At 58.7% G+C, this 57671-nt stretch carries 51 protein-coding genes and 4 pseudogenes (1 of these 55 running past the window's edge); 33 read left to right on the top strand and 22 right to left on the bottom strand.

The features are described from left to right. The 7 genes from ACQZ6J_RS15885 to ACQZ6J_RS15855 all read right to left on the bottom strand — a co-directional run. Window positions 1–758, bottom strand: partial view of a mandelate racemase/muconate lactonizing enzyme family protein gene (locus ACQZ6J_RS15885; protein ID WP_449084763.1) — the 5' portion only. 439 nt of this gene lie to the left of the window's left edge; 758 of the gene's 1197 nt are visible here — the first part of the coding sequence; its start codon is at window positions 756–758; its stop codon lies beyond the left edge, outside the window. A 9-nt stretch (window positions 759–767) separates the two neighbouring features. Next, complete coding sequence (locus ACQZ6J_RS15880) at window positions 768–1523, bottom strand: sugar phosphate isomerase/epimerase family protein (protein ID WP_449084762.1); 756 nt, start codon at window positions 1521–1523, stop codon at window positions 768–770. A gap of 67 nt (window positions 1524–1590) precedes the next feature. Beyond that, window positions 1591–2070 carry a VOC family protein gene (locus tag ACQZ6J_RS15875; RefSeq protein ID WP_449084761.1) on the bottom strand — a complete coding sequence of 160 codons (480 nt, stop codon included), beginning with the start codon at window positions 2068–2070 and terminating at the stop codon, window positions 1591–1593. Window positions 2071–2151: 81 nt separating this feature from the next. Further along, a complete protein-coding gene (locus ACQZ6J_RS15870; RefSeq protein ID WP_449084760.1) occupies window positions 2152–3396 on the bottom strand; it encodes an ABC transporter substrate-binding protein in 1245 nt (414 codons plus the stop codon). 12 nt (window positions 3397–3408) lie between these two features. Further along, window positions 3409–4509: an ABC transporter ATP-binding protein gene (locus ACQZ6J_RS15865; protein WP_449084759.1), complete on the bottom strand. Its 1101-nt coding sequence runs from the start codon at window positions 4507–4509 to the stop codon at window positions 3409–3411. Window positions 4510–4517: 8 nt separating this feature from the next. Next, the gene (locus tag ACQZ6J_RS15860; protein ID WP_449084758.1) at window positions 4518–5450 is read right to left on the bottom strand and encodes a carbohydrate ABC transporter permease; all 933 of its coding nucleotides are present in this window, start codon (window positions 5448–5450) and stop codon (window positions 4518–4520) included. Further along, window positions 5447–6346, bottom strand: a complete 900-nt coding sequence (locus ACQZ6J_RS15855; protein ID WP_449084757.1) for a carbohydrate ABC transporter permease — start codon at window positions 6344–6346, stop codon at window positions 5447–5449. The genes ACQZ6J_RS15860 and ACQZ6J_RS15855 overlap by 4 nt, the downstream gene beginning before the upstream one ends. Before the next feature lie 132 nt (window positions 6347–6478). Between ACQZ6J_RS15855 and ACQZ6J_RS15850 the strand changes: the two genes are divergently transcribed. From ACQZ6J_RS15850 to ACQZ6J_RS15840, 3 genes are all read left to right on the top strand, one after another. Next, window positions 6479–7285, top strand: coding sequence for an aldo/keto reductase (locus ACQZ6J_RS15850; protein ID WP_449084756.1), 807 nt, complete (start codon window positions 6479–6481; stop codon window positions 7283–7285). Window positions 7286–7392: 107 nt separating this feature from the next. After that, window positions 7393–7833, top strand: coding sequence for a VOC family protein (locus tag ACQZ6J_RS15845; protein ID WP_449084755.1), 441 nt, complete (start codon window positions 7393–7395; stop codon window positions 7831–7833). Window positions 7834–7849: 16 nt separating this feature from the next. Continuing rightward, on the top strand, window positions 7850–8875 hold the full coding sequence (locus tag ACQZ6J_RS15840; RefSeq protein WP_449084754.1) for a LacI family DNA-binding transcriptional regulator: 1026 nt from the start codon (window positions 7850–7852) through the stop codon (window positions 8873–8875). 18 nt (window positions 8876–8893) lie between these two features. Here the strand turns inward: ACQZ6J_RS15840 and ACQZ6J_RS15835 are convergent, their stop codons facing one another. Further along, complete coding sequence (locus ACQZ6J_RS15835) at window positions 8894–9808, bottom strand: TolB family protein (RefSeq protein WP_449084753.1); 915 nt, start codon at window positions 9806–9808, stop codon at window positions 8894–8896. 441 nt (window positions 9809–10249) lie between these two features. On the opposite strand from ACQZ6J_RS15835, the gene ACQZ6J_RS15830 reads away from it, so the two are divergent. From ACQZ6J_RS15830 to ACQZ6J_RS15795, 8 genes are all read left to right on the top strand, one after another. Then, window positions 10250–10654, top strand: a complete 405-nt coding sequence (locus tag ACQZ6J_RS15830) for a hypothetical protein (protein WP_449084752.1) — start codon at window positions 10250–10252, stop codon at window positions 10652–10654. A 230-nt stretch (window positions 10655–10884) separates the two neighbouring features. Beyond that, window positions 10885–12258, top strand: a complete 1374-nt coding sequence (locus tag ACQZ6J_RS15825) for a PepSY-associated TM helix domain-containing protein (protein ID WP_449084751.1) — start codon at window positions 10885–10887, stop codon at window positions 12256–12258. 64 nt (window positions 12259–12322) lie between these two features. Beyond that, window positions 12323–13249, top strand: coding sequence for a copper uptake system-associated protein (locus ACQZ6J_RS15820; RefSeq protein WP_449084750.1), 927 nt, complete (start codon window positions 12323–12325; stop codon window positions 13247–13249). Between the two features lie 49 nt (window positions 13250–13298). Continuing rightward, the gene (gene cyoA, locus ACQZ6J_RS15815) at window positions 13299–14369 is read left to right on the top strand and encodes a ubiquinol oxidase subunit II (RefSeq protein ID WP_449084960.1); all 1071 of its coding nucleotides are present in this window, start codon (window positions 13299–13301) and stop codon (window positions 14367–14369) included. Window positions 14370–14398: 29 nt separating this feature from the next. After that, entirely contained in the window at window positions 14399–14995 is a 597-nt protein-coding gene (locus ACQZ6J_RS15810) for an SCO family protein (protein ID WP_449084749.1), read from the top strand. Between the two features lie 134 nt (window positions 14996–15129). Further along, complete coding sequence (gene copC, locus ACQZ6J_RS15805) at window positions 15130–15498, top strand: copper homeostasis periplasmic binding protein CopC (RefSeq protein ID WP_449084748.1); 369 nt, start codon at window positions 15130–15132, stop codon at window positions 15496–15498. Between the two features lie 393 nt (window positions 15499–15891). Beyond that, window positions 15892–16863: an alpha/beta hydrolase gene (locus tag ACQZ6J_RS15800; RefSeq protein WP_449084959.1), complete on the top strand. Its 972-nt coding sequence runs from the start codon at window positions 15892–15894 to the stop codon at window positions 16861–16863. Between the two features lie 125 nt (window positions 16864–16988). Further along, a complete protein-coding gene (locus tag ACQZ6J_RS15795; protein ID WP_449084747.1) occupies window positions 16989–17936 on the top strand; it encodes a sigma-70 family RNA polymerase sigma factor in 948 nt (315 codons plus the stop codon). Between the two features lie 624 nt (window positions 17937–18560). Here the strand turns inward: ACQZ6J_RS15795 and ACQZ6J_RS15790 are convergent. Genes ACQZ6J_RS15790 through ACQZ6J_RS15780 form a run of 3 tightly spaced genes read right to left on the bottom strand, consistent with a single transcriptional unit; the run spans window position 18561 to window position 21213 of the window. Continuing rightward, window positions 18561–19856: an NAD(P)/FAD-dependent oxidoreductase gene (locus ACQZ6J_RS15790; RefSeq protein ID WP_449084746.1), complete on the bottom strand. Its 1296-nt coding sequence runs from the start codon at window positions 19854–19856 to the stop codon at window positions 18561–18563. A 1-nt stretch (window position 19857) separates the two neighbouring features. Continuing rightward, the gene (locus ACQZ6J_RS15785; protein ID WP_449084745.1) at window positions 19858–20313 is read right to left on the bottom strand and encodes a hypothetical protein; all 456 of its coding nucleotides are present in this window, start codon (window positions 20311–20313) and stop codon (window positions 19858–19860) included. A gap of 30 nt (window positions 20314–20343) precedes the next feature. Then, on the bottom strand, window positions 20344–21213 hold the full coding sequence (locus tag ACQZ6J_RS15780) for an SDR family NAD(P)-dependent oxidoreductase (protein ID WP_449084744.1): 870 nt from the start codon (window positions 21211–21213) through the stop codon (window positions 20344–20346). Between the two features lie 197 nt (window positions 21214–21410). Between ACQZ6J_RS15780 and ACQZ6J_RS15775 the strand changes: the two genes are divergently transcribed. From ACQZ6J_RS15775 to ACQZ6J_RS15755, 5 genes are all read left to right on the top strand, one after another. Further along, window positions 21411–23171 (top strand): hypothetical protein, encoded by a 1761-nt coding sequence (locus ACQZ6J_RS15775; protein WP_449084743.1) that lies wholly within the window; start codon window positions 21411–21413, stop codon window positions 23169–23171. A gap of 104 nt (window positions 23172–23275) precedes the next feature. After that, the gene (locus ACQZ6J_RS15770) at window positions 23276–24235 is read left to right on the top strand and encodes a catalase (protein ID WP_449084742.1); all 960 of its coding nucleotides are present in this window, start codon (window positions 23276–23278) and stop codon (window positions 24233–24235) included. Window positions 24236–24263: 28 nt separating this feature from the next. Further along, window positions 24264–24653, top strand: a complete 390-nt coding sequence (locus ACQZ6J_RS15765; RefSeq protein WP_449084741.1) for an ester cyclase — start codon at window positions 24264–24266, stop codon at window positions 24651–24653. Continuing rightward, entirely contained in the window at window positions 24646–25164 is a 519-nt protein-coding gene (locus ACQZ6J_RS15760) for a hypothetical protein (RefSeq protein WP_449084740.1), read from the top strand. The genes ACQZ6J_RS15765 and ACQZ6J_RS15760 overlap by 8 nt, the downstream gene beginning before the upstream one ends. Continuing rightward, window positions 25151–26491, top strand: coding sequence for a Dyp-type peroxidase (locus tag ACQZ6J_RS15755; protein WP_449084739.1), 1341 nt, complete (start codon window positions 25151–25153; stop codon window positions 26489–26491). Before ACQZ6J_RS15760 ends, ACQZ6J_RS15755 begins: the two co-directional genes overlap by 14 nt. 1508 nt (window positions 26492–27999) lie before the next feature. Here ACQZ6J_RS15755 and ACQZ6J_RS15750 read toward each other — a convergent pair. From ACQZ6J_RS15750 to ACQZ6J_RS15735, 4 genes are all read right to left on the bottom strand, one after another. Next, window positions 28000–29001, bottom strand: a complete 1002-nt coding sequence (locus ACQZ6J_RS15750; RefSeq protein ID WP_449084738.1) for an ABC transporter permease — start codon at window positions 28999–29001, stop codon at window positions 28000–28002. Beyond that, window positions 28998–29801 carry an ATP-binding cassette domain-containing protein gene (locus tag ACQZ6J_RS15745; protein ID WP_449084737.1) on the bottom strand — a complete coding sequence of 268 codons (804 nt, stop codon included), beginning with the start codon at window positions 29799–29801 and terminating at the stop codon, window positions 28998–29000. The genes ACQZ6J_RS15750 and ACQZ6J_RS15745 overlap by 4 nt, the downstream gene beginning before the upstream one ends. Further along, a complete protein-coding gene (locus tag ACQZ6J_RS15740; protein WP_449084736.1) occupies window positions 29798–30757 on the bottom strand; it encodes a sugar ABC transporter substrate-binding protein in 960 nt (319 codons plus the stop codon). Before ACQZ6J_RS15740 ends, ACQZ6J_RS15745 begins: the two co-directional genes overlap by 4 nt. Window positions 30758–30854: 97 nt before the next feature. After that, window positions 30855–31982: an SGNH/GDSL hydrolase family protein gene (locus ACQZ6J_RS15735; protein WP_449084735.1), complete on the bottom strand. Its 1128-nt coding sequence runs from the start codon at window positions 31980–31982 to the stop codon at window positions 30855–30857. 156 nt (window positions 31983–32138) lie between these two features. On the opposite strand from ACQZ6J_RS15735, the gene ACQZ6J_RS15730 reads away from it, so the two are divergent. Further along, window positions 32139–33287, top strand: coding sequence for an ROK family protein (locus ACQZ6J_RS15730; protein ID WP_163991191.1), 1149 nt, complete (start codon window positions 32139–32141; stop codon window positions 33285–33287). A gap of 354 nt (window positions 33288–33641) precedes the next feature. Here the strand turns inward: ACQZ6J_RS15730 and ACQZ6J_RS15725 are convergent, their stop codons facing one another. Continuing rightward, a complete protein-coding gene (locus ACQZ6J_RS15725; protein WP_449084734.1) occupies window positions 33642–34757 on the bottom strand; it encodes a Gfo/Idh/MocA family protein in 1116 nt (371 codons plus the stop codon). Between the two features lie 159 nt (window positions 34758–34916). Here ACQZ6J_RS15725 and ACQZ6J_RS15720 point away from each other — a divergent pair, with 159 nt between their 5' ends. After that, window positions 34917–35783, top strand: a complete 867-nt coding sequence (locus ACQZ6J_RS15720; protein WP_449084733.1) for a LysR family transcriptional regulator — start codon at window positions 34917–34919, stop codon at window positions 35781–35783. 423 nt (window positions 35784–36206) lie between these two features. Here ACQZ6J_RS15720 and ACQZ6J_RS15715 read toward each other — a convergent pair whose 3' ends face one another. Next, on the bottom strand, window positions 36207–37502 hold the full coding sequence (locus ACQZ6J_RS15715) for an MFS transporter (protein ID WP_449084732.1): 1296 nt from the start codon (window positions 37500–37502) through the stop codon (window positions 36207–36209). 161 nt (window positions 37503–37663) lie between these two features. Further along, window positions 37664–38605: a cyclase family protein gene (locus tag ACQZ6J_RS15710; protein WP_449084731.1), complete on the bottom strand. Its 942-nt coding sequence runs from the start codon at window positions 38603–38605 to the stop codon at window positions 37664–37666. Between the two features lie 506 nt (window positions 38606–39111). Here ACQZ6J_RS15710 and ACQZ6J_RS15705 point away from each other — a divergent pair. Further along, entirely contained in the window at window positions 39112–40215 is a 1104-nt protein-coding gene (locus ACQZ6J_RS15705; protein ID WP_449084730.1) for a maleylacetate reductase, read from the top strand. A 49-nt stretch (window positions 40216–40264) separates the two neighbouring features. Here ACQZ6J_RS15705 and ACQZ6J_RS15700 read toward each other — a convergent pair whose 3' ends face one another. Beyond that, the gene (locus tag ACQZ6J_RS15700) at window positions 40265–41155 is read right to left on the bottom strand and encodes a LysR family transcriptional regulator (protein ID WP_163991179.1); all 891 of its coding nucleotides are present in this window, start codon (window positions 41153–41155) and stop codon (window positions 40265–40267) included. A 181-nt stretch (window positions 41156–41336) separates the two neighbouring features. On the opposite strand from ACQZ6J_RS15700, the gene ACQZ6J_RS15695 reads away from it, so the two are divergent. Then, window positions 41337–42329, top strand: coding sequence for a 2-hydroxyacid dehydrogenase (locus ACQZ6J_RS15695; protein WP_449084729.1), 993 nt, complete (start codon window positions 41337–41339; stop codon window positions 42327–42329). Next, the gene (locus ACQZ6J_RS15690; protein ID WP_204326775.1) at window positions 42326–43555 is read left to right on the top strand and encodes an enolase C-terminal domain-like protein; all 1230 of its coding nucleotides are present in this window, start codon (window positions 42326–42328) and stop codon (window positions 43553–43555) included. The genes ACQZ6J_RS15695 and ACQZ6J_RS15690 overlap by 4 nt, the downstream gene beginning before the upstream one ends. Window positions 43556–43789: 234 nt before the next feature. Here the strand turns inward: ACQZ6J_RS15690 and ACQZ6J_RS15685 are convergent. Both ACQZ6J_RS15685 and ACQZ6J_RS15680 read right to left on the bottom strand, forming a co-directional pair. Further along, window positions 43790–44075: pseudogene (locus ACQZ6J_RS15685) on the bottom strand (transposase); the annotation flags it as partial. A gap of 425 nt (window positions 44076–44500) precedes the next feature. Beyond that, window positions 44501–45562 (bottom strand): annotated as a pseudogene (locus ACQZ6J_RS15680) (Fic family protein). A 533-nt stretch (window positions 45563–46095) separates the two neighbouring features. On the opposite strand from ACQZ6J_RS15680, the gene ACQZ6J_RS15675 reads away from it, so the two are divergent. From ACQZ6J_RS15675 to ACQZ6J_RS15635, 9 genes and pseudogenes are all read left to right on the top strand, one after another. Next, window positions 46096–46440 carry a DUF982 domain-containing protein gene (locus tag ACQZ6J_RS15675; protein ID WP_449084728.1) on the top strand — a complete coding sequence of 115 codons (345 nt, stop codon included), beginning with the start codon at window positions 46096–46098 and terminating at the stop codon, window positions 46438–46440. Between the two features lie 101 nt (window positions 46441–46541). Then, window positions 46542–46664: pseudogene (locus ACQZ6J_RS15670) on the top strand (type II toxin-antitoxin system VapC family toxin); the annotation flags it as partial. Window positions 46665–47206: 542 nt separating this feature from the next. Continuing rightward, entirely contained in the window at window positions 47207–48214 is a 1008-nt protein-coding gene (locus ACQZ6J_RS15665) for a LacI family DNA-binding transcriptional regulator (protein ID WP_449084727.1), read from the top strand. Window positions 48215–48282: 68 nt separating this feature from the next. Continuing rightward, a complete protein-coding gene (locus ACQZ6J_RS15660; RefSeq protein ID WP_449084726.1) occupies window positions 48283–49524 on the top strand; it encodes an ABC transporter substrate-binding protein in 1242 nt (413 codons plus the stop codon). A gap of 104 nt (window positions 49525–49628) precedes the next feature. Beyond that, window positions 49629–50552, top strand: a complete 924-nt coding sequence (locus tag ACQZ6J_RS15655) for a carbohydrate ABC transporter permease (protein WP_449084725.1) — start codon at window positions 49629–49631, stop codon at window positions 50550–50552. Then, window positions 50552–51412 carry a carbohydrate ABC transporter permease gene (locus ACQZ6J_RS15650; RefSeq protein WP_449084724.1) on the top strand — a complete coding sequence of 287 codons (861 nt, stop codon included), beginning with the start codon at window positions 50552–50554 and terminating at the stop codon, window positions 51410–51412. The genes ACQZ6J_RS15655 and ACQZ6J_RS15650 overlap by 1 nt, the downstream gene beginning before the upstream one ends. Window positions 51413–51444: 32 nt before the next feature. Continuing rightward, window positions 51445–53385, top strand: a complete 1941-nt coding sequence (locus ACQZ6J_RS15645) for a glycoside hydrolase family 127 protein (RefSeq protein ID WP_449084723.1) — start codon at window positions 51445–51447, stop codon at window positions 53383–53385. Then, window positions 53382–54515, top strand: a complete 1134-nt coding sequence (locus tag ACQZ6J_RS15640; RefSeq protein ID WP_449084722.1) for an ABC transporter ATP-binding protein — start codon at window positions 53382–53384, stop codon at window positions 54513–54515. The genes ACQZ6J_RS15645 and ACQZ6J_RS15640 overlap by 4 nt, the downstream gene beginning before the upstream one ends. 55 nt (window positions 54516–54570) lie before the next feature. Beyond that, window positions 54571–54931 (top strand): annotated as a pseudogene (locus tag ACQZ6J_RS15635) (IS3 family transposase); the annotation flags it as partial. A 169-nt stretch (window positions 54932–55100) separates the two neighbouring features. Here ACQZ6J_RS15635 and ACQZ6J_RS15630 read toward each other — a convergent pair. Beyond that, window positions 55101–55994: a LysR family transcriptional regulator gene (locus ACQZ6J_RS15630; protein WP_449084721.1), complete on the bottom strand. Its 894-nt coding sequence runs from the start codon at window positions 55992–55994 to the stop codon at window positions 55101–55103. Between the two features lie 82 nt (window positions 55995–56076). Here ACQZ6J_RS15630 and ACQZ6J_RS15625 point away from each other — a divergent pair, with 82 nt between their 5' ends. The 3 genes from ACQZ6J_RS15625 to ACQZ6J_RS15615 form a co-directional block, all read left to right on the top strand. Continuing rightward, window positions 56077–56787: a CoA transferase subunit A gene (locus tag ACQZ6J_RS15625; RefSeq protein ID WP_449084720.1), complete on the top strand. Its 711-nt coding sequence runs from the start codon at window positions 56077–56079 to the stop codon at window positions 56785–56787. After that, window positions 56787–57422 carry a CoA transferase subunit B gene (locus tag ACQZ6J_RS15620; protein ID WP_449084719.1) on the top strand — a complete coding sequence of 212 codons (636 nt, stop codon included), beginning with the start codon at window positions 56787–56789 and terminating at the stop codon, window positions 57420–57422. The genes ACQZ6J_RS15625 and ACQZ6J_RS15620 overlap by 1 nt, the downstream gene beginning before the upstream one ends. Window positions 57423–57559: 137 nt before the next feature. Next, window positions 57560–57671, top strand: a 112-nt coding sequence (locus ACQZ6J_RS15615) for a thiolase family protein (protein WP_449084958.1), incomplete at its 3' end; no start/stop codon positions are given.

Below are 57671 nucleotides of genomic sequence, written 5' to 3'. Positions count from 1 at the left end.
AGATCGCGATAGACATCCGCATTGACGAAGGGCGAATAATCGCCGGTCAGCATGTCTTCCAGCCAGACGAGGTTGAACGGCTCCACGGCTTTCGCAAAGCGGATCGCATCCGGCACGGTCCAGCCGGGACCGCAATCGAGCGCCAGGCCGATCTCGTCGCCCAGCTCCTCTTTCATGGCGGCGACGCAGGCGACCATGTGCTTGAGACCGCGTTCGGTGAGCAGGCCGCGATCATGGGCGCCATGCATCCCGCCGGCTTCCGGATCGCCATAAAAGAAATCCGGCACCTCGACCCGCATGCGGCTGTGAAACCCGATCGGCTGCTTGACGATGGTGAAGCCTTCCCTCGCCGCCTTCATCGCGCGGCAATTTGCGGCATAATCCTCCGGCATGAAGCCCGCCAATGGTTCACGGACTGCGCCATTATAAACGCGAACCCGATCGCGCACCTTGCCGCCGAGAAGCTTGTAGACCGGCAGACCGGCCGCCTTGCCGGCGATGTCCCACAGCGCCATTTCGATGATGCTGACGACCGCACCCCACGGCTTGAAGCCGCCACGCTGCCGGATGCGCAGCATGACACGCTCGACATCCGTCGGGTCCTGCCCGACGAGCGCGTCCCGAAAGGCAAGGACATAGGGCTTGAGAAAGGGCTTCCATGTCTCCGCCTGTGCGTAGCCGTCGATGCCGGCGTCGGTGACGATGCGGATGACGGGGCTCGAGCCGATGACGGCGCATTTGAGATCGACGATCTTCACCTTGCGCCCCTACAAACCGACCGAGCGGATGTGATCGATCGATCGCTGGGCAAAGCGCCGCCAATCGGTGGGATTGTCATGCTCCGTGACGATATGGTCGGCCCGGGTCTTGCGGAAGAGCGGCGCGAGTGTTGCCCAGTCGATGATGCCGTCGCCGGTCGCGACCCAGCCGTCATCGGCGGTCACTCCGCGAGGGGCTGTGTCCTTGGTCTGAATGGCAACGATGCGATCGGCATAACGCTCCAGTTCCTCGGCGGGATCGGCGCCGGCCCGCGTGATCCAGCCGCAATCGATCTCGAAAAGGACCTGCTCGCCGGCGCCGAGAATATGATCGATCGGCCTTGAGCCGTCCGCGAGCGGAACATATTCGAAATCGTGATTGTGCCAGGCCACCTTCAACCCGCGCCGCGCCGCGCGCTCGGCACCTTGCGCAAGCTGCTCGCCGATCCCCTTCCAGTAGTCGGCGGTGTCGAGGCGCTCCTCTTTCGGAACGAAGGGCGGAATCATATAGGTCGCACCGAGCGTCTGCGCGATCTCGATGAAGCGGCTTGGCTCGGCGACCAGTCCCTTCAGCGGCATATGGAACCCGAAGCAACGAAGACCGGCATCGTCGATCTGCCGCCGGAACAGCGCCGGATCGCTTTCATAGGCCGGAAGCCACGGCTCGATGGCATCGTAGCCAAAGGATTTCAGCACCGGAAACTGCGCGTGAAGCGGCGGGAAATTCCTGGACGAGTAAAGTTGATACGCAATCGGATAGGCCATGGATCTGCTCTCTGGGGGATGAACATCGAACGTGAGCGGCCCTCCCGCCAAGGAGGGCCGGCAACAATCAGCCTTGCGGCTCCTTGTCATTGTCGAACTCGAGCAGCTCGACCATGACGCCAAGGTCCTTGACCGTGTCGTAATAGGCATAGCGGCCATGACCGCCGTGGAACTCGCCGCGCTGCAGGAGCTGATGGCCCTTGCCTTCGAGGAAGGCATTGCGCTTCGTCAGATTGCGGGTGCGGAACGCGATGTGGTGGCAGCCGGGACCTTTCTCCTCCAGGAGGTCGCGCCAGGCGCTTTTCTCCGGCCCGGGCTGCAGAAACTCCACGTCGATGTTTCCGAACTTGAACATCATGATGCGGCAGCCGACGGCAGCCGGCTTGCCGTCATAAATCGCCTGCGCTTCCCCAGGTTCGGCAGCCTTGCCCTCCTTCGGCAGAGGCTTGCCTGTGAGATCGGAAAACCATTGCGCGGACTTCACCACATCGTCGGTGACGAAGCAGATCTGCATGACGGCGTCTTCATCGAGAAGTCTTGTATCCATGTCGCTTGTACCTTGTGTTCATGTTTCATGGCCGGTGCCGCAACGACGCTGCCGCGGCACCGGCCATGAGCTCGGGAGAAATTATTGCAGGATGGCCTGGTATTGCTCCTTGAGCGCGGCCACTGCCTGGTCCACGGTCATGTCCGGCTTGCTCCAGTAGTTGAAGGCGACGTCCCATATCGCCGACTGCCAGTCCTCATCGACCATCGAATGCGGGTTCTGCACCTGATGCGCGGGGTCCTTCAGCATATCGAGGACATTCCTGGAGCAGGCGTCCAGCGTCGACGGATCGACATCGGTGCGCACGGGCGTCGAGCCCTTCGCCGCCGCAAAGGCGGCATTGATCTTCGGATCGACGATGAGCTTGGCGAATTCGACCTCCGCAGCATCCTTTTCGGGAGACTGCTTGCCGAGCAGGCCCCAGGCATCGACCGTTATCGACAAGGCCTTTGCTCCGGGAATCTGGACGCAGCCGAAATCCTTGCCGGCTTCCTTGCCCGCCGCGCGCCACTCGCCCTTCATCCAGTCGCCATGGATCTGCATGAGCGCCTGCCCCTCGATCACCATATTGGTGGTCATGTTCCAATCGCGGTTGACGGAACCCGGATCGGCGGCCTGCTGGAATTTGCGCAGCCACTCGAACGCGGTCCGAAGCTCCGGCGCATCGAGGGCCGCTGCGTCCGGCTTCGGCCCGTAGATCCGCGTAAAGAGGTCGGCGCCGCCGATGCTCGCTACCAAAGCGTGGGTGAGATAGCCGACCTGCCATTGCTGGGCGCCGAGTGCCAGCGGCACGATGCCGGCTTTCCTGATCTTGTCGAAATCGGCGTACATTTCGTCCAGCGACGTCCATTTCGCAGGATCGACGCCCGCCTTCTTGGCCGCTTCGATATTGTAGTAAAGCATGCCGTCGACATGGATGCCGAGCGGTATCTTCATGATCTGATCGTCGACGGTGATCGACTGGACGACGGAAGACGGAAACTTGTCGAGCGCGCCATCCGCCTTGAAGACGTCGGTCAGCGGTCGGCCGAGGCCCATATTCGTCAGATCGCGGTAGACGCCCGGATTGTTCTCCGAGAACACGTTCGGCGGCTGGCCGCCCGTCACCAGATTCATGAGGTTGACGTTCGAGCCGGTGTCATGCGGGATGGTGATATCGATCCACTTGATCCCCTTCTCCTCTGCCGCCTTCTTCAGGACGTTGAGAGCAGCCACTTCCGCCGGCGACGACCATTTCTGGTAGATGACCAGATCCTCGGCGTGAACCATACTCGGGCAGATGGCGATGGTCGCCAGCAGCCATGCCTTTTTCCAGTTTTTCAGCATGCGTTCCTCCCATTAAAGCCGCCGCCCGCTCTGGGCGTCGAAAAGATTCAGTTTTGTCCTGGGGTAGGTCACGGAGACGATCTCGCCGGGTTTCAGCCTGGCGGCGCGATCCGGCTCGATACGCACCGCGATCAGGGACGAGCCGGTGCCGAGCGACAGGATCGCATCGGAGCCCGTGCGCTCGACGATGCGAACCGGCAGTTCCAGCGAGCAGGCCGCCGGAGACGATGGCTCGCCGATGACGAAATGCTCGGGCCGCATGCCGATGATGATCGCCTGGTCATGGGCCGGGTGTTGAGCCGTATAGGTATAGTCCGAAAGATCGAAGCACCGGCCGTCTGCGGCAATTGCTCCAGCGCGATCTCCCTCCCGCACGATCCTGGCTTCGACCAGGTTCATGGCGGGCGAGCCAATGAAGCCGGCGACGAACAGATTCGCCGGCTGCTCGTAGACCTCATCCGGCGTGCCGAACTGCTGGATCTCGCCGCCGTTCATCACGGCGATCCTGGTCGCCATCGTCATTGCCTCGATCTGGTCATGCGTCACATAGACGACGGTCGGCTTCAGCTCCTCGTGCAGCTTCTTGATCTCGAGCCGCATTTCGGTGCGAAGCTTGGCATCCAGGTTGGACAGCGGCTCGTCGAAGAGAAGCACGTCGGCATGTTTGACGAGCGCGCGACCGATGGCGACGCGCTGGCGCTGGCCGCCGGACAGTTGCGCCGGCTTGCGGTTCATCAGCGGTTCGAGCTGCAGCAGGCTTGCCGCCCACTTGATGCGCCGGTCGGCCTCTTCCCGCGGCAATTTCAGCGCCGAGAGACCGAAGCGCAAATTCCCCTCGACCGTCTTCGTGGGATAAAGCGCATAGGACTGGAAGACCATGGCCAGCCCGCGATCCTTGGGATCAAGCTCGGTCACGTCGCGTTCGCCGATCATGATACGCCCGCTGGACACGTCGACGAGACCCGCCAGCAAATTCAGCAATGTCGTCTTGCCGCAGCCGGACGGGCCGAGCAGCACAAGAAAGTCGCTATGATCGATCGCCAGATTGAGGCCGGAGAGGACACTGACCTCACCGTATTTCTTGACGATATGTTCGAAGGAAACACTTGGCATCCGTTGCCCTAACCTTTGATCGCACCGGCGGCGATTCCCTGCACGAAGAACTTGCCGAGGACGAAATAGATGAAGAGAGGGGGAATGGCGGTCAGCAGCGCTGCGGCCATATTGGCGTTGTAGGCGACAGTGCCCGTCGATACCGTCACCATGTTGGCGAGATTGACCGTCATCGGCGCGGCACCCAGGCCGCCGAACGTCACGCCGATCAGGTAGTCGTTCCAGATATGCGTCACCTGCATGATCAGGACGACGATCAGGATATTGCCCGACATCGGCAGGATGATCTCCAGAAAGATCCGCCAGAACGATCCCGAATCCATGATGGCCGCCTTGGTGAGATCGGCCGGGATATCCTTGTAGAAATTCCGAAAGATCAGCGTCAGGACCGGCATGGAGAGGACGGTGTGAATGAAGGCCACGGCCCAGAGCGAACCATAGATGCCCATGCCGACGGTAATGACGATCAGCGGATACATGATGATCTGGAACGGCACGAAAGCGCAGAGGAACAGCAGAAACAGGAACGCGCCCGTCCATCTCACATTCCACAGCGCCAGGGCATAACCGGTGACGGCCGACAGCGAAATCGAGGCGATCAACGAGGGGAACAGGATTGCCACCGAATTCCAGAAGCCGCCCCTCAGACCCGTACATGTGATGCCGGAGCAGGCCTGGCTCCAGGCATAGATCCATGGCTCGATCGTCCATTCGCGCGGCCACGAGAAGATGGCGCCCTCGCGGATCTGATCCATCGACTTGAAGGAGGTGACGATCAGCACGTAGAGCGGCACGCAGAAGAAGAGCGCTGCCATCGACAGGAACACGAGCACCGCGATAGAACGGCCTTTGATACGCTTCTTCGCCCTTGGAAACATGACCTGCGCCGGCGTTTCGGCGGTGACGGCCGACGACGACCTGAGGGCTGCAATATCGCTCATGCATGACCTCCTTTGCGGGCGGCGCGCTGCTGCCAGGCGGTCAGGGCCACCAGCGGCAGGAAGATCACCAGCGTCACGACGAGCATCATCGACGCGGCGGCCGAGGCGTAACCGAGATTGCTCTTCTCCGTCATCGCCTTGATCGTGAAATAGGCGGGAAGCCAGGTGGATTGGCCAGGGCCGCCATTGGTCATCGCGACGATGATGTCATAGGCCTTGATGACGCCGAGCGAGAGCAGGATTGCGCAGGTAAGAAAGGTGAATTTCATCATCGGGATGATGACCTCCAGATAGACGCGCCAGAGACTGACGCCATCGATTCGGGCGGCACTCCAGATCTCCTGGTTGATGCCCTTCAGGCCGGCGAGCATCAGGGCCATGTAAAAGCCGGAGCTTTGCCAGACGGAGGCGAGAATGATGGCGTACATCGCCGTCTGCCCATCGTTCAGCCAATTGAAGCTCACACCCGTAAGGCCGATGCCATGCAGGAAATTTTCGAGCCCCAGCTGCGGATTGAAAATCCAGCGCCAGGCGACACCGGTCACGATCAGCGAGACGGCGAGCGGGTAGAGGAAGACGGTTCGGAAGACATCCTCGCCTCGCCGCTCGCGCTCGATCATGGCGGCAAGAATGAAACCGAGCACGATGGCAAGCGCGCTGCCGATCGCCAGCACGAAGAGGTTGCGGAGCGATATTTCCCAGCCGGCATCGGCAAACAACCTGGTGTATTGACGAAATGGATTGGACCAGTCGATTTCGTATTCCGGCAGGCGGCGGCTGCGGGTGAACGAAAGCACGACGGTCCAGACGATCGATCCAATAAACGCGACGACCGTGATCAGCACGGCAGGCGCAAGCGCAAGCTGCGGGGCGACCCGGCTCCATCTCAATGCCATCTATTTTCCTCCGATCAGCGAGTACGGCCTCCTCCGGCGCTTGCACATCCTGATATTAACGTTAATACTAGCGGCTTCTCGATAGGCGTCAAGCATCTATTTGCCGATCGGGAGTCTTTTGGAGGAGACATCATGACGGATTCGATTCCGCGATTGGGCTTTGGGACATGGGCAAGGACGGGCGCGGACGGCGTTGCCGCCATTCTCTACGCGCTCGAAACAGGCTACCGCCACCTCGACACGGCGCAATCCTACGGCACGGAACAGAGCGTCGGCGAGGCCATGCGGCAAAGCGGGCTGAGGCGGGACGAGATTTTCGTGACGACGAAGATCAAGGTGGACAATCTTAGTCCTGGAAAACTGCTGCCATCCCTGCGGCAAAGCTGCGACACGATCGGCGTCGATCAGGTCGACCTGACCCTGATCCACTGGCCGGCACCCCACGGTCGCATCGAACCGGAAGTCTATCTCGAACAACTTGCCGAGGCGCGGGAGGCGGCGCGCACACGGATGATCGGCGTCTCGAACTTTACCATCGCCCTGCTGGAAAAAGCCGAGGCCATTCTTGGCAAAGGGGCTGTCGCCACCAACCAGATCGAGCTCAACCCTTTGTTCCAGAACCGCAAACTCGCGGACCACTGCAACAAACGCGGCATTCTCGTGACCTGTTACCAGCCTGTCGCGCAGGGCCGCATGGGCGATATCGAGCAGATGCGGCTGGTTGCGGAGCGGCACGAAGCAACCGTCGAGCAGGTCGCGCTCGCCTATGAACTCTCCAAAGGCTATGCCGCAATTCCAACCTCGTCGAAACCCGAACGCATCCGGTCGAACTGGCAAGCACACATGCTCAGCTTGACCGCTGCCGACATCGAGACGATCGACGCACTGCCGCAGAGTTTGCGCGCCATCGATCCGCCCGGCGCTCCGCTCTGGGACTAGCGGGACCGGATTCCCAACCGCCAAACCTTCCCAAGGAGATCGCCAAAAACATTGCTTCCTTGCCATATGCAGTATTATCGTTAAATCAACCACTTCGGAGACATCACATGGAAGACATTACCGGCCTCGGCCACCTCGCCATCAAGGTCAAGGACCTCAGTGCGTCGCTGGATTTCTATCGCGACAGGCTTGGTCTTCAGGAAATGCACAGGCTCGAGCGCGCCGACGGAACGCCGTGGATCGTCTATCTGCGCATCACCGATCGCCAGTTTCTCGAACTGTTCCCCGGCGCCGACAGCGACCGCGCCCCAGGGCCTGATGCCAACGGCACCAACCATTTCTGCCTGACGATTGACAATCTGGACGTTGCGGCGGCAAAGCTGGAGAAAGCCGGCATTGCGCTCACCTCGCCGATCAAGTCCGGGCTTGACGGGAATCGTGGCGCGTGGATCGAAGATCCGGACGGCAACAGGATCGAATTGATGGAAATGGCGCCGGATTGCCTGCAATACAGAGCGATTGCCGCTCTGAAACAGCCAACGGTGTGACAGGAGTCGAATTTGCATGGCAAAGCCTGCGGCGCGCTTGAAGGATATCGCCGATAAAACCGGATTTTCGGTGAATACCGTGTCGCTGGCTTTGCGAGGCAGCTCGCGCATTCCCCCTGAAACCCGCGCCCTCATCGCGAATGTGGCGCGCGAGCTGAACTACCTGCCCAATTTTGTCGCCACATCGCTGGTGCGGCGGGAAACCCGTTCGATCGGGCTGATCCTGACGGACCTTTCAAATCCGGTGCTCACCGCGGTTGCGCAAGCCGTGGAAGGCGAACTTTCCAAGCGTGGCTACACGACCCTCTTTGCGACCTCGAACAACGATATCGCCGTCGAGGAAAAAATGATCGAAACCTTCCGGGCCAGGCGGGCGGATGGCATGCTGGTATTTCCCTGCAGCCACCGCCGCCTGGACCATATCCGCAAGCTGCGCGCGCGCAACTATCCAGTCGTTCTTCTCGTCGGCGATCCGGATGCCGGCATCGATGCCGTCTGCATGGATGAGCGGATGGGGGCCTACAAGGCTGTCGGCCATCTTCTGAGCAACGGCCACCGCCGCATCGTCATCATCGACGGCGGCACGAAGCTCGGCAATTCGGAGAAGCTCGAAGGCTATATGCAGGCCCACCGGGATGCCGGGGTTGAGATCGACACCGCGCTTTTCGTCAAGCCGAGCGGCCACTCGGTCGCGCATGGCTACTGGGCCGCGGATACGATCTTCAGCCAGCGGCTCGGCGCGTCCGCCATTTTCGCCACCAATGATTCTTTGGCGCTCGGCGTTCTGCGATATTGTGCCCGAAACAACATTCGTGTCCCTGACGATATCGCACTCATGGGCTTCGACAATATCGAATTCGGCGAGTATGCCGTGACGCCGATCTCGACGGTCGACTATAATGTCGAGCGCGTGTCGGCCATGGCCGTGGAGCGCGTCGTCGATCTGATCGGCGCGGAGGCGGACTTACCGCCACCGCGCGTAACCCTGATCGAACCTGACCTTTTGATACGCCAGAGCTCGAATTCGACCCTTCGCGGCTGAGAGCCGTAGCAAGCCTGTTCAACCCGCCGCCAACGGATAGCGGACATAGGCAAAGGCACTGGAATCGGGCGCCCAGGAATTCACATTGGTGCTGCCCTGGCCGCCATTGAACGCATCGAGATCTCGCGCCTTGCCGCCGTCTGCGGACATGAACCGCAGGATCACGTCCTTGTCCGCGGGATGACCGATCGTTCCCACCGGATAGCTCAAATATACGAGATCGCGGCCGTTGGGTGCCGGATGCGGGAACCAGTTTACGCGCTCGTCATGCGTCAGCTGTTCCAGTCCAGTGCCGTCGGGACGCATGCGAAACGCCTGTGCATGACCCGGCTGTGTCGCTGCCGCTTCGGAATTGAAATAGATCCATTGCCCGTCCGGCGAGAATTCGGAGCCGTCGACAGGGCAAGCGCCATCGGTCAGGAACACGTCCTGGCCGCCTGCGGCCGGAATGGTGCAGATGCGCGTGAAGACGCCGCCGCCTTCGCGGCGCTCCAGCCCGACATAGGCCAGGGTAGCGCCATCCGGAGAAATCCCATGCAGGTAATATTTGAAGCCGCGCGAGGCCTCATGCTCGTTGGAAACGCGCTGCGGCGTCCCGCCCTCGAACGGCACGCGATAGAGATGGCCGTCATTGGCGCTGACGAAGAAAGACCGCCCGTCCGGCGAGACGACATGGTCGTTGTTCAGATTCTCGACCGGCGCCGTATTGATGCGATGCGGGCCATCCTGCCCATCGGGAGAGATGCGAAAGAGGCGGCCGTCGCCATTGTAAACCAACCACTTGCCATCGGGCGACCAATTGGGTGCTTCGATAAGCTCGCCGGTTTCGTAGATCACACGCGCCGTCGATGAGGCAATGTCGAAGACGACGAGCTCGCTGATCTGACGCGGCAATAAACGTCGGGTTTCCGGTTCCGGGCGCATGGATGGCATAGTCTCTCCTCCGTTTGGATTAACGATAATACAAGCAGCTTATGCGATCCCTTTTCCATCAACAACCACTTAATGGATGCAACCCACCGACGATGTCGGCGATCACCTTGCAAAGCAGGTTTAGAAAAGGATCCCACCTCTCGGCGCCAATGGAAATCGTCACGCTCGCCGCTGGTTCGGCTGAAAAAAGCGCTCGCATCTCACAGGCCTACGCCACCGCGATCTCTCCGTCCCGGCGGAATTCACAGCGAGCGACAGGCGGCGGGCGAGACCGAAACCTGCGTCTCTTTCACAGGGAACCCCAGGCGGGAACCGGAGGATCGCGCGCAGATATGGATCTCCGCACCGCTTTGCCACGGCACGAATTGACGCATTGCGCTTGCCATGAGCCTGCCCTATGACTGCAGGCCTTATCCGCGAGATGCGGTGGCGGGGACAAGAATGCGGAAGACAATTTCGCGAACATGGCAGTGGAGCGCGCGCATCGTTTGCGCCGTGGCGCTGTTGCTTGTCGGCTTCGCCCATCAGCCGGTCGTTGCGACGGCGGATGAGATATCCCCGATAGAGCTTGCCCAGTACCGGCTGCCGGATGGGTCGCTGCCCGTCCTCTGCATCACCTACAGGGATGCCGACGGCAAGGTGCATGGGAAAGCTTATGCGCCCGGCTGCGAGGCATGCCGGATCGCTTCGGCTGTGGTGCTGCCAGCACCTCCGACCGAGATTTGCGAACGTCTTGCCTCCCCTCGCGGAGAGGCCGTCGCCGCGAAAGCGGAGGCCTTCCATCGGCAGCTTTATCCGCCGAACACCGGCCCGCGAGCGCCGCCCATCCTCGACATCGTTGGCTGAACCGGCGTCGCGGCTTTCGTCCTGACGCCCGCCGTCAACGGCTGCCGTCATGCGCGACCCCTCGGGTCGTAAATCTGAGGATGGGCACGCCCAGCTGAACTTCGCCGAACGAGGCGGGACCGATCGGTCCGGCCGCTCCAGTAAGGCAAGTCCACTCCAGAGGCGGCCCAGTGCCGTCTTCTCCTCGGATCGACCGCTCGCGGCAGCCCGCCGATCTTCGGAGGATTTTCATGTCTGCCTTTACCGCTGCAGAACCTGCAGCCGCAGCAACCCATAATATCTCGCTCTATCGCGCGATCTGGCGCTGGCATTTTTTCGCCGGCCTGCTCGTCATACCTTTCATGCTCAATCTGGCGATCACGGGATCGCTCTATCTCTTCAAGGATCAGATTGCCGATATCTTCTACTCGCATCGCTATCTCGTCACTAAGACCGGTATGATGCTGCAGCCGCAAGAGATCGCCGATTCGGCGCTTGCGGCCTTTCCCGGTGCTCGCGCCACCTCCTATCATGAAGCATCGGCAGCGAACCGCTCGGCCTGGGTGACGGTGTCCAAGGATGGCCAATCGACCATCGTCTACGTCAACCCTTATGACGGCAATATCCTGGGATCGGTCGGCTCGAAGCAGGAGTTTAGCTGGGTCGTCAAGCGCATCCACAGCCTCGAATACTTCGGGGAGTGGACCAATCGCCTCATCGAGATCGTTGCAGGCTTTGCCCTCGTCCTCGTGGTGACCGGCATCTATCTCTGGTGGCCGCGACAGCAGACCGGCGGCGTGTTGACGGTTCGCGGCAACCCGTCGCGGCGCGTCTTCTGGCGCGACCTGCATGCCGTGACGGGAGCGCTTGCCGGCATTCTGATCTTCTTCCTCGCCTTCAGCGGCATGCCTTGGTCCGGCTATTGGGGTGCCAACGTCAATGCCTGGCTGACCGCCCATGATCTGGGCACGCCGGCAGCGCTGTGGGACGAGGTTCCGAAATCGACGAAAGTCACGCAGGATGTCGTCAGCCGGGCCGGCTGGGTGGTCGAGAACGCCCCGGTTCCGCTGTCCGATATCGCGGCAGCACAATCGGCGAAACCGCTCGGCCTGAACAAGGCCGTCGACATCATGCACGGTTTGGGCATGGTTTCCGGTTCCGATCTCGCAATTCCGACCGACGAAACCGGCGTCTATACCGCAAACCACTATTTCGGCGATCTCGGCAAGGAGAGGACCGTTCATATCGACCAATATTCCGGCAAGCCGCTGGTCGATATTTCCTACGATCAATATCCGGCGCTCGGCCGGGTAATCGAGTGGGGCATCAACATCCACCAGGGACAGGAATGGGGGCTCTTCAACCAGCTCCTGATGCTGGCCGCTTGCCTGGCAATCGTCCTGTGCTGCGTCACGGCTGCGGCCATGTGGTGGAAGCGCAGGCCGGCCGGCCGCCTCGGCGTGCCGCCGATGCCGCCGCAGAAGTCAGTCTATATCGGACTATGGCTCATCGCCATCCTCTTCGGCGTGGCCTTCCCGCTGACGGGGGCCGCCATCGTCGCGATGCTGCTCCTCGACCAGCTCGTGCTCCGCTTCGTGCCGCCGCTCAGGCGCTTCTTTTCCTGACGGGATCGGGCGGAGCCTGGCGCTTCGCCCGCCCGCTTCCTTTTCTGGATCAAGGATATCGATCGTGTTGAAACGCTTTTTTGCTCTTGCCGCCTTCGGGCTGGCATCCCTGCTTTCCTCCATTGCCCTTGCCGACGACATCACGATCGGCAGCCTTATAATTTCCGCGCCCTATGTTCGCGCAATGGTGCCCGGAGCACCTGTCGGCGGCGGCTACCTGACTGTCGCCAATACGGGGGATAGCGACGACCGGCTGGTCGCGGTCAGCTCTCCGCGCGCCGCAACGGTCCAGATTCACGAGATGAAGATGGACAATGACGTCATGGTCATGCGCGAGCTGCCCGATGGCCTGCCCATACCGGCGGGCAAGACCGTCGAGCTGAAGCCCGGCGGCTATCATGTGATGTTCATGAAAGTCGCCGAGCCCTTCCTTCAGGGCCAGATCGTCAGGACGACACTCAAATTCGAAAAGGCCGGCGCGGTCGAAGTCGATTTCCCGGTGGGATCGATAGCGGCGAACAAGCCCGGCGCAGATGCGAAAGCCGGCGACGGCATGCCCGACATGAAGGGCATGAACATGAACGAGGGACACTCCACCGGCGATCCGCAAAACGATATTCCGGCAACAATGAAGGCGATGTTCGAAACGCCGGAGAAGCCGCTCGCAATTCGGCCAATCGTCGGCCACGGAGACTGGGCGGTGGCAGGGTGGGTGCAGGATGGTCGCGGCGGCCGTGCCCTCTTAAAGAAAAGCCATGGCGGATGGGTCGTCCATCTTTGCAGTGGCGATAGCCTGAAAGACGCGGACGCGCTGCAAAAGATCGGCCTGACGCGGGATGACGCACAGGCCATTGCAGCCGATCTCTCCATCGCCGAAGCCAAGCTCGACGCTAGGACATTGGCTCTGCTTTCGAGCTTCGAGGGGACGGTGATGATGGATCATGCCGACGCTACCCATGCGGGAGGCGACCATGCCGGCCATAACAAGTGATGCCATCGGCCGCACCGACAGACATGCGACATATGGATTGCTCGCGTGCATGAAGCCGCTCGCCATCGGCTCGCTTCTGCCGCTTGCCGGCTGCAACATGGTCGTCCTCGCCCCATCCGGCGACATCGCCGTCCAGCAACGCAATCTCATCGCGATCTCGACGGTTCTGATGCTGCTCATCATCGTGCCGGTGATTGCGCTGACCCTGTTCTTTGCCTGGAAGTACCGTCAGTCGAACACGGCCGCAATCTATGAGCCCGACTGGCATCACTCGACGAAGCTCGAACTCATCATCTGGTCGGCGCCGCTTGCCATCATCATCGCGCTTGGCGCGGTGACATGGATCAGCACGCACCGGCTCGATCCATATCGGCCGCTCGATCGCATCGACGCGTCGAGGCCCCTTCCCGCAAATACCAAGCCATTGAATGTCGAGGTGGTGGCGCTGGACTGGAAATGGTTGTTTCTCTATCCGGACCTGGGGATCGCGACGGTCAATGAACTCGCAGCTCCGATCGATACCCCGATCGACTTCAAGATTACGGCCTCATCGATCATGAATTCGTTTTTCGTGCCGGCCCTGGCCGGTCAGATCTATGCCATGCCCGGCATGGAAACCAAGCTGCACGCGGTCATCAACCATGTCGGCGAGTATCAGGGTTTTTCCGCCAATTACAGCGGCGCCGGCTTCTCGAACATGCGCTTTCGCTTCCACGGCCTCAATCAGGCCGATTTCGACGCCTGGGTGCAGAAAGCGCGGGCGCAGGGCAGCTCCTTCGGCCGCGCCGAATATCTGAGGCTCGAGCAACCGAGCGAGAAGGAGCCGGTCCGATATTTCTCCCATGTCGATCCGCAGCTCTATGACGCCATCCTCAACATGTGCGTCGACCAGTCGAAGATGTGCGTGAACGAGATGATGCGCATCGACGCGAACGGCGGCGGCGGGCGGGAAGGCATCAACAACGTCGTTCGCCTGGCAAACAAAGGCAATCCCGGGAGCAAAACGCCGGAGCGCCCGGCAAAACCTTTCGTTGCCGCACTTTGCACGCCGACAGGAACCGGACCTGGCGGCAGCGTCGAGACCATTGCGGCCCCACTCCCCAAGACCCAGATCGACTAGTCCCGGCACGCCCAACAAGGAGACATCCCATGTCAAACAGACACCGCTTTGCCACAATGGCAGTCGCCCTGACGCTGGTCGTCGGCGCGGCGGCCATAGGCTACGCGACGTTCCTGGTGATGCCGAAGGTGCGGGCCGCGGGAAACGTCGGTGCAGCGTTCACGCTCACGGACGATCACGGCGAGCCGATCACCGAAAAGGCGCTTTCGGGACATCCCTCGCTCGTCTATTTCGGCTACACGCATTGCCCCGATGTCTGCCCGACCACGCTCTATGATATGGCAGGCTGGCTCAAGACGCTCGGACCCCAGGCGGACAAGCTGAAGGCCTACTTCTTCTCCGTCGATCCCGAGCGCGATACGCCCGAAATCATGCACAGCTACACCGGCAACTTCACCGACCGGATCACTGGCATAACGGGCAGCCCTGAGGAGATGCAGAAGGCCATCAAAGGTTGGCGCATCTATGCCAAGAAAGTTCCCGGTGCGGATGGCGGATATACGATGGATCATACCGCATCCGTCCTGCTCGTCGATGCCGGCGGCAATCTGAGGGGCACGATCGCCTACCAGGAAAATACCGATGTCGCGCTGCAGAAGATCCGAAATCTGCTGCAGCAGGAATAATCCGTGACCTTCGATGTCAACGGAGAATGAGAATTCCGTTTGGCGCAGCCGCCGGCGGGTATAGGCGATCGACCGATCGCCATCGCACGGTCCGCAGGCTTTCTGCGGATCATCAACATGAGAGGAAACCAGACATGCCCCCGATCAAGAAAAAGCTTCTCGCTGCTGCCGCACTCAGCCTCGCCTTTGCCGGCCAGGCCATGGCGCATGCTCATTTGAAGACAGCCGTTCCGGCGGCCGACAGTACGGTAAAGGCAGCACCGTCCGAACTCGACCTGACCTTTTCCGAAGGGCTCAACCTGAAATTCAGCGGCGTCAAGATTACCGGGCCCAACAAGGCGGCCGTCAAGACCGGCGAAGCCATGCTGATGGACAAGGACGCGACGCTGATGGTCCCCGTCGCCGACAAGCTTACGCCCGGCAAATATACCGTCGAATGGCATGCGCTCTCTACGGACGGCCACAAGACCAACGGAACCTACAGTTTCACAATCACGCCCTGATCGCCCCGAAGCCGCCCGCGACCATGCGGGCGGCTGCCCAAAGGATGATCTCACCTTAAAAAGGCCGCCACTTGAAATCACTCATCAAAAGCTCGCTAAAAATCATCGGTACTCTTTCCAACATCAACCGAATTTTTGCAGCAGAGACCTCTGGCTGATGGGATAAGCCCTTACTATCGAACTCGCGTTTGTGAACCTGTTCAAAACCTTCGTATAAAACCAATGTCAAAGGGACAATACCATGGCTGACGACAAGTGGTGTCCCTTCCCGCACGGAGAATACAGAGCTGCTTCATAGCACACCCATGTCAGGTCGCCTTTCGACATCGCCGTCGGTCCGCGTATCCTTTTTCGTCTCGGCCTCGTCTTGAGAGTGACTTGCCGCCCAAATTGGTGGTCGGCAACTCCAGGACGCAGGAGATCGGCGAAATGGCAAGTAAACAAAGCGAAGCGAACAAGAAGCACTACGAGACTATCGCAGCCCACGCGCGGAGTGGCGAACAACTGCCGCCCGAGGAAGAGGCCGCCTGGAACGACGCCGAATGGACGAAGCTGACGGCCGAACCGGGTGGCGTTGACTTTCTGGAGGTGGATGTCGGCGATAAGCCGGCGCTTTGGATCGTCCCGAAAGGCGCAGCGCTTGACCGAGTCATCCTATACATTCACGGGGGTGGATTTGTAGGCGGCTCGATCTACACCCACCGAAAGATGATCGCGCATCTCGCCAAGGCGACTGGTTGCCGAGCCCTCGCGATGAGCTACGACTTTGTTTACCAGGGGCGGTACTATCCCGCTCAGCGCAATCAGGCCGTTGATGTCTATCGCTGGCTGCTGGATCAGGGCATCGAGCCTGATCATATCGCAGGCGCCGGGGATTCAGCCGGCGCTGCAATTCTTTTTGGCGCGCTTCTGGTGTCGCGCGATCGGGGACTGCCGCTTCCGGCTGCGATCATGAGCATCTCTGGCTGGTACGACATGACGGCAAGCGGCGCGAGCTATCGGTCGAACAGCCAGAAGGATCTCTTCTTCCAAAGGGAAACGGTCCAGTGGCTGGCCGGCATGGTGCTCGCGGGGGCAGACCCACGCGATCCCTATGCGAGCCCGCTCTTCGCAGATGTCACCGGCTTCCCACCGATCTTCCTGCAGGCTGGCGGTGATGAAACACTGCTCGACGATAGCCGCGTCTTTGCCGAGCGCGCCAGAGCTGCCGGCGTCGACGTAAGGGTCGATGTGTTTCCTCAGATGCTTCATTCTTTCCAGATGATGGCCGGCCGCGCGCCGGAAGCGGACGATGCAATCGCCAGGTTCGCCGTGTGGGTAAGGCCTAAGCTCGGGCTGCCCGGGGCAGAAAGCAACGCCTCGTGATTGTAGCGAGGCACAAAGCCGGCGAACGGGATTTCCTTTGCTTTGTCGGCTCGGGTACGATGAAGGCGACGAGGGAGCTTGCGACAAAGGTTGCAGCTCCTTGGGCGATCTTGGATGGATAAATCATGAAGTATCAACCGCGCGTCGAATCCACCGGTCTCTTCGATGTCCGATATGCTGCTTTTCTGAAGACGGTCTCGCATCTGCGCGGCCAGCTTCATCGCTATTGCACGCGCATGACAGGCTCGGCCATGGATGGCGAGGATATCATGCAGGACGCCCTATTCGAGGCCTATCGCAAAGTCGATCAGCTGGAAGATCCGCGAGCTTTACAGGGGTGGCTGTTCCGTATTGCACACAATCGCTGTATCGACTTTCTGCGCAATCGCAAAGCCCGGAAGCGGGCCGAGGCGAATTATGCGGAGGAGAAGATCATCCTGCCGGTCGAGGCCGCCGGTTTCGGCGCTCGCCGGGCGATCGAGCGCCTTGTCATCCATCTACCACCGAAGGAGCGAGCCTGCGTTCTGCTCAAAGATGTGTTCGACTATTCGCTGGACGAGATTGCCGAATTGGTCGGTTCAACTGTCGGCGGCGTCAAATCGGCGCTCAATCGTGGCCGAACAAAGCTCGCCTTCTTGCCTGCATCATCCTCAGTGCCTCTGGCGGCCGTCACGCCCGATCCGCAGTTAGCGCGGCTGCTTGACCGCTATGTCGATCTGTTCAATCAACGCGACTGGGACGGCATTCGTGCGCTTGCAAGCGCTGACGCAAGATTGCGCGTGTCCGATTGCTTCAATGGCCTGCTGGCCGACTCACCCTATTTCGTCGAGTTCGAGCGTGCCCAAACGCCCTGGCGGCTCGACATCGGCGAGGTCGAAGGCGAGATGGTGCTGATCGTTCTTTTCGAGAGGCACGATGGCTGGATTCCGACCTACCCCGTGCGCGTGCACGTTCGAGATGGTTTGATCGACGCAATTACCGATTACTACGCCTGCCCATGGTTGTTGCCGGCGGCGGACAACGTTCGCGTCAATGGCCGCCCGATTTTCGATAGCACCGAGAAAGGCCCATAGTGGGCGTCCGCCGCATCGATTGTCTTAATAGGATGTCGCGAAATGAAAGTCAGGGTGAAAAGACGCAGAACTCAACATTCTTGTAGCTGAGCGCAGGCTTGTTCGTGTCCGCCGGAGGCCTGTTGACAAGCCGTTTCTTGCCCGCCTCGAAGAATTCCTTCTTCCAGCTATATTGGAGGCTCTCGGCGATCTCCTCACGGCTGCATCGCGGCGGGGATCTCCTTGATCGTCTTCACGGCCGCCGACATCTGCGGCCTGGATTTCTGTCTCATCTTAGCTTCCTCTGATTGAGCCACGATGAGCCGAAAATCCTCTCTTCTCAATTATATCGGTTCTGTCTCAAAGGCGATGATCCGGGAGAATACCTGCTGACCATGCCACCATCTGCACCGTGTCGGCGGGCATAACTTCGCTGGATGTCTTTGCCCGCGACTGTCGTCTTCTAGAAACGAATGGTGGGTTCGTTCGATGTGCGGTTTTGGCGGCAAGGGTATCTGAGAGCTGTTCGCAGCGGAGAAGGCCTATCTTCATTCCCACAAAAGCGTTTGGGAGAATGGGATCAAGCTCACTTCAACATGCTGACGCCACTAATGACGGCCGCATAGTCGAGGCGGTGCAAGCTCGTTATTCCATCCGATTTCCTGACATGCGCTCTTGCTTGTTCTCCTGCAGGCCAGGTGCGGTTGTGATCAGCCTTGCATTCCGCTGGCCCCGCAGATGGATCCAAAGCCAACTCCACGCAACGGAAAAACGACTTCTCGTTCCGATAAGAAAAAATATATGCACCCCGCCCCATATCCACCATGCGAGCCAGCCCGTCATTGCGATCCGGCCGAAGTCGATCACCGCTGCTCGCTTGCCGATCGTAGCGAGGCTTCCCTGGTCTTTGTATATGAATGGCTTTCGGTCCCCACTTCCGGCCAGCCGGTTGCGGACTAGGTGGGCGATATATTTCCCCTGCTGCTTCGCGGCCGGTGCAACGCCGGGCACCGGTCTGCCGTCGGGTCGTGTGGCACAGGCCGTATCACCGATGACAAACACGTCGGCTCTACCCGGGACCTCAAGATACTCGTTCACGATAACTCGCCCGGCCTTGTCCGCCGGGACTTTCAGCCATCCGGCCGCATCGGAAGCCTTGACGCCTGCAGCCCACAGAATAGTCCGGCAGGAGATGATCCGCCCGCCGACCGTGATGCGCTTTGCCTCGCAGTTTGTCACCGGCTGACCGGTGAGAACTTCCACGCCGCGCCTCGCGAGGGCGTTCTCCGTATACCGGCTCAGCCTCTCCGGGAAGCTTCCGAGCACGCGCGGCCCAGCCTCAAGCAGAAGTACCCTGGCGCTTCGGATGTCGATGTTCCTGAATTCCCGCGCGACCGGTCCGTTCCGGATCTCTGCGATCATGCCGGCGAGCTCCACGCCGGTTGGCCCACCGCCGATGACAGCGAACGTCATCAACGCGTTGCGTTCATCGAGATCACGCTCGATCTCCGCTTGCTCGAAGGCGAGAAGAATGTGTCGGCGGATACTCAACGCATCTTCTATGGTTTTTAGACCAGGAGCGACACCCTCCCACTCGTCATGCCCGAAGTAGGCGTGGGTTGCTCCAGTCGCGATTACCAGAGTGTCGTAAGGGATCGCATTGCCATCCGCCAAAAGAACGGTCTTCGCAATACCATCTACGCTCACAACCTCACCCAGCACCGTAGACACGTCTCTGCGATCGCGAAACAGGCGACGGATGGGCCACGCAATGTCGGCTGGGGAGAGGATGGATGTCGCGACCTGGTAGAGGAGCGGCTGGAATAGATGATGATTACGACGATCGACGAGCGTAATTTCGGCATCGACACCCTTTAGCGAGTGCACCAGCGCCGTTCCTCCGAAGCCGGCTCCCACGACAACGACTCTATGCGATACCATCTCATGTTCTCCTATACCGGCTTGATGAGGTGTTGAGGACGATCGCGAATACGAGATGCGCGGCGGCGAGCGTTATCAGCGTGAGCACTTCCGACAGCCTCGCGCCAGGCTGGCCGACATCGACCTCTGCCCGCGGCACGGCGATCGTTTCAGGCCGAGTGCTGTTGACACGCGTGAGGTCGGCGGAAGCAACCGTGAGTGCAGCCTCCGTCGAATGGATGACCGCAGCGAACTGCGGGCTTCTCAGCCCAGCGATCACGTCTTCCCTCTTCACGGTATCGCCGACACCTGCATTCATCTTCAGGATGAGCCCCGACACGCGTGGACTGATGTCCACACGATCGGCCAATACCCTCCCCTGGACGACCAATTGCGGCGGCAGAGTTGCAAACCGGAGAAGTGCGCCGAGCATGCCGAGGCACGAAAGGGCTACGAGCAGGCGAACAAGCCTTACCAATAGTTCAGCCTTCTGTTGAAACTTCACCACTCAAGGGGAGGCCAGGAAGTCGATGCCCGTAACGGCGCTGGATGACTTTGCCACGTCGGGATCCACGCTGGCGCGGCCTGGGTTTGTCTGCGTGACCATTTCCCCGGCCCGCGTCAGAATGTACGGTTTCATATGCGCGGCATGGGTCAGGATCCAGAACTGCTTTGCCGCAATGGCCGCGAAGACCTGATTGGCCACATCGGAAGGTTCCATGGCATGCGAGGATTTCATCGCATCCGCATCTGGAGAGGCGCTTGTCGTTTCGGATTTCATGATGTTGGTCTTCACCAAGGCCGGGCAGAGAACAGAAACGCCGACGCCGGCGCGGCTAGCGACCAGTTCACGATAAAGAGTTTCGGATAGCCCGACCACGGCATGCTTGCTCGCGACGTAGGCGGAGGCCGCCGGTATGGTCACCAGCCCCGCTGCCGATGCGGTGTTGACGATATGGCCGGATTTGCGCTGGCGCAGACCGGGCAGAAAGACAAGCAGGCCGTTGATGACACCACCGACATTGATATCGAACATGCGCCTCCAGTCCGCTTCGCTGTGATCCCATGTCAGTGCGAGCTTGGTTATGCCGGCATTGTTTGCGACAAGCCATGGATCTCCCAAGACTTCTGTCGTCCGGTCATGAAGCCTCTGAATGTCGGCAAGCCTGCTGACGTCGGTTGCGACTGTCAGAGTTTCCGCACCAGCCGCTTCAACGACTTTGCGCGCCTCGTCCAGCCTTTCCGGGTTGAGGTCGGCCAACGCGACCTTCATGCCTTGCCGTGCAGCCTCAAGGGCGAGCGCAAGGCCGATGCCGCTCGCGCCGCCCGTAATGACTGCGACCTTGCCCGAAAGGCTTTCTTTTGAATTCTGCGTCATATTGCGCGCCCCATGCGTTTCGATGCCGCGCAGGGTAAGACTTGCCGTCAATGATGGAAGTTAGCCGTATGTGAGATGATCACGTCCTAACGTCGCTTGACGTTAGTCGCCGTCATGCTCTCTCGCATTGCAGTTCAAAAACGATTATTGACGGCGTCATCTTCGCAATAAAAAATCCGCCGTACGGAGGGACGTCCATGGACCCGAGATCCGAGCCTGCACCTTCATTGATACGACGCCAGATGGAGCTGATCCGCAGGAGCCCGGCCTTTGACGGCTCCGACCGTTTGATCGCGTTGCTCGAGTTCATTGTAGAGGAAACATTGGAGGGACGCGGCCGGAAGCTCAAGGAAGCCGTGATCGGTAACGCGGTCTATCAACGCGACCCTCCTTATGATCCCCGTGTGGATTCGACGGTGCGCGTCGAAGTCCGGCGCTTGCGCAGGAAGCTCGACGAACATTTCGCTGAGCACGGAATCGATGATCCGGTCATCATCGAAATCCCGACCGGGACCTACACGCCCGTGTTCGGAACTGCCCGCTCGCCTATCATATCTACGGGTCAGGCAAACCTGCAGGGGATCTTCAAGCCGGGGCCCGGCACCATTATTGTTGTCCTCCCGGTCCGGCCTTTGTCGGACGACATCGCGCTACGCGAATGTGCCGAACAACTCACCGAGGAACTGATCTTCGCGTTTGGGTCTGAGCCAGGCATCAGCGTTCCGTCAAGGACGACTACCTACAATTATGCAACCAGCGCTAGGTCCCTGTCCGAGCTCGTGGGGGAATTCGGAGCGGATGCGGTCGTGCAGGGTACACTTTTGGAACAGGCAGGCGCGATCCGCGCCACGCTTGAGATCTCCGATGCCAGAGGCATCATCGTGTCGTCCGACCGGTTCGAAGAGGCATCATCGGATCGCGCCTCGCTGCCGGCAAGGGTCGCGACAACGCTGGTCAGCCGGGTCCGTTTTGATAGTACCAAGATGCGATCGCGGCGGATTAGTCCCGGGCCGGCCGCGGTTGATACTCATTCGAAAATTTATCGGGCTCGCCAGTTGCTCGACCGGCAGACTCCGGAACATATCAGGGAAGCCCTCGCGATCTTTTCCGAGGTCGCTGACACGGCTCCAGACTACGCGCGTGGGCATTCAGGCGTAGCGGACTGTTACTGCGATCTCTTTCGGATCGGCATTATCGACAGTGATACCGCGCTGTCGAACGCGAGAAAGGCAGTCACCCGCGCCCTGGAGATCGATCCAGAATCCGTCGAGGCCTACACGGCGCTCGCCACGATACAGGCATGGCTCGAGCGCGACCGCAGGGCGGCGGAGGAAAGCTTTCAGTCTGCCCTTGCGCTGGGGCGTAACGCCAGAGCAGCGCGCCTTTACGGCTCCTACCTCACGATCCTCGGCTTTCCCGACGAAGCGGAACGCATGTTCCGTGAGGCGCGCCGCATCGAACCCTTCTCCCGGCAGCAGGACATCACAGAAGCGATGAGCCGCTTTCAGTCCCGCAACTTCGGCAGCATGACCGATTCAACGTCCCCGATCGAAAGGCGCAACAAGCCGCCGGAGGCCCTCTTCTATCTGGCTCTCGGCAATCATTTCGGCGGTAACGCTGACGGCGCCACAGCGTATGCCGAACCTCTCGGCCACCTGCTCGCGACCAATCCCCAGATCGTCTTTGCAGACGCCGAACTCGAGGCATGGCTGGGACGTCCGGGCCGGGCTTCGCACATGCTAAGGGCTGGGAACACCAAGGCCAGCCATTTCGCACATGCGTCACTTGCTTGCTCCATTGGCGATGCCGAGGCGGTTTTCGCCCATCTTGCCTTCGCGCTCGACGGCAGGGAGCTCGCAACGGTCTGGCTTCGGACGGATATCCGCTTCGACTTCGTTCGCTCGACAGGTGAGTTCAAGGAGATCCTGCGAAGACTCGAGGCCCTGAGATTATCCTGATCTTGCGGCCTAACTGATCTCACGGTTAGTCGGAAGGCTGCCTCACTTCCGGACTTGTAGCCGTCACCCTATCGTGCGCCCACCGATCAACGGAGGCGTAGGATGTGAGCCAGAACAGCCAATACCGCAGCGCGGACCTTATCGTCGACCGCATCCACGGGGTGCTTGGGCACTACCCGGGATATCGGACCCTCCACGCCGACGGGCGACTCTACAAGGGTGTTTTCAAGGCCTATGAAGCCGCGCGGCGCTTCACGCGCGCGGTCCACCTGCAGGGCCGGGAGCTGCCGGTCTCCGTGCGCTTCTCGAAGGGCGGAGGCAATCCTCACGCCTTCTTCAATGCCACAGTTGGCATGGCGACGCGCTTTTATCTCCATGACGGGCGGGTAACCAATCTGGTCATGCTGAGCCAGAAGCTCTTTTTCGCCAATACCGTCGAGCAGTTCGTCGAGCTCGTTAATTCGGCACAACCGTCCGCGCCCGGCATCGGCGTCAACAAGGCGGGCCTCGACGCCTTCCTGGCCGTCAATCCCAACGTCATGAACGTGTTCCGAATGCGCGCGGAGGCTTTGGCTCCCGTAAGCTTCGGAAACACCGAGTTCCATGCTGTCCACGTTTTCCGCTACGTCAATGCGAATGACGAGGTCAGCCATGTGCGCTGCCACTGGGTCCCCATCGATGGCGTAAAGGGTCAGCCCCCGGAATTTTTAACGCACGAGAGCATCGATATCCTGTTCACGGAGATGGCAACGCGACTACAGGCAGGACCGGTGGAATTCGAGCTCGAGATCGAATTGGGTGAGCCGGGCGATCCTATCAACGATGCGACGGCATTGTGGCCCGAGGACAGGGAGCGCGTCCGGATCGGCCGCCTGTCGGTCACCGCGCCCACAAGCGAAGAGGAAATCGGCGATCGCCTGATGAATCACGATCCCACAATGCTTGTGGATGGCATCGAGGCCACGGACGACCCCATCCTGCAAATCAGGCGCGGCGTCTACGAGGCATCCGCCGCGCAGCGCAGCGGCGGATGGCAGGCCGCAAAACCCAAGCTCGAAGGTTAAATCCATGGGGCGTCGCAATCTTGAGCATATGCGCGCCGTCGATGAGGCATGGAATCTGCGGTGCTGGGCCGATTATGCCGCACTCCTCGACGACAACCTTGCCGCCTGGATGTCCGGTGATGCCGAACCACATGGCAAGACCGAGCATATCCTGAGAGCACAGCGGTTCTGCGCGATGTACCCGGATAGCCGCGTGGAAGAACAATACCTTGAACTTATCCTCAGCCTCGACGGCCAGAAGACCTGTTCGGTGGCGGTGCTGTCCGGCTCGTCTCCCGCATCTTTCCAGGTCACCTTCGCGGTGATCTGCAGATGGCATGACGGCCGCATCGTGGAACAGCGTGAGTATTTCGACCGCGAACTGTTCGAAAAGCAGCTCAGCTATCCAACCCAGAAAACGGAGAGCAATCATGACTGAAAACGTCCCGCCATTGGAAGAACGCATGAAGATGGCACAGCCGGTCACCCAGCAACCGGACGGCCCCGGAAAGCGCATCGGAAGGAGGGGTGAGCTGACTATCATCGGTGACGTCTCTCCCGGCGGAGCCAAGCTCTTCCGCGAACGACTGCCGCAGTTCCAGGCTGAAGCGGCCTATTGGGAGAGCCGCGTCGGCACTGTCCAGGATTTCCGTGGCTTTCTTTTCGACAACGATACGCGCTACATGCTGACGGTCGTCTATGACGGCGACTTCAAGCCCTATCTCGTCGATATCGCGACGCAGGCACATCCATGGCTCGACGCACTCGCCGAGGGCGTGCTCGCCGAGTATCCGGGCATCAACACTCCCGAAGCGGCGAAATGGGTCGAGGAAAGGCTCGTTTCCGCCGAGTTCTTCTACGTCAGCAATCCTGACGTGACGGCTCGGGACATCAGCAAGATGAAGAAGCTTTCCAAAGCGGTGAGCGACATGCTCGATGCGGCTGGGTAAGGCGATGGCTCATAACTTGCAACTCCACGACATCCAAGGGACGGTTCTTCGGAACCGCCCCATGCCCTATTTCGGCAGCTATCTGCTCTTCACGATCCACGAGCAGGCGGCGGCGCGTGAGCTGCTGAAACGGCTGGCACCACGCATCACATCCGCCGCGGATTGGGATAATCCGCCGGAGAATGCCTGGATCAACGTTGTTTTCTCCTATTCCGGCCTGAGCAAGCTGGTGCGGAACAAGGAGGACCTCGCAGGCTTCCCGCTCGAGTTTCGCCAGGGAATGGCCGCACGCAGCCAGTACCTCGGCGATGTCGGCAATGGCGCGCCCGAGCACTGGGATCTGCCGCATGGCGGCAACGGTTTCGACGTCGGGCTTCTCGTGATGGCCGGAAGCCCTGATCTGAAGGAAGAGAAGCTCGCTATAGGCCACGCTGCTCTTCAAGGATTAAGCGGCATTGAGCTCGTTGCACGCCTCGATGTCGGGGTGCCGACGACAATGCGCGAACATTTCGGTTATGTAGACGGAATCAGCAGACCATTTATCGAGGGACAGGGTGGAGAGCCTTTGCCCGGCCAGGATGTTGTCAAGGCTGGCGAATTCGTCCTGGGCTACGAGAACGAACTCGGCGTTCATGCCGCCATCGAAGGACCTGAAGAACTCTGGCGGAACGGCACTTTCGTCGCCATCCGCAAAATTCGCCAGGACGTCGCCGCGTTTCGGGAATTCCTCGCCGATTCTGGCCCCGATGCTTCCGCGCGAGAGTTGGTTGCAGCGAAAATGATGGGGCGCTGGAGAAGCGGAGCGCCGCTCGCCCTTTCGCCCGATAAAGACGACATTGCGCTTGCCAGGGATCCGCTCCGCAACAACGATTTCCGCTATGCCGACGATGACCTCGATGGCCGGCGCACGCCCGTCGGAAGCCATATCCGAAGGCTCAATCCGCGCGACGCTTTACGGGATTCCCTGACACAGGTCAGGCTTCATCGAGTCATGCGGCGCGGCTTTTCTTATGGCCCAGAACTCGCAGACGATGCGATGTCGGACGACGGAATCGACCGTGGTATCGTGCTCGCGATCATCAACGCTGATCCGGGTCGGCAGTTCGAGTTCGTCCAGGCGCAATGGGTGAACGATGGCGACTTCATCTCACAGGGGAATCGTTCTGATCCGATCGCGGGTCGGCGCGACCGCGCCGACGACTACCAGTATCCCGCCTTACCGGCGCGCAAGCACTTTGCCCGCCTGAAGGAGTTCACTACGACGCGCGGAGGGGAACATGTGTTTCTTCCAGGACTTGGCGGGTTGAAATGGCTGCTTGAACAATAACTTGACACGGAAGGAACTTAGATCCCCGTCACTCACGTTGACCGGAAAAGCCTTCACAAATGCTAAGATGATGCTCACGAGCGTTGAATTCTACACTGAATTCACCCCGATTGCCGTTTCGCGATGACCCATAATTTCCCTCGAAATATCCAGATATTCCATTGGCTTGTCTGTGCCGAGCAAGGTCATCGTCAAGCGGAAAGAAGGGTCAAATCAGGGAGGAATTCAACAGGCTGAGTTCTATAGGCACGTTCAGATTCATCTTTGGCGGATCGGCTCCCCAATCTCTCCGGCCGCAACGCTCCGACACTCCGGAACATTTGATACAGTTAGAAGTTAGAACTCAGAGGTAGCGCCTCAGCAGCCTTGGATGTCATGGATCGCTGTTCTTGTGATTATCGTGGTCGCGGCTCTCACCTGGGGCTTCTGGCCCCATTCCAACACCATCTCTTCTAACGCCCCGGCCCAGACGACCACACAGCAGCCTGCCACCGCAACGCCGCCGGCCACCGCCCCCGCTCAGCAATAGCGAAGGTCTACCGGGATAAGGAGGAACCTATGACAAAGCATGACAAATCGCCTGTAGCGAGCGCATCGGATGGAAAGCATGCCTCCAAGAGCAATGCCGGCGCATACGAGCGTGGCGCAAATGCCGGGAAACAAAAGGACACGGGTGATGGGAACCCATATCCCGAAGGAAGCAGCGCCGCCAAGTCGTTCGAACACGGACAACTAGACGCCCAAAAGGTCAGAAGCAGCGACAAACCGCCCGGGCGATAAGATGGCAAGAACCATTCAACATCCTCGTCGAGAAATTCGACAGCGGTCAGTTGCGCGATCTAGCCAATTTCATCCCTGATATAGGCCCTCCGCCCGGAGGACTGCAGCATTGGTTCCTGCATCTTTCGGCTCGGCTAATTCGAGAAATACGCTTCCGATATCGACGATCTACATACGCCCCGTTCATCAGATCGATCCCTGCGGCTGAACAGCACGGAAGCGGAGAGCGCGGGCTCGACTTCCATCGGTTTCTTGCTTTCTGAATGTTCACGCCCTTTCTTGGCGCTGGATTGGGACGTGCGCTACTTTGCTTGCCCCCTGTCTCGTCGGCGGGGCTTTTTTTACCTTCGCGCTCCTGCTATTTCTCGCGGCAGGAATCGCGCGTCCCGGCAGACTGACGCGGTCGCATCGGCAAGATTTTGCCATCATTTTTGTCGGCAAAGCAAACGGCGATCGCAGACCCTCGCTCGGACCTTTCAAGGAACCGTGAGATAATTATGAGGCGTGCAGGGCTCTCGCGCGAGACGATGCGCACCCTTACCGGATCATCCACGCCGGACGCTTCGCTATGGTAAAAAGAGTTGCGATGGTTCATTCGAACTTCTGGCACCTATCGCCAGGACGAAGGTCGGAAGGCTTGTGCGCAATTGCACTGACGTTGAGTCAATCATGTGAAAACGCCCCGGACAGCCGATATATCTCGGGAACGGCGCCGTCATGAGCCTACTTCATCGACGTATCTTGTAGAGGCGCTCGCGACGGACATGATCAATGGCAACCGCAGCGATCAAGATAATACCGACCACGATGGTGTTGTACTGGGGCGGAACTGCCGCGACGATCAGTGCGTTGTCGATTTCCGAGAGCAGGATCGCTCCGACGGCAACGCCAGTTATGCTTCCCAGGCCCCCCAGGAGACTAATGCCACCGATCAAGACAGCGGTAACGACGGAGAGAGTGACATTTGCCCCGCCCGCAGAGACCTGGCCGCTGCCAACGCGCGCGGCGTAGATGATGCCGGCCAGCGCGCCAGTCGCGCCGCCCAGCACGTAGAGGACCGTCTCGATACGCGCGACCCTCAGCCCGTTGGCAACAGCGGCCTTCCGGTTGCCGCCAACCGCCCTGACCTCGACCCCGAATGGTGTGCGCTCAAGCAGGAACCAGAAGATCAGACCTATTATGACGGCATACATCGCGATGAAGGGTAAGCCGAAAAAGGAGCCCTGACCCAGATGCTGAAAGTCTTTGGGTAGCGGCACGATGTCCTGGCCGTCGGTAATCTGCACGCAAAGGCCGGTGATGATGAAATATGTCCCAAGTGTCGCGATGATCGGCGGCACGTGCAAGCGCGCAACGACCTGGCTGTTGATGTAGCCGGCGGCTACACCCACACCCAGACCGCCCAGAACAGCCAATGGCCACGGAACCCCGGCAACCTGCATCAGCCAGGCGGCCGAGATACCCCCTAAGGTAAATACCGAGCCGACAGAGAAATCGAGACCGCCGCCAATCATAAGCAGCGATGCCCCGCATCCCATCACGAAGTAGATGACAGCAGCCCGGACAATGTCAGTAAGGTTTCCGACGTTTAGAAAATTCGGATTGCGGAGCGACGTGGCGATGGCAATCGCCAATATGACGAGAATAAGCGTCAGTTCTGAGCGTAGGAACGTTTCAGCGGAAAAACGACGCCTGCGTTTTTCATCGTTGTCAGTTACGGTCATCGTCATTGCGTACCCGCGTTGGCTGTGGAAGCTGTGATCGTCCCTGTAATCATGCCGACGATCTCGTCGTGGCTCGTCGCACCGCGCAGACAGGTTGCGACAGTGTTCCCTAGCCGCATGACGGTGATGCGATCCGCGTGGGCAAAGACGAATTCCAGATCGTGGCTGATACAGATGACAGTCTTTCCCTGACCTCGAAGCTCGTCAAGGATTTCGCCGACATGGGCGGTCTCGCGTACACCAAGCGCAGCTGTCGGCTCGTCCAGGAGAATGATTGGAAGATTCATGCGCACCGCTCGCGCTATCGCAACGATCTGTCGTTCGCCCCCCGAAAGCAGCCCGATCTGGGTTCGAACAGAACCGACCCGGATCTTGAGCTCGCAGAGAACCTCTGTCGCTTCTCTCTCCATTCTTCTGCGATCAAGAATGAACCGCCTTTTTCGCGGGATCGCCCCGAGCGCCATATTGGTCGCAATGTCGAGACATTCGACCAGGGCCAAATCCTGGTGAACGACAGCGATGCCGTGTCGATGCGCTTGCGATGCATCGCGCATGCTGGTTTCAACGCCGTTGATCCGCAATTCACCGGCATCGGGTTGGTGGATCCCTGCCAACACTTTCAATGTCGTTGATTTTCCTGCACCATTGTCCCCGACGATGAAGTGCGCCTCGCCAGGAAAGGCAGCGATATCGACATTGGTGAGCGCTCGTACCTGGCCAAACGACTTGCCGATCGCCTTGAGTTCCAGAGCTGGCGTCCCCGACATAGAGGGAACAATTCCCATTCGCTGCGAAAAGCCACTCATTGCCAGCCCTTGTCGAGATAGGCTTGAATCCCATCGGCGGAAAACATCTGCACGCCAACGTCAAGTTGCTCCGGGACTGTTTTGCCGTCATTGAGATCGACCACCGAGTCCACCACCTGCTTGCCGGCGGTGCAAAGGTCTTGAAGCATCAATTTGTAGACAGTGCCGTCCGCAAGTCCTTCACGGCCCCCGCCCGCGGTTCCATTGGCAACAAACACTACCTTCCCGACGAGATCCTTCGCGCGAATGGCTGAGGTTGCGCCCTGCGTCGCCGTTCCCATGTGCGAAGCGATGACGTTGATCTCCGGATGCGCCGTCAGCAATGCATTGGCTTGATCGAGAGCCTTCGCGGGATCATCGTTCGTGTAAATGACGGCGACCACTTTAACATTCTTTGTCTTGGCTGCAGCCGCTGTGAACGCGTCGGAAAACGCTTTTCCAACTCCCGTGGGTCCTTGCACCATGAGGCCGACATTTTGCTCCCCGTCGCGCTCTGCTATCGCCTCTGCGAATATCTCTCCGACCCGGCCGAAGTTTGCGCCGACATTCACGTCAGCGCCGGAGGCCTTGCCGCCGGCGCCATAAAGCGTTGCCGTCTTGATACCGGCGTCGCGGGCCTGCTGAAGAATTGGTGCGAAGCCATCGCTCGCCGGAAAGGTGATGATGGCGCCAGGGGAATTTGCGATGCCTTGCTGGATCTGCTGGATCATCACGGTTGCGTTCAGGGCACCGGTTGGGCCTGATTCCGTTTCCGCAACATTCTTTGCCTTCGCTTCCTGAGCAATACAATCGCCGATCAACCGCCAGGCTGGATATTGTGGAAGCGGATTTACGAACAAAATCGATTTTAGCGGTGCGGCAAAACTGGCGTTGAGCGGCGCTCCGGCGAGCACAAGGCTGGCTGCAGTTGACAGGGCTAGGCGCATCAACAGCTTACACTTCGGTTGGTTTGGCATGTAATCCTCCTTCGCTCGGGCGCGCTCCTCCAGCGGCCTCTACATTTCCTCTCTATCCGCGCCGCATGTCAATAACTAATTCAGTCTGACTTAATTTTTATCGAAGCAGGGAGAGGTCGACCGAATTCGCCATCGCCCGGTAGCCGGCATCGTTCGGATGAATATGATCACCTGAATCATACTCCGGCAGCAGCCGCGCAGGATGAGAGGGATCGCGCAACACCGTGTCGAAATCGAGGATACTGTCGGCTCCGCTTTTCGTTCGAATCCATTGATTGACCGCTTGTCGGATGCGTTCCTTGTCCAGCGTGTAATAGCCACCATGCGGCAATCGCGGCAAGGTGCCTTCGAACGGGGTTATCGTTCCAAGCCAGATCTTCGGCCCCGCCAGTCTGACCCTTGCGATGGCCTGATTGAGACCGGCGATGATCTCCGCGGCAGACACCGCCTCCTCCGGTCCGGCCAGAACCGTATTGGGCCAGACGATATCGTTAATGCCCTCAAGGAGGATGACATGCGATACAGCTCTAAGGCTGAAGACGTCGCGATCAAGCCGCGCCAGCAATAGGTCTCCGCGCCGACTGTGTAAGAGGCGATTTCCGCCAATACCCTGATTGAGCACAGCGACGTTCTGCAACTCGGGTACGTTCTGGAGCCTTTCGGCAAGAATATCTGGCCAGCGCCGGTCGGTATCGACAGACGAGCAGAAGCCGTCCGTTATGGAATCGCCGATACAAACGATCGCCCGCGCCTGCGGAACCGAATGGGTCTGGATGGAAGAGAGCAGGTAGTGGCTCGTTGTCGTTTGCTGAACGATAATCTGCTCGGCGCCGACGAAGTTGCCAGGCACCGAAATATACGCCGTCTGTTGCGCTTCCAGGTGATGGGTAGTCACCGGCACGAAACCCGAACTGTAATAGCTGACGGCAACGCGCGAAAGCGGGCTGGTCGCCATCTCAATCGGATCGCTGAAACAAGGAGCACCGGGATAGATTTTCGTCGTTCCGACGCCGCCAAATGTTACCGGTTGCATCGTCAACGGCTCGACGCGCCCACCCTCACCCGCTCGCGCAACATGGACTGCGTCAAGCGTTATCGGTGTCGCACCGAATTCGTTGCTGAAGCGCAGAACGAGATGTGTTCCACCCAGAGTTAAACGAGCAATCTCACGAACGGTTTGGCCGTAGAAGCCTGATAATGGCGCGTCGGGCCCCCAGGCTGTCATCGGAGCCGCGGTCCAGGAGGTTATCCACTGTCGAGTCAAACTGTAATCCTCGCAACAAAACGCCGACTAAAACTTGACCTCGCGCGAACGTCAATAGATAAGTCACTGTGGATTAATAATCCTAACTCAGCGTTCGATAGAAATAGGCGGTAGAGGGTGACAGGGCATATTCCAGGGGCAACAGTATTGCGGCGATTGCCGTTCGAAAGCGTTGTCGTCAGCCCCGGTTCCAACCACGTCGCGCTGCGTGCAGCCAACGAACGGCTCGTCCTGTCCCTGATCCGTTCCCACGGCGAACTCTCAAAGGCACAGATCGCAGAGCTCTCGGGCTTAACTGCGCAAACCGCCTCGGTGATATCAAGGAGCCTCATCGAGGCAGGTCTCCTGATCGCCGGCAACCCGGTACGCGGCAGGGTCGGGCAGCCTTATGTGCCATTGCGACTGAACCCGCAGGGAGCGATGTTTTTCGGCCTTCACGTCGGGACAAAGAAAGCTTGTCTTGCGCTCGTCGATTTCACGGGACATGTGATAACGGAAACATCCGTTGCGCGCGGCACGGCAAATCTTTCGGACGTTATAGCGTTTGCTCGACAGGCCGTCGAAGAGATTCGAACGGGTTTCAATTCTGAGCGAAATGCCCGCATCCAGGGCCTGGGGGCTTCAATTGCATCGGGTGCCTTGCGGATGGGTTCGGACCCCGCGTCGTGGCTTGAGATCGATGATGCCTTTGCAGCCTTTGGTCAGGACATTGGCGTAACGACCTATGTTTCCAATGATGCGGTCGCTGCTTGCAGTGCTGAGCAGATTTACGGCCTGGGTGGCGGACTGTCCGATTTTGTGTACGTTTTTGTTGACGAATCGGTCAGCGGCGGCTTGGTCCACGACGGTCGAATCCATTTTTCGCGAGATGGTTCCGGTGCGAACCTGGGAAAGGTTCTCGTGCCAAACGCCGATGCCAAAATGGTTCCGCTGAGATCGCTTGCCTCTGTCGTGCGGAAAAAGAAACTCCTATCGAAAGACCTGGAGCTGCTGGCGCGCGGGATTGCCTTTGCGACTTATTCGGCGTCTGCAGTTGTCAGCTATTCTGCCGTAATCGTCGACGGCGCAATTTCGAGCGAGTATATCAGCCGTCTGTGCGCCCTATTACGCACTTTGCTTGGCGAAATCGACGGGAGGAGCTCGACGCCGCTCATCGTTCGGGAAGGCTCTCACACGCGCAAAGCAGCAGCACTCGGTGCGGCTTGCCTTCCCCTAGCAGATCGCTTTTATCCCGAGGCGCCTTCGAACAGGTCCAGTTCCGACTGACTTTTGTGCAACGGAAGTCGATAACTGTATGGGTAGGTCTTGAACCGTAGATGGCATCTCGGTCCTCGATAGAGTTTGAACTGCCGGCCGGGACGCTGTGGTGATCATCGTCAGCATTCGAAGCGAAGAGGTGCACGAGGGCCATCATTCCGCAGCTTGAGCGCAGAGCTTTCAAGGATTGATCCAATCCATGGGGCCGTCTTATGCCGCTGGTTTGGAAATTCTATGATGAATTCTTTGGGATAACGGCCGGCTTGCATGTTGCCGCCCTGACGGGCCGCAGAACTGGGACGAATGGAAGACGCGCGGACCGCAGACCATGACTCGTTGAGGCGAATGGCATTGGCGTACCGCCTAGAGCAATATGCGACGACCGCCTTCAGCAGCCCGTTCGATGGCATCGATGATGCGATGGAGGGCCACGGCGTCCTCGAAGCGCGGTGTCGTGCGTGTTCCATGACGCAGGTCGTGCGCCATCGCGGTATAGACGCGGGCAACGTTTCCCACTTCTACGTCTTCCGGCCAACTGTTGCGATAGCTCTCCGGCACCTCCAAAGGACGAAAGACTTTTTCCTCAGCCCTCGAGCCTCGAAGAGAGAGCTGGACCATCTGCATGTGGCCGGAAGAGCCGGAAACGCGGATGTCGCCTTCCGTGCCGTTGATCTCCCAGAAGAGGCCGTCGCCATCGCGTGGTGCGCCTCCGCGAAAATGCAGCGACAGAGGCGCGTCGTTTGCCAGAACACCGGATACGAGAACCTGATCCGGCGCGGTCCCGGGAAGAACCTCCCCCGTATCGAGAACCCGCGCCGTAGGGCGCCGGGTCGCCAGTACGGCGGAAATCGCTGAAACTGTGCCGAGCACGCTGGTCAGCGCCGACAAGGTGTGACCGACCGGGATCGTCAGCATGGTGGCGCCATTGGCGCGATCCAACAGATATCCATAGGTCTTCTTGTCGGGGATCGTTCCGCCCCCCTGCAAGGCGCCACCCCAGGCAACGATCGTCGTGGACAGGACATCCCCGACGAAGCCGTCCGCGACAAGGTGCTTAAGATATTGGATTTCCGGCGCGAAGGGCGCCTGCGTGCCCACGACGCCGACAATGCCTTTCGCGCGCGCCAACGCAGCCATCTCCTCCGCCTCGGCCATGCCATTGCCGAGCGGCCATTCGCAATAGACGTGTTTGCCTACCCCGATCGCCGCCTTCACGAGCTCGAAATGCGGTGGCACTTTCACCGCCACGGTGACGATGTCGACATCGGGCGCTGCGATCAACTCGGCCGCGTTGTCGAATGCCCGTGCGATCCCGGTCTCTGCAGCGGCAGCTTCGGCGCTCACCCGGCTGGTGTTCGCGATCCCCGCGATATCGAAAGTGTCGGAGAGTGCCTGCAACGCCGGAATATGGGAGCGCGCCGCCCAACTCCGGCCGGGCTGCACGCCGATGATGCCGACACGAAGACGCTGGAATAACATGATGTTTCGCCTTTCTGGACTGCGTTCCGCGCTGGCGTTCGGCCAACGATTGGCGTTTGGGCGTGACGCGCGGAAACCTGTTTCAGCATCCAGACTAAGCGCGTGCCTTCTCCGCGAAAATTCGATATATCTGCCAGTGATCCTTGAGAATTCGCACAGATGATCGATTGGGAAGACGTTCGCCATTTTCTGGCCGTAGCCGAGGCTGGAACCCTCTCCGGAGCAGCGCGCACGCTGAAAGTAGACCACGCGACGGTAAGCCGTCGGCTTGCAGCACTGGAAGCGGCACTCGACGTTCGTCTGGTCGACCGATTGCCACGCGGCTGCCGTCTAACCACGATCGGGGAGGCCGTGCGCGAGCGCGGGGCCGCGATGATGGCCGAGGCGGACGGAATTGCCCGGCTGGCGAAAGCCGCGCACGCCCCTCTTGTCGGCCGCGTCGCGCTCAGCGCGCCGCCGGTCCTGGTCGCGCCGCTCCTTGCCCGCCATCTTGCCCGTTTCCATGAAGATTTCCCGGACATCCGCCTCTCGCTCGCGGCTCAGGGAGAACAGGTCTCGCTAAGCCGCCGGGAAGCCGATATCGCGGTGCGGCTGGTTCGGCCGGAGGAAACAGGCAGCGTGACACGGAAGATCGGCGCGATGCCCTTCGGCCTCTACGCGCATCGCTCCTACGTCCATCTGACCGCGCCGGAACGCTGGCAGTTCATCGCCTTCGATCAGACGTATGCCGAGATGCCGCAGCAGCGATGGCTGCTTGGCATCGCTGCTGACCGTTCCGTTGTCTGCGAACTGAACTATATCGGCGAACATCTGATCGCCGCTCGCGCCGGTGTCGGCGTCGCCGGCCTACCGCTCTTTCTCGGCGAAGCAGATCCAGATCTCATGCGTCTTGATCGGGACGGCCCGGCCTTTTCACGGGACATCTGGATCGTCGTCCATCGCGACTTGCGCAACGCCGAGCCGATCCGTGCCGTCATGGATTTCGTGGCTCGCGTTGTCGGCGAGGAACAATTCCTAAAGCTATAACCACGGGCACATTCATGGTGCTCCCGACTGGATCAACTCGCTCGAGAGGTTCCAAAGCCGCCCGGCCTCGTCAGAGTTCAGCGCATAGGCTTTAATGCCAACGAAGAGTTTATCTGTCATGTCCGCCCGGGCGGCAATGTCGTAGTCCTCGCAGCAGAAACCGCCGCATTCGCTGGACGGACTGTCGCAGATCACGGCCGCGCGAAATCCAACCTTTCCTACCCTCAAAATGATGGCGGGCTATCGGCGTGATCACCTGCCCGCCATCGTTTGGCGCATCGAGGTCGCGAACGACAAGGTTCACATTGTGGGAACGCCCCGATTACGAAATCCCACCTGGTATTAGTGCCTTGCAGCGAGTGAGCTTCTGCGAGCCAACGCGCAAACATCGGGCTGTCATCCGGCCTCCGTTAGCATTCCAACTCAGGCGTATGCCTTTTCGTTCAGCACGACGGGGCGGCTCATGAACAATACGGAGATGATTGCGCCAATAAACATCAGCACGCCGGAAACGATGAAGGCATTTGAATAGTTTCCGCTCTGACCGACGATGTAGCCGGTCACGATCGGCGCCAAGAGTCCGGCAATATTGCCTCCGAGGATCACGAATCCTACTGCAAGACCTGCATAGGAGCGATCCGGCAAAACGTCGTTCGTCAGAGTGATATTGAGAGAGATCGCGGTTGCAACACAGGTAAGTGATATCGTCACCAGCGATAATATCGCGACGGTCGATGTCACCAAGGGCGCCGCCAGAATGACTGAGGATAGGATAAGCGTGGCGCAAAGGAGAACCCGACGGTTCTTTCCGCCAAGCCATGAGACCTGCTGATCGCTCAGCCAGCTCAGCACAAGCACAAACAAAGTCGCCAACGCGAAAGGCACTGCGGTAAAGAAGCCCGTCTTCATAACATCGACGCCGGTGGCAAACTGAATATAGGACGGCAGCCATGTTAGGAATATCGACCAGGTATAGGTTATGCAGGCCTCGACCATAAAGAGGGCCCATATGGTCTGGTTGCCGAGCAAAACCTTCAGCCGCTGAATTTGCCCGTTCTCCCCCTTACTATCCGATGCCGTAAGGCGGCTGATGCGCGCGCTATCGTCAGAATCATTTCTCTCGTTGAGAACGCGTGTGCGCTCCTCGACGGAAAGCCATGTTGCATGTTCGGGCTGGCGGTAGAAAAAAAAGCAGATGATCCCGAACGCGAAGCCGATGATGCCGGTAACGTAAAAGGATACGCGCCATCCGAAATAGCTGACCAGCAACCCGACGAGCACCGCACCGACAGCAGGCCCGGCATAAGCGCCGCAATTCAGAAAGGCCGTCGCGATGCCGCGCTCGGATTTGGGCGCCCATTCGCTGACAACCCTGCCCCCCGCGGGATAGGTGGCGCATTCACCGGCACCGAGCAGCAATCGTGAGAACAGAAGGAGCGGCATGGTGGTCGCCGCACCAGTCAGAATGCCCGCGAGGGACCAGATCGTAACCGAAATGCCGGTTACCCGGCGGACACCCCACTTATCGACGGCCATCCCCAGCGGAATGAGCAGAATGGCATAGCTCCAGACGGCAACGGAGAAGAGATAGCCGATCTCCACCGGCGTGAGGTTAAACTCCTTGGCTAACGGGCCGATGGCGACTGACATGTTTACGCGGTCGATATAATTCACCATCATCAGCACGAACAGGCCTGCATAGATAAGGTAACGTCTCATTGCTTCCTCCCTTGTTATTCTATCGATGTTTAGTTTTAGTCGACCGCCTCACGCTCCCTGCAACACAAGGGGAAAGTTCCGCTTTTCGATAGATACGAAGACGCAGGTTTCCGAACTCCTCCTTCGGAAACCGCATCCGATTCAGCGATGTGTGAAGCCGTCTAGAGGACGGCGACAGGAGCGACCAGCGAACCGGTCGCGCCTGGAACGTTCAACGGGCTGACCATAAACAGAAACGAGTTGCGCGATTGTGTCGCGCAAACTTCCCCAACCTGTTCCAGGTTCATATTGTGAATCAGGTGGATCCCGTAGATCGTCAGGGCGAGCACGTGAACCGGCGAGCGGCAGAGGGTCGGCCGCGGTACCGGAAGCCTCTCGTTCGGTGTGTCGGTCGCAATGACCGACACGTCCTTCCTGCCGAAAAGCTCCACGCAATCCGGATGGAGGCCGGCACAGAACATTCCTTCGTGAGGGTCTCTCGTATAATGCGGGTCGTCTTCCCGATCCGGTGCCGTGCCTCGTTTTAAGGTAGCGCCCGTCCGGATGACGATAGCGTCGCCGGGGAGGAGAAGTTCGACCGCGTCGGCTATTTCCTCCGGCATGACGGCTTCGCCCGGCTCAAAATATTCAACACCGCGCTTTCTCGCGACATCGACGAAGATCCCGCGTGTCACGATCGGGCCGGCGCCGGCGATATCCCAGCGGCGTGAGCCGTTCTCCACGGTGACGTAGTCGCTGAACTTCGCGCCGTTGAAACCGTAATTGTGATAGCCATAGTGGCTGATGGCATCGATATGAGTATTCAGCAGACCGTGCGTGCGAAACGACATCTGATCCTTGGCGGACTGAACCTCGATCTTCAGATCGCCAGCGGTCATCATCTCCACCGATGCGCCCGGCGTGCTCCGGCCGACATCGTCGAGGGACAAGGGTCTTCCGCAGCTAATGACCTGACCAGATGTGGAAGCTGCCAAGCCGCGACACGTGACCTCGGGTGTCAGAAGATTGAGAGTGCCCCGGTCGTTGGGCCAGCGGCCCCAATTGCCGGTATGGCCTGGCCACGCAGCCAATTCAGACGGAATTGAAGAAACCTCACCACTCATTGCAAGCTCCACCCTGATTATTATTTATTTCCTCACCTCCAAAGTAATACTCGCCCTCAATGATTATTTCCAATCGAACTTGATGATTGGGTGATAAGCGCCTTTTATGAGCCATCAATCGAATATTCCTGCGTCCCCGGTCACTAATGTGATGTATTTTCCACTCACCCATCCGACGAAATAACTGATTTCGCGAGGTTATATGGTGCTTTGGTGTCAGACTCGGCGTTGCTGACCGTTGAAGCCTGAAGCTGCGCGGCCGCTGCGGGCTGAAGAGACACTGGAGCGCCGTTGATAAGGAAAACAAATCATACAATCAGTAATAATAAATGGACATCGCTTTCTCATCGATTGTAGCATTCGACGAGGTTGAATGTACATCACGAACTATATCTTATATATCTCGATCGAATTCGGAATTTATACTATAAAATACGAAAAATACTATTGTAATACTTTAAATGGATGCATATCTCGAAATGCAAGTTACAGCGGACGCAGGCACCATGATGAATCTCGTCGAACGATCGACAATCACTTTTTCTACTCCCGGCGACGTCTACAATGTTCGACCGCCGCGCATCGTTTTCGGCGCCGGCACCATCCGCGGCATCGCCGCCGAGGTCACGCGTTTGGGGGGGCGACGGGCGCTGGTCGTGTCTACGCCCGGCCGCCACGCTATGGGGCAGCGGATAGCCGATCACCTCGGCCCGATGCTGGCAGCCATCCTGCCGGAGGCGATTTCGCAGGTGCCGATCGAAATGGCTCGGCAGGGCAGGCAGCGCGCTCTTGAGGTTGATGCGGATTGTCTGGTCGCCATCGGCGGCGGGGCTTCCATTGGCCTGGCAAAGGCGATTGCGCTCGAACTTGCATTGCCGATCATCGACGTACCGACGACCTACTCGGGCTCGGAAGTTACCGGATTCTGCGGCATCACGATCGATGGCGTGAAGAGAATGCACACCAGCCTCAATATGCTCGCCGCGACGATCATCTACGATCCCGAACTTACCTTGTCGCTGCCGATTGCGACCAGCGCCTCCAGCGCCATGAACGCGCTCGCCCACTGCATCGATGCGATCTATGTCCCGACGGTTGATCCGATCATCGCCCTTGCGGCGGCCGAAGGGGCAAGGGTCGTGGTCAATGCGATCCGCAATGTCGTCACCAATCCGCACGATATCGTCGCCCGATCGCAGATGCTCTATGGCGCCTATCTCTCGGGGGCTGCGCTGACCGGTGGCTTTGCCCTGCAGCATGGCCTTGCGCATACGCTCGGCGGATCCTTCGGCGTGGCGCATGGCCTATCACACGCGATCATCCTTCCACATATCGCGGCATATAACGCTCGCTTCGCCCCCGCGAAGATGGAAACACTCGCGATGGCCATGGCGGTTCCGGATGTCGGCAATGCTATCTTCGAGCTTCTTATTGAACTCTGCCTACCGACATCCCTTGCCGAGGTCGGTATCCGGCTGGCCGATGTATCGGATATCGCGCGAATTACGGTCGAAACGGATAACGGTCTTAATCCCGGCCCGGTGACGATGGAAGCGGTGTCATCCATCATCGAGGATGCATTGAGGGGAAACCGGCCGCGCCAGCGGTAATCATGCGCCGGCCAGCCGTTTTAGGGAAAGACCCCTCGTCATGGGCGGTCTAGACGATCGTCTTGCCGATCTCCGTCGCGACGGCGAGGAATTTCCGGATTGCCGGCGCCGTCTCGCCTTCATTGTAGGCGATACCCAGCGTCAGGAACGGAGCAGGCCCGAGAAGCTCCCGATAGACAATGCCCGGCCGGGCAAACTGCTGGTATCGCGAAGCAATCCAGCCGACACCGAAATTCGCTGCCGCCATGGCGACGATGGATTGCGCCGGCGAGGCCTCGTGGATCATGCGAGGGCTGAAGCCGGCATTCTGGCAAAGGGCGACGATCTGGTCGTAGAGTTGCGGGCCGACCTTTCGCGGAAACATGATGAAGTTCTCAGACGCCAGATCGCCGAGCGTCAATTTGCGTTTCCGCGATAACGGATTCTGATTTGATATCACCAACTTGAAAGCCACCTCCGCGATCTTCAGACAGGAGATGGAGGAGTCATCCAGCGGCGGATGGATGATGCCGAGCTGTATGCGGCCATGCCGAAGCGCCTCCTCCTGCTCGGCCGTCGTCATTTCTTGAATCACCAGGCCCACATCCGGCAATTCCTTCGAAAACATGCGGACGATTTCCGGAAGCGCGATAAACATTCCGGGAGCGGTGCAGCCCACGAACAACTGCCCCAATTCGCCGCGGGCAGTGCGGCGCACCAGCTGCGCAGCCTGTTTCGACATATGCAGCATCTTTCGCGCCTCGTCGGCGAATACCTCGCCAGCCGGTGTCAACGAGACGCGCCTCTTGTTGCGATAGACGAGCTGCGCCTCGAGCTCGTCTTCAAGATGACGGAGCTGCTGGCTTAGCGCCGGCTGAGTCAAATGGCAGCGCTCCGCCGCCCTGCGAAAATGCAGTTCTTCGGCCAGCGCCACAAAGCAGGCGAGGCGACGCAAATCCATCTGTGATAACTTTCGTTTATTAGTCGATTAAAGACTGCAATTTGCATTAATCGTACAGCGGCGTTATCGCTTTTTGCAAGAGGTCCGATCAGATGTTCTCGCAGTTCGACTTTGACGATGGGAAGGAAGCGCCGCAGTTCGGGCAGGTTTTTACTGTTCTCGGCGGTGGAACGGGTGACCAGTGAAAATTCTTCTTGTCGGCGAAGCTGCCAACCACCGGAACCAACTCGCCAATTGGCTGGAGATCCCTTGCGAGATTCTGACTGTTCCGTTTCCAGCCGATGGCGATGTCTCGTTCGCAGCCTTGGCAGATACAGTCGATGTAGTGGTATCCCTCCGCATTCCACATCTGGCCCAGCCCGCGCGGCAGTTTCGGCTGCTCCAGGTGCCCGGCGCCGGGCTAGACGGCATCAATTTCACTTCGCTGCCGGAGACGGCGTGGGTCTGCAACGTCTTCGAACACGAAATCCCAATCGCCGAATACGTGTTGATGGCGATGATCCATTGGGCAACCGGTTTCGACGCTATGCGCCAGGCCTTCTCCTTCGACAATTGGGCGACGGCCTATCGCCAGCGCATACCCCACGAAGAGATCGCCGGCAAGACGCTCGGGCTATTGGGTCTGGGTCACATCGGCAAGGCGATCGCAAAGAGGGCGCGCGCCTTTGGAATGAGGGTCGTTGCGGTTCAGCGTAGCCCGGTCGATCTGGAAGGTCCGACGGATGCCGTGCTGCCGCTGGATCGCTTGCACGAGATGCTTCAGCAATCGGACTTTCTGGTCATCGCATGCCCGCTGACGGAGGAGACGCGCGGGATCATCGGCAAGGCCGAGCTCGAAGCGATGCCCAACTCGTCGGTTCTCATCAATGTCTCGCGGGCCGAGATCGTTCAGGAGCAGCCGCTCTACGACGCGCTGCTTGCACGGCGCATCGCCGGCGCCTATCTCGATGTGTGGTATCGCTATCCAATCGGCGAGAACCCGAATGCGAAGCCCTCCTCCATGCACTTTGATCGATTGCCGAACGTGGTCTGCACACCCCACTCCTCTGCATGGACAGACGGCATTTTTGAACGGCGCTATCGTTTCATCGCTGGAAACATAACCAGGCTGCACAACGGCAAGCCGCTGGAGAATGTTGTGCGAATGCCGAACCGGGAGAGCTTATCAAGATGAATGACACCGCCACCATATCGTTTGAAGTTCCGGCCAGCGCTGCCGATGTTCAGATCAGGATCACCGGGATCAAGACCCTCGTGGTCAATGCGGAGATGCGCAACTGGGTCTTCGTCAAGGTCCTGACTGATCAGGACGGGCTATATGGCTGGGGAGAGGCGAGCCTCAACTGGAAGACCCGAGCGGTAGTCGGTGCTGTGGAGGATATAGAACCTCTCCTGATCGGTCGCGATCCCCGCGATATCGAGCAATGCCTGCGGGTAATGAACAAGCATAGCTATTATCGTCTCGGCATCATCGGCGCCACGGCGATCAGTGGCATCGAGCATGCTCTTTGGGACATCTTCGGCAAGAGCGTCGGTCTGCCGGTTTGGCGCCTTCTCGGCGGCAAGGTCCGCGACAAGGTCCGTGTCTATACTCACCTGGGTCTCGGCGACATGCGATCGGTTTACGAAACTTTCGACAAGGGCGCCCTGCGGGAGAAAGCTCTGGCAGTCGTCGAGAACGGCTATGATGCGCTGAAGGTCGTCTTCATCCCCTATAGCCATTTCACGGCCGATATTCCGAGCCGCCGCCATGTCGCCATTCTGATGGAGACGCTGCGGGACGCGGTCGGGGACGGCGTCGAGATCATGGTGGATTTTCACGGCCGGCCGGCATCGATCAGCGCGGCGCTGCAGTTCATCGATGAGCTCGTACCCTACAGGCCGATGTTCTGCGAGGAACCCGTCCAGCCCGGCGATGCCGACGCTATGCGGATCGTGGCGGAACGCTCAAGCTGCCCCATAGCGACGGGGGAGCGTCTCGTTGGCATCAAGGAATTCGAGCCACTGTTCATGTCAAAAGGGGCCCATATCGTTCAGCCGGATCTGAACCATACCGGCGGTCTGCTGGAGGGCAAGCGCATCGCGGCCGCAGCCGAAGCAGCATTCATGGGCGTTGCGCCGCACAATCCAAACGGGCCGTTGGCGGGCGTCGCAGCGCTTCATTTCGATGTTTCGACACCGAATTTCGTGATCCAGGAGGAAATGTCCGGCGCTGTTCCTTGGTATGACGCGGTGGTCCAAACTCCACTTCATCGCGAAGGCAGCTACTGGTCTGTACCGACCGCGCCGGGCTTCGGCGTTGAGATCGATGAGAACGCTGCCGCTCGGCATCCCTTCAAGCCGGAAGTCATTCATACGCTCGCGGCGGTGCTTGGTGACGGCACGATCGTAGACTGGTGATACCGCAGGGCTTGGAATGGATAAGTTCGGTGGTCTCATATTCGCCCATTATTGCGGTAGGCATTGAAGATGACGAACGGACCGCGGACTTGGCGTGCGGGCAAACATATCGCAGATTAGAATTCATCGCTCACCGCTATCGCCGTCATCCGCCTCCGGTATTGCGTTTGTCGGACCGAGCGAAATCCGCACGATCACCCGGAACATTGCAGGCACGACGCTTAAAGCGTTTGATGTTTTTTTTGAAGCGTATCCGGCATCGAGGAGGTAATTTGCGCGCTCGTGTGTCCCGATTGTCTGGACGAGCGCGCCAAGATAGCGCCAGGTATCGTTGACGGTTCTCATCTGCGCGTTTCGCATCCAATGCTTGATCTTGGCGAAAGCCTATTCGATCGGATTGGGGCCTGGTGAATAGGGCGGCAAAAAACCAGGGCCTTGCATCAGCGGCCTTGATCGACTGGCATATCTGGTCGGATTTGTGGCTGTTCAGATTGTCCGTGATGACGATATCGCCGGGCCGCTCTCAAGAACTGAGGACCTGACGCCGAACCTGAATACCCGAATTGGTAAAGGCAGCTGTCGATGTATAACGACGAGCCAATGGTCAGGCAAACCCGTGTGATTTGATGCGCTTCAATAGCGCGCCAATTTGATAAGGAACCTCATCAACGTATTTCCATCAGGACCAACGGTCAAACCCTATGCCGCACAAACAGGCCGGACATATGAAAGCAACCGATCACACAATCCCGACAAAGAGCCCTTACCACAGGGGGTGTCCACATATGAATAACATTCCAACCCAAACCAGAATCCACGATTAAAAACAAAGTCAGACACGCTCCCGCAAATCCTCCCTCCGCATTGAACCCCCAGGGGAAAGTTCAGTACCGAACGCTTTCGAGAATGGCGCCTATGAGCTGGTTAGTTTTGAAGCCGTAGGGCTTAACGTGTATGCCGCCGCTCTCCGGTACGTGTAAGGGCGCCAATCTCAACAAGCTGCTGAAGGTCGCGTGTGGCCGTCGCCCGCGATTTGGCAGTAATCGAGATATAATTTTCCGCGCTGAGCCCGCCTTTAAAGCCAGAATACCCTCTCGAAAAATGCGCGCTACAACCTTTCCTGACGGTCATTAATTCGACAGTGAAGCCGCCGATGGAACTTGCCTTTGAATGAAGAACATTACTCGCTCAATCGTCGCCTGTTGTGCGGCTAGGATAGTCTGTGAAAAATAGATGACCTATCCGGTAATATCGAGGGTCCGTTGGTGACACTCGAGCTCCGAATAGTAGGCCTTTCGATGCTGCTCAATTGTGAAAGCAAGCGAGATCAGGCTTGGCTGCCCGATGTTCTGAGCCAAGGACTTTTCAGCTAGCGCGCGCCCAATTCGGCCATTTCCATCTTCAAAAGGATGTATACTTTCGAAGTAGAGATGTCCGATGGACGCACGCGTCAATGGTTGCAGCGGGGCCTGTCCGTTCGGTCCGGATCGATTAAACCACGCAACGAAACGCTCCATTTCCAGAGCAACCCGGCGGGATGCCGGCGCCTCAAAGTGGATTGTGCGCTGATCTAATCGGCCCGATACAATCTGCGTTGCATCTTCATGGCGGCGATAGGCACCGATCGTATAAAGATATCGATTGCCATGGGAAAAGCTCCTGGTGATGCAATACCGCGGACCAATTCTTATAAACATCTGCCATCATCTCGGTGATCCCGCGCTCTTGAGGTCGAGCCGCTCGGCCATCTGTATTCAGTCCGAACTGTCGACGCAGCGACGACTGGACGCTTGCTCGATCAAGGAATTCGCCTTCGATCTCCGAGGTTTTGACCGCCTCATCACTCAACAATTCGATTCGGAGCTGACTGCTATAGTCTTCATCGAAATGCCGAACGGCACGAACTACCTCACCTGATGACTGCAGAAATTTCTACTCCAACGAGACCATACTCGCAGCGTCGTATGTGAAATTTGGCCACTCGCCGTGCTGCCAGTTCCATTGCATGAGTTATAGCCGCCCTTTCTATAGCTCACAAATAAGCAAATATACGATCTCTAGAAAGCTGCTTTATCGCTCAATCATACGGGGGAACGCATTCTCGGCTCAACTAACTACGGTCTTCAGGCAAGCGCCCATGTGTCAATGGCGGAATCGATTTTTTTGAAAGCTTTTACGCGATTGTCTCAGCAGCGTCGTTTGTCGCCGCGGGCGACTTAAGCTCATTCCACAGCCGATTGCCCGATAGGTGAAGGAAACGGCTGATCTATCTTGCAACATCAACGAAAATGGCAGCATCGAAACCGGTGAGCGATGGTTCTGCAGCGAGGCAGATGGCAGGCCGCCGGGTGGCGGAAATCGAGGCGATAGCGGCCTTATTCGGAACGTACATCTTGGGATGTTCGGAGAAATAGAATCACGCACCGTCACCAAGCATTTCATGGGGCTCATGATGTAATTCTGCGATAGAGACATGATAAACAAGCCTCGCGCAAGCATATGTATTCATCAATTCGATCAATACTTGTGGGGCTCCGGAAATGCAGAGCGATCTGTGGTCAAGAACAGTGACGATCGAAATCTCAAGCCACGAAAAGGCAAAGATCAATAATGTTCGCCAAGCAGCAGAATTCCTGCTTAAGAACTGGCGTGGCCCGAAAGATGACCTCTATAAGCAAGCCGTTATTCAATGCACCCATGCCATCAAGGGTGAGGCGCCGACCGACGCGGCGCTTCTTCATTTTTTGGTCGCGGCAAAGCAGTCAAAAGCGCGGATTGAGCTTTCTGAAGACTGGTCAAAACCCGATGAGTTCGTGTCCAGCCTCTGGAGGGAATGCGAAAGCATTCTCAGAACGTCAATCGATGAGCGATCGACTGATACTTAAACACCTTGATCCATGCGGGATCAATCTCGGCTTTATGGGGTCTTCCGAAATTTAAGAGCGGGGCTGGAACTTTGGACGACGAGCGCCGTTAATCGTTTATTCCGGCGTCTCTGAATTATGGCGATTGCTTCGCTTATGAGATTGCCACTGAGCACAATTGCCCATTGCTCTATGTGTGCGAAGATTTCGTGCAAACTGACGTGCGCTCTGCATTGCAGACATAGCTCGGCCGAAGCAGCGGTCGCTACAGGATGCCTATTCACACGCCTCAGGCCCCACGAGGCTTGATCCGCGGATTCAGCTCGGGCTCCCGATGAATGCGGTAGACCCGTTTGTGGTTTCAGCGATGCCACTGAGCATTGCGCAGGGGGAGGAGGCAGAGGCCAAAACCCCGGATATTCTTTACCTTCACCAGCCCGAACAACGGTCGGCGATCCGCTCGTAGTCGGCATTGCGTTGGGGGCTATACCGGTAACAGGTTTCGCTGACACCAACGTCCCGCATGACGCCGCGACAGCGATGCCTGTCGGAAGGGGCATCCAGCCTATCAATGGACCTCGATGATCCTGCCTGATCTTTGGTCTCCCATCGGCTGTTCCAATGCCATGAAATTATCATCATTTCTGAAGCGTACCTGTTTGGGCGCTCGCTTATGCCTTGAAATAGCTGCCGATTATTGAGAATCAAAAATTCTTTGAGAAACCCTTTTCTCATTCGAAGAACCTGCTATAAAAGCATGAGAAACCGTTTTCTCAATGAGCGATTGATGTCGAGCACAAACGTTGGACGTATTACCATTCATGATGTTGCGGCGGCGGCTAGCGTCAGCATCGCGACCGCGTCCAAGGCGTTGAACGATACCGGCCGCATGTCGGTTGAGACCCGGGCGAGAATTCGGAGAGTTGCCCAAGAGCTCGGCTTTCGTCCGAATGCCCTTGCTCGAAGCCTTTTGAGCAAGCGTAGCTTCACGGTTGGGCTGCTGACAAATGACACTTATGGTCGTTTCACCTTGCCGGTCATGGCAGGCATTTCCGAGGGTCTCATCGATCACGGCGTCTCGGTGTTCCTCTGTGCGATAGAAGACAACCCCGATCTAGCAAAACTCCATGTCGATGCGATGCTCGATAAACAGGTTGACGGCATTATTGCGACCGGACGGCGCATTGATAAGCCGCTGCCCGTGGATCTGTCACATCTTCCCATCCCCATCGTTTACGCCTTGATGACAGGTCCCGCGGGTGCCGTGGCCTTGGTTCCGGATGACCGGCAAGGTGCCCGCGACGCGGTCAATCATCTGATTGACAAGGGTCGCCGGAGGCTCGTCCATGTAACGGGGCCGGCCAGTTTCAAAGTTGTCGAGGAGCGAACCCAGGCATTCAGGGATGCGCTTGCAATTGCGGGCATGACGCCTTCCGAGACGCAGATATTGACGGGCGCCTGGTCGGAGCAATGGGGCCGTGAGGCGGTGGAAAAGCTCTGGTCTCAAGAGAACCCGCCGGATGGCATCTTCTGCGGCAATGATCAGATCGCGCGCGGCGTCATCGATGCGCTTCGCGAAAAGGATGTGGGAGTGCCCAACGACGTCTCAGTTGTCGGGTTCGACAACTGGGAAATAGTCGCCGAGCAGACGCGCCCTCCTCTTACAACGGTCGACATGAACCTCAAGGAGCTCGGCCGACAGGCTGGTCGAGCCCTTGTCCGCCTCGTCAATGGTGAGGTCGTCGAACCAGGAGTTTCGAAGTTGCCCTGCACACTGGTTATCCGTGGCTCGTGAGGATTTAGCGGAGACCTGGCAGACGAAGAGCATGCGTTAAAACAAGCTTTCAAGGGAGGAGACCCATTATGAAGCTGCTTAAGATCGCGGCGCTCGCCGCAACGGCGCTGAGCATTCTGTCGACAACGGTTTCTGCACAGGAGAAACTGACCATGTGGGCGCGCAATACGAGCGAAGCCTTCATGCCGACACTGATCAAGGCGTTCAACGACTCGCATAAGACGCAGATCGAGCTGCAGATCGTCCCATCTGAGCAGATGGTCCAGAAATACGCCACAGCTGCAGCCGGCGGCTCCGCGCCGGATTTCGTTTCCCTTGATCTCGTCTATTCGCCGTCCTTTGCCAAGGCGGGCGTACTCGAAGATCTGACGGATCTGGCCAAGAGCCTACCGTATTTCGACCAACTCTCAAAGGCACATGTTGGCGCCGGTACCTATGACGGCCGCATCTATGCACTGCCGATGTCGGCAGATGCCTCTGTGCTTTTGTGGAATAAGAAGCTCTTCAAAGAGGCAGGACTCGATCCTGACAAAGGACCGGCCAACTGGGCCGAAATCGAAGATGCAGCCGGGAAGGTCAACGCACTCGGTGGCGACATCCACGGCTTCTACTTTTCCGGCGCCTGCGGTGGATGCAATGCCTTCACTTTCATGCCACTGATCTGGGCATCCGGAGGAGACATCCTCGTTGACGATGGCAAGAAGGCCACCCTGGATTCCCCGCAGATGCACGACGCCATCAATTTCTACCGCGACATGGTGGCCAAGGGATACGTTCCCGAAAGCGCCAAGACGGATTCCGGAAAGAACTTCTTTGGCGGCTTTGCGACGGACAAGATCGGCATATCGCCGATTGGCGCCTTTGCCATCGGCAACCTGGTGAAGAACTATCCGTCTGTCGACTTCGGTGTCACCTTCATTCCCGGCAAGACCGGCGGCAAGGCATCCTTTGGCGGCGGCGACAACTTTGTCGTTACGGCCGGGCGCGACAACCTGAAGGCCGCCAAGGAATTCCTGGAGTTCGTTTATTCGATCGACGGCCAGACGCTGCTCGCCAAGGGCGGCAGCCTGCCGACCCGTGCGGATGTTGCCGCCGAAGCGGTCAAGTCGCTCGATCAGCGCTACCAGGTCGCGACCGAAGCCATGAAAATCGGCCGAACCCCGTCATCGCCGGTCTACAACGACATCATCAACAGCAATACCGGCCCCTGGAAGCAGATGTTGAACGAGGCCTTCTTCGGGCCCGACGCCAATGCCCCGATCGCAAAAGCGCAGGAGAACATGCAGTCGATCCTGGACTCGGCGAACTAGCACTCTGAAGCATCTGAGTTGCCTCCTGACTCTGATGCTCGCCCGGGCGGGTAGTTGCACGCCCGGGCTTCCTCCGATGTCGGCTCTCCACATGGAATATCCCAATGACATATCACAAGCCGCTTCCTTCAAGCACAGCGCGACGCAAAAGCACCAGACTGCGGCGACAGCAGCTGGCCGGGCTTCTGTTCATCGTTCCCGCCCTCATTTTGGTTGCGATATTCTTCGTCATCCCGCTTGGAATGTCCTTCTGGATGTCGCTGCATAACTGGCCATTGCTCGGGAAACCGAAGTTCATCTGGTTCGACAACTACGCGCATCTTCTCAAGGACGCACAGTTCTGGACGTCGCTGCGGTTCACAGTCTATTATACCGTGATCGTCACAATCGCGATTTTTGCGGTCGCCTTTCCGCTGGCGATCTACGCTGAGAAACCGCGCCCGCTTATCAAGCTTTATCGAACCGCCTTCTTTCTGCCCGTCGTTGTCGGGTTCGGCTCGGCGAGCTTGCTCTGGGCGTGGCTTCTCGATGTCGACGCAGGACTGTTTTCGCCAGCCGCACAGTATCTCGGGTTAACCGCCAAGCGAGTCAATCTGCTAGCCGATTTCGACACCACCTTCTGGTCGATCCTGATCATGGTCGTCTGGAAGACTGCCGGCTTCAATATGATTATCCTGCTGACCGGGCTTCAGGGCATCTCCAGCGAGGTGCAGGAGGCAGCCCGCATGGACGGCGCATCGACCTGGCAGCGGTTCCGCCGCATCACGCTGCCGCTGATGCGGCGCACAATCGCACTCGCGCTGATCCTCTCGGTCTCCGGATCGATGCTGGCCTTCGACCAATTCTATATCATCGCCGATGGCGGCCCACAGACCAGCACCGTGACAGCGGTCTACTGGATATTCAGCCAATCCTTCGTGTCCTTCCATCTCGGGTATGGCGCGGCTCTGTCGATGGTGTTGCTCGCCATACTCGTCGTCATCAGCGTCGTTCAGCTCAGACTACTGCGAAACCCGGAGGGCATGTGATGGCCGCAAGCTACGCGTCTTCCAAACGCCACCTGGTTAGCAAGATTCGCTATCATGTCTTCGGTGCGATCACTGCCTTGCTGTTCCTGGCACCGCTCGCGTGGAGCATCCTGGTCAGTTTCAAGCCGTCGATCGAGGCCAGGCAGCCGCCTTTGCCGCCGTGGCCAGTCGCAGGCCCGAGCCTGCAGAACTATGAGAACCTCGCTCAATATGGCTCGGGTATATGGACCTATGCCGGAAACAGCCTCATCGTCTCGGCGGCCACTGTCGTGGTCTCGGTCATCGTCAGTCTGCTTGCCGGCTATGGTTTCTCGCGCTTCAGGTTCCCGTTCAAGAACGCATTGTTCGTGCTGATCATCTCGACCGTCATGATCCCGTTTCAGTCGATCCTGACCCCCCTCTTCCTGATCCTGACCAAGCTCGGGCTGCAAAATACGCTGACCGGCATCGTCCTCGTCTATGTAACGCTGCAGCTGCCGTTTTCGATCTTCATGATGCGCAACGCCTTCGATGCCGTTCCAAAGGAAATCGAGGATGCCGCCCGCGTCGATGGAGCTTCGATTTTCTCGGTTCTACGCCGCATCATGCTGCCGCTGGTGCTGCCGGGCGTGGCGACCGTCGCGATCTTCGCGTTTCTCGCATCATGGAACGAGTTCCTCGCCGCATTGATCCTGCTGACGGATCAGAAAAAATACACGCTTCCGGTCCTGATGGCCGCTGTCCGCTCCGGGCAGTTCGGCACCATCGACTGGGGTGCCGTGCAATCTGGCGTGACCCTGATGATGGCGCCGTGTCTCGCGCTGTTTCTCCTTCTTCAACGCTACTACATCCGCGGCCTGACCGCCGGCGCCGTGAAATAACTCAACTCGCAAGCTGAATGGACAAGTTAATCATGACATCTCTCGCCAACCACGCCGCAAGCGGCTTTCGCCCACCAGCAGTTCCTGACGTCGACGTGCATGGCTTCTGGGGTGAACGGATCGATGCCGTCGCCGACAAGACCGTGATGATCCTTTACGATCGCTGCGTTGCTGCCGGCATGTTCGACCAGATCGATCCCGAAAGGCCAGTGCCGGAAGTCCGAATGCCCTTTCACACCAGGCCCGATGGCTCGCCCGACACGACGAATGTGCAGATGTTCTGGGATTCCGACGTCGCCAAGGTGATCGAGGCCGCTGCCTATGCCCTTTACCGGAAGCCCAATCCGGATCTTGAGGCGAAGATGGATTCCGTCATCGCCATGTTCGAAAAACTGCAGCAAGCGGATGGGTACATGAATTCATGGTTCATCCGCATGCAGCCCGGCGAGCGCTGGAAGAACCTTCGCGATTGTCACGAGCTTTATTGCGCCGGTCATCTGATGGAGGCTGCTGTCGCCTACTTCCATGCAACAGGAAAGCGCACACTCCTCGACGTCATGTGCCGCTATGCCGACCATATCGACAGCGTCTTTGGTTCCCACCCAGGACAGAAACCTGGCTATTGCGGCCATGAGGAAATCGAGCTGGCGCTGATCAAGCTTGGCCGCACGACCGGCGAGCAGCGCTACCTCGATCTTGCCCGCTATTTCGTGGAGCAGCGTGGAAAGCAACCACACTATTTCGACATCGAGGCCGTGGAGAGGGACGACCGCAAGCAGTTCCGGCATAAGAACTACGAATACAACCAGTCGCATCTGCCAGTCCGCGAACAGACCAAGGTCATCGGTCATGCCGTGCGGGCAATGTACCTGTATTCTGGCATGGCTGATGTTGCGACGGAATTCGGCGACGACAGCCTGACGGATGCGCTGAAAATCCTCTGGAAGGATCTCACCGCCAAGCAAATGTACGTCACCGGCGGCATCGGGCCTGCGGCGAGCAACGAAGGCTTCACGGACTATTACGACTTGCCGAATGAGACCGCCTATGCCGAGACCTGCGCCTCCGTCGGCCTTGCCATGTGGGCCAGCCGCATGCTTGGGCGCGGGCCGAACCGGCTTTACGCAGACATCATGGAGCAGGCACTTTATAACGGCGCGCTCTCCGGGCTTGCGACCGATGGGACCACCTTCTTCTACGATAATCCGCTTGAAAGCCGCGGCGCGCACCATCGCTGGACATGGCATCGTTGCCCCTGCTGCCCACCGAATATCGCCCGCACCGTCGCTTCGATCGGCACCTATATGTACGCCGTCTCAGCCGATGGAGTCGCCATCCACCTTTACGGTGAAAGCACGGCACGGCTGACGGTCGGTTCGGGCATCGTTACGTTGGCGCAGAAGACCGAATATCCCTGGGATGGCAAGGTCGAGATTACGGTCTCCGTCGATGCCCCGGCGTCTTTCACGCTTGCGTTGCGTGTTCCGTCATGGTGCGACGGCGCAAAGCTCGCCGTCGATGGCGAGGTGATCGATGCAGCCTCCATAGAGAGCGAAGGCTATCTGCAGCTCGGCCGTCGGTGGCACGGCGGGGAGAAGATCGTCCTGGACCTGCCGATGACCGTTCGCGCCTTGCGCGCCAATCCGGCGGTCAAGGCCGATCTCGGTCGTGCGGCGCTCGCCCGTGGACCACTGATCTATTGCGTCGAGGAAACCGACAACGCCGCAGGCCTCAATGGCCTTGTACTGCCCGCCGATATCGCGGATGCCGGCGTCGCGCCGGCAAAGGATCTTGGCAAGGCCGTGGGGATCGAGATCCCGGTCAAGCGGGAACGCTGGCCGGATATGGAAGGCAACCTCTACGACACGGCAAAGCCGGTGCTGGAAGACGCAAAGGCGCGCTTTATACCCTATCACCTCTGGGACAACAGAGAACCCGGTGAGATGCTCGTCTGGGTCAGGACACAACCATGACAGTCACAACGCCCGAAAAAGCCCAGATCGAGCTTCGCCGCGTCCGCAAGGATTTCGGCTCGCTCACCGTGATCCACGACATCGACCTTCACATCGAAGGCGGCGAGTTCGTCGTTTTCGTCGGCCCCTCCGGCTGCGGCAAGTCAACCCTGCTGCGCATGATCGCCGGCCTCGAAGAGGTGTCCGCCGGCGATATCCTGATCGCCGACAAGGACGTGACCGACCTCGATCCGTCCAAACGCGGGATAGCCATGGTCTTCCAGTCTTACGCGCTCTATCCGCACATGAGCGTGCGCGAGAACCTCGCATTCGGCTTGGAGATGGCGAAGACACCGAAGGACGAGATCGACCGTCAGATCAAGTCGGCGACGCAAATTCTCAAGATCGACGCATTGCTTGACCGCCGCCCCGGCCAACTGTCCGGTGGCCAGCGGCAGCGCGTGGCGATCGGACGGGCGATCGTGCGCAAGCCGCTCGCCTTCCTGTTCGACGAACCGCTGAGCAACCTCGACGCGGAGCTGCGCGTCTCGATGCGCATCGAGATCGCCCGGCTGCATCGCGAGCTCGGCAACACGATGATCTACGTGACGCACGACCAGACCGAGGCGATGACGCTCGCCGACCGCATCGTCGTGCTGCGGGACGGCCGCATCGAGCAGGTCGGCACGCCGAGGGAGGTTTACGAGGACCCGAACAACCTCTTCGTCGCCGGCTTCATCGGTTCGCCACGGATGAACATCGTGGAGGCCAGATATCTCGCCGGGGATCGCGTCGCTGTGGCGGAAGCGATCATTCCTCTGGCTGCTCCGCTGGCCGGCGTGGCGGAGGGAGATCCTATCAAATTCGGCATCCGCCCGGAGCATTTGGAGACTGGCAATGCCACACCGACATCGCTGCGCGCCACGGTCGATTTCGCCGAATATCTTGGCAGCACGCGCTATCTTTACTGCTATCTGCCGAACGGCGAGAACATAACGGTCGAACAACGCGGCGGTCGCGATCTCGCAGCAGGCGAGGAAATCTGGCTTAACTGCGATCCGCAGCGTATCCGGCTGTTTTCTGCAAACGGCGACCGGCTGCGCGCGGCGGCCGAGCTCGCGTCCCGGATCAGCGCCTTTGAGACAAAATGACGTAATTGAGAAGAGAGGATTTTCGGCTCATCGTGGCTTATCCAAGGAAGCAAAGATGAGACAGCAATCCGGCCCGCAGACATCTGCGGCCAAGAAGACGATCGAGCACATCCGCCGCGCGGCGCGCAAGCATCATTCAGCCGAGGGCAAAATTCGTATGGTGCTTGAGGGGCTGCGCGGCGAGGACGGCATTACTGCGATCTGCACCGTGAAGGGTATTGCCGGGAGCCTGTACTATAGCTAGCCGAAGGAATTCCCCGAAGCGGGCAGGAACGGCTTGCAGGCGACACCGCCCGTTCGGCGACCAGCGATAAGGCGAAGGCGCCTTGCCTTGAAAGCCGCGACCTGAAGGAGACTCTGGCCGACCTCACCCTGGAAAACCGCCTGCTCAGAAAAAGCATGATCCGGGATGGGGCTGCTCGAACGCGAAAGGATTAAACGAAACACGATCAGACAGCGCCGCTTGAACCATCATGCCAAAGCCGCTTAAATCAACCCATTGGCCGAGCCGGAAACTCCATTTGTTGAAATCCACACTAAACTCACCCCAAGGGGTCAAATCAGGGCGGAATTCAACAGATTGCTTTATGCCGACTCCAGATCGATCTTTCCGGCGAACCGCAATATTTCATTGATGACCGGACTACCTTCTCCGCAGCGTGTCACAATATGGAAAACGATAGGTTCCACCTTTTGATCGATCAGGACAGGCACCAATGCGCCGGATGCGAGTTGCGGTCGAACCATTGACTTCGGCACGAGCGCAAAGCCATCTCCCATCGTGACAATATCGACTATCATGCGCACATTGTTGCAAAGATTGACGGTGCGGTGCCGGATAGGGAACAACGCGAGGGCATCTCTCATCAGCTGATAGATCGGAGAATGGCTTGGCAGAGACCAGAGCGAGTGGATGGAAGACGGATCATCGGTCACCATCCGTTTTGCAACGGAAGGGCTGGCAACCCACAGCAACTCGGCAGCTCCGATCGATGTCGCCTTCAACGCAGGATGGGCGACTGGTCCTGCGGCAAATGCGAGATCGATTTTCCCGGTGAGGAGAGCCTGAATCATCTGCGCGGTGAGTTCGATATCGATATCGAATGTCAGATCGGGCCACCGCGCTTTCATGTCGGCCATAAAGCGAGGCAAACAGCTGGCCGCGGCAATTTCACCGGCCCCAATTCGAACGTGGCCACGAATCTGTTCGAATCCGGAACTTCGAAGGAGAATCGTCTGCAATTGCTCCCAAACAGGCAGATATTCTCTGACAAGCTCGCGTCCCACCGGCGTCAAATTAGCCGAGCGTCCATGTTTCTGAAACAGCTTTGCCCCGAGCCGTTCCTCTAGCTCCGCCACGCGCGCGGATATAGCCGGCTGAGTTGCGTTCAGCTTTTCAGCCGCCGCTGCAAACGTGCCAAGCCGGTCGATCCAGATCAAGGTTTCGAGATGGTAGAGAGAGATGCGATTGATAGACATTGCTTATGATTATTTGAAAAAAGAAATAATTGGAATTGATGTTTGACATCGTGTCCATTGCTCCCACCCGAGGGAGGAAATTGTGACGCAGAAGCTTTACCCCGACGCCGCAGCCGCGCTTGACGGCTTGCTTTTCAATGACATGACGATCTGCGCAGGCGGATTTGGGTTATGTGGCATACCAGAACGGCTCATCGATCAGCTGCGTGACAGTCGTGTCTCTGGGCTCACGGTGGTTTCCAACAATGCCGGGATCGACAACGAGGGTCTTGGCAAGCTCCTGAGAAGCCGGCAGATCAGAAAGATGATCTCAAGCTACGTCGGGGAAAACAAGGAATTCGAGCGACAATATCTAGCGGGTGAACTGGAGGTCGAATTCTGTCCGCAGGGAACTCTTGCAGAGCGATGCAGGGCTGGCGGCGCAGGCATCCCCGGCTTCTACACCAAGACCGGCGTCGGCACCTCGGTCGCTGAGGGCAAGGAAGTGAGAACCTTCGACGGGCACGAATATCTGCTCGAGCGCGGTATTTTCGCGGATCTCGCCATCATCAAGGGCTGGAAGGCCGACGAAAGTGGAAATCTCATTTTCCGCAAGACGGCGCGCAACTTCAATCAACCGATGGCGACCGCGGCAAAGATCTGCGTTGCGGAGGTCGAGGAAATCGTCCCGACCGGCAGCCTCGACCCCGATTGTATTCATCTTCCGAGCATCTATGTGAAGCGATTGATCGTAGGCAGCCCCTACAACAAGAAAATCGAGTCCCGTACGGTGCGCAAAAAGGAGGCCGCGTGATGGCTTGGACGCGCGATCAAATGGCGGCCCGCGCCGCATCGTCCTTACATGATGGTTTCTATGTCAATCTCGGCATCGGGATTCCGACGCTCGTCGCCAACCATATTCCTCCTGGTATCGAAGTCACGCTTCAGTCGGAAAATGGTATGCTCGGAATCGGGCCGTTTCCATTCGAAGGCGATGAGGACCCGGATCTGATCAATGCGGGCAAGCAGACGATCAGCGAATTGCCAAACACCAGCTATTTCTCGAGCGCCGACAGTTTTGCCATGATCCGAGGCGGTCACATTGATCTGGCAGTCCTGGGCGCCATGGAGGTCAGTGAAGGCGGTGATATCGCCAACTGGATGATCCCGGGAAAGATGATCAAGGGAATGGGCGGTGCGATGGATCTGGTCGCCGGCGTCAAGAAGATTGTCGTTCTGATGGAACACGTATCGAAAGACGGTTCCCCCAAATTCATACCGTCCTGCACCCTTCCTTTGACCGGCCGCAATGTGGTCGACATGATCATCACGGACCTATGTGTGTTCGAACGCCGCTCGCCGGGGGCACAATTCTCGCTGACTGAAGTTGCCGATGGCGTGTCCGCGCAAGAAATCGCTTCGAAGACAACAGCGCGTTACCTCGTTTAAACTTTCGCCTTCGGCCCACTGAACCGGTGGAACAGCGACTCACTGCGTAAGTTGGTCGAAGGCGAGCCTTGCATATGTCGGTCAGCCAACCAACTCTTTGAGTCTGATTGGACAATGAACCAGAAGGGTAATCAAGAATGACTTCCACTCCCATCGTCGTCGCCAGCGCCGCCCGTACGGCGGTCGGCTCCTTCAACGGGGCCTTTGCGACTGTTCCGGCTCATGAGCTTGGCGCTACCGCCATCAAGG

This window comes from Rhizobium sp. A37_96 (assembly GCF_053521765.1).
This window is presented reverse-complemented; position numbering and strand designations above follow the sequence as displayed.

What these genes read in the sequence shown, in the direction of transcription:
- ACQZ6J_RS15620 (WP_449084719.1), top strand. Translation starts at nt 56,787, where the DNA reads ATGGCTTGGACGCGCGATCAAATGGCGGCCCGCGCCGCATCGTCCTTA.
- ACQZ6J_RS15855 (WP_449084757.1), bottom strand. Translation starts at nt 6,346, where the DNA reads ATGGCATTGAGATGGAGCCGGGTCGCCCCGCAGCTTGCGCTTGCGCCT.
- ACQZ6J_RS15825 (WP_449084751.1), top strand. Translation starts at nt 10,885, where the DNA reads ATGTCTGCCTTTACCGCTGCAGAACCTGCAGCCGCAGCAACCCATAAT.
- ACQZ6J_RS15835 (WP_449084753.1), bottom strand. Translation starts at nt 9,808, where the DNA reads ATGCCATCCATGCGCCCGGAACCGGAAACCCGACGTTTATTGCCGCGT.
- ACQZ6J_RS15705 (WP_449084730.1), top strand. Translation starts at nt 39,112, where the DNA reads ATGATGAATCTCGTCGAACGATCGACAATCACTTTTTCTACTCCCGGC.
- ACQZ6J_RS15710 (WP_449084731.1), bottom strand. Translation starts at nt 38,605, where the DNA reads ATGAGTGGTGAGGTTTCTTCAATTCCGTCTGAATTGGCTGCGTGGCCA.
- ACQZ6J_RS15880 (WP_449084762.1), bottom strand. Translation starts at nt 1,523, where the DNA reads ATGGCCTATCCGATTGCGTATCAACTTTACTCGTCCAGGAATTTCCCG.
- ACQZ6J_RS15645 (WP_449084723.1), top strand. Translation starts at nt 51,445, where the DNA reads ATGACATCTCTCGCCAACCACGCCGCAAGCGGCTTTCGCCCACCAGCA.
- ACQZ6J_RS15725 (WP_449084734.1), bottom strand. Translation starts at nt 34,757, where the DNA reads ATGTTATTCCAGCGTCTTCGTGTCGGCATCATCGGCGTGCAGCCCGGC.
- ACQZ6J_RS15860 (WP_449084758.1), bottom strand. Translation starts at nt 5,450, where the DNA reads ATGAGCGATATTGCAGCCCTCAGGTCGTCGTCGGCCGTCACCGCCGAA.
- ACQZ6J_RS15760 (WP_449084740.1), top strand. Translation starts at nt 24,646, where the DNA reads ATGACTGAAAACGTCCCGCCATTGGAAGAACGCATGAAGATGGCACAG.
- ACQZ6J_RS15675 (WP_449084728.1), top strand. Translation starts at nt 46,096, where the DNA reads ATGCAGAGCGATCTGTGGTCAAGAACAGTGACGATCGAAATCTCAAGC.
- ACQZ6J_RS15665 (WP_449084727.1), top strand. Translation starts at nt 47,207, where the DNA reads ATGTCGAGCACAAACGTTGGACGTATTACCATTCATGATGTTGCGGCG.
- ACQZ6J_RS15840 (WP_449084754.1), top strand. Translation starts at nt 7,850, where the DNA reads ATGGCAAAGCCTGCGGCGCGCTTGAAGGATATCGCCGATAAAACCGGA.
- ACQZ6J_RS15755 (WP_449084739.1), top strand. Translation starts at nt 25,151, where the DNA reads ATGCGGCTGGGTAAGGCGATGGCTCATAACTTGCAACTCCACGACATC.
- ACQZ6J_RS15745 (WP_449084737.1), bottom strand. Translation starts at nt 29,801, where the DNA reads ATGAGTGGCTTTTCGCAGCGAATGGGAATTGTTCCCTCTATGTCGGGG.
- ACQZ6J_RS15700 (WP_163991179.1), bottom strand. Translation starts at nt 41,155, where the DNA reads ATGGATTTGCGTCGCCTCGCCTGCTTTGTGGCGCTGGCCGAAGAACTG.
- ACQZ6J_RS15735 (WP_449084735.1), bottom strand. Translation starts at nt 31,982, where the DNA reads ATGACAGCCTGGGGGCCCGACGCGCCATTATCAGGCTTCTACGGCCAA.
- ACQZ6J_RS15845 (WP_449084755.1), top strand. Translation starts at nt 7,393, where the DNA reads ATGGAAGACATTACCGGCCTCGGCCACCTCGCCATCAAGGTCAAGGAC.
- ACQZ6J_RS15795 (WP_449084747.1), top strand. Translation starts at nt 16,989, where the DNA reads ATGAAGTATCAACCGCGCGTCGAATCCACCGGTCTCTTCGATGTCCGA.
- ACQZ6J_RS15650 (WP_449084724.1), top strand. Translation starts at nt 50,552, where the DNA reads ATGGCCGCAAGCTACGCGTCTTCCAAACGCCACCTGGTTAGCAAGATT.
- ACQZ6J_RS15810 (WP_449084749.1), top strand. Translation starts at nt 14,399, where the DNA reads ATGTCAAACAGACACCGCTTTGCCACAATGGCAGTCGCCCTGACGCTG.
- ACQZ6J_RS15655 (WP_449084725.1), top strand. Translation starts at nt 49,629, where the DNA reads ATGACATATCACAAGCCGCTTCCTTCAAGCACAGCGCGACGCAAAAGC.
- ACQZ6J_RS15830 (WP_449084752.1), top strand. Translation starts at nt 10,250, where the DNA reads ATGCGGAAGACAATTTCGCGAACATGGCAGTGGAGCGCGCGCATCGTT.
- ACQZ6J_RS15740 (WP_449084736.1), bottom strand. Translation starts at nt 30,757, where the DNA reads ATGCCAAACCAACCGAAGTGTAAGCTGTTGATGCGCCTAGCCCTGTCA.
- ACQZ6J_RS15715 (WP_449084732.1), bottom strand. Translation starts at nt 37,502, where the DNA reads ATGAGACGTTACCTTATCTATGCAGGCCTGTTCGTGCTGATGATGGTG.
- ACQZ6J_RS15775 (WP_449084743.1), top strand. Translation starts at nt 21,411, where the DNA reads ATGGACCCGAGATCCGAGCCTGCACCTTCATTGATACGACGCCAGATG.
- ACQZ6J_RS15865 (WP_449084759.1), bottom strand. Translation starts at nt 4,509, where the DNA reads ATGCCAAGTGTTTCCTTCGAACATATCGTCAAGAAATACGGTGAGGTC.
- cyoA (WP_449084960.1), top strand. Translation starts at nt 13,299, where the DNA reads ATGAAGCCGCTCGCCATCGGCTCGCTTCTGCCGCTTGCCGGCTGCAAC.
- ACQZ6J_RS15780 (WP_449084744.1), bottom strand. Translation starts at nt 21,213, where the DNA reads ATGACGCAGAATTCAAAAGAAAGCCTTTCGGGCAAGGTCGCAGTCATT.
- ACQZ6J_RS15790 (WP_449084746.1), bottom strand. Translation starts at nt 19,856, where the DNA reads ATGGTATCGCATAGAGTCGTTGTCGTGGGAGCCGGCTTCGGAGGAACG.
- ACQZ6J_RS15850 (WP_449084756.1), top strand. Translation starts at nt 6,479, where the DNA reads ATGACGGATTCGATTCCGCGATTGGGCTTTGGGACATGGGCAAGGACG.
- ACQZ6J_RS15690 (WP_204326775.1), top strand. Translation starts at nt 42,326, where the DNA reads ATGAATGACACCGCCACCATATCGTTTGAAGTTCCGGCCAGCGCTGCC.
- copC (WP_449084748.1), top strand. Translation starts at nt 15,130, where the DNA reads ATGCCCCCGATCAAGAAAAAGCTTCTCGCTGCTGCCGCACTCAGCCTC.
- ACQZ6J_RS15875 (WP_449084761.1), bottom strand. Translation starts at nt 2,070, where the DNA reads ATGGATACAAGACTTCTCGATGAAGACGCCGTCATGCAGATCTGCTTC.
- ACQZ6J_RS15870 (WP_449084760.1), bottom strand. Translation starts at nt 3,396, where the DNA reads ATGCTGAAAAACTGGAAAAAGGCATGGCTGCTGGCGACCATCGCCATC.
- ACQZ6J_RS15750 (WP_449084738.1), bottom strand. Translation starts at nt 29,001, where the DNA reads ATGACGATGACCGTAACTGACAACGATGAAAAACGCAGGCGTCGTTTT.
- ACQZ6J_RS15660 (WP_449084726.1), top strand. Translation starts at nt 48,283, where the DNA reads ATGAAGCTGCTTAAGATCGCGGCGCTCGCCGCAACGGCGCTGAGCATT.
- ACQZ6J_RS15640 (WP_449084722.1), top strand. Translation starts at nt 53,382, where the DNA reads ATGACAGTCACAACGCCCGAAAAAGCCCAGATCGAGCTTCGCCGCGTC.
- ACQZ6J_RS15630 (WP_449084721.1), bottom strand. Translation starts at nt 55,994, where the DNA reads ATGTCTATCAATCGCATCTCTCTCTACCATCTCGAAACCTTGATCTGG.
- ACQZ6J_RS15720 (WP_449084733.1), top strand. Translation starts at nt 34,917, where the DNA reads ATGATCGATTGGGAAGACGTTCGCCATTTTCTGGCCGTAGCCGAGGCT.
- ACQZ6J_RS15765 (WP_449084741.1), top strand. Translation starts at nt 24,264, where the DNA reads ATGCGCGCCGTCGATGAGGCATGGAATCTGCGGTGCTGGGCCGATTAT.